The sequence below is a fragment of the Afifella aestuarii genome, from assembly GCF_004023665.1.
Classification (GTDB): domain Bacteria; phylum Pseudomonadota; class Alphaproteobacteria; order Rhizobiales; family Afifellaceae; genus Afifella; species Afifella aestuarii.
The window spans coordinates 1,579,835-1,635,086 of sequence record NZ_SAUF01000001.1; the positions used below are offsets into that span (position 1 = coordinate 1,579,835).

61 protein-coding genes and 1 tRNA gene (2 of these 62 cut by a window edge) are annotated in these 55,252 nt (G+C 62.7%); 46 read left to right on the top strand and 16 right to left on the bottom strand.

What is annotated here, in order from left to right; translation table 11 throughout:
* From ilvN to EO094_RS07390, 4 genes are all read left to right on the top strand, one after another.
* Positions 1-470: the 3' portion of an acetolactate synthase small subunit gene (ilvN, locus tag EO094_RS07375; protein WP_092811391.1), read on the top strand. 91 nt of this gene lie to the left of the window's left edge; the window shows 470 of its 561 coding nt (coding positions 92-561); its start codon lies beyond the left edge, outside the window; its stop codon occupies positions 468-470.
* 58 nt (positions 471-528) lie between these two features.
* Positions 529-1,122, top strand: coding sequence for a LysE family translocator (locus tag EO094_RS07380; protein ID WP_128291575.1), 594 nt, complete (start codon positions 529-531; stop codon positions 1,120-1,122).
* 129 nt (positions 1,123-1,251) lie between these two features.
* Positions 1,252-1,701, top strand: a complete 450-nt coding sequence (locus EO094_RS07385) for a hypothetical protein (protein ID WP_128291576.1) — start codon at positions 1,252-1,254, stop codon at positions 1,699-1,701.
* 93 nt (positions 1,702-1,794) lie between these two features.
* Entirely contained in the window at positions 1,795-2,982 is a 1,188-nt protein-coding gene (locus EO094_RS07390) for an ATP-dependent DNA helicase (protein ID WP_425455849.1), read from the top strand.
* A gap of 63 nt (positions 2,983-3,045) precedes the next feature.
* Here the strand turns inward: EO094_RS07390 and EO094_RS07395 are convergent, their stop codons facing one another.
* Both EO094_RS07395 and EO094_RS07400 read right to left on the bottom strand, forming a co-directional pair.
* Entirely contained in the window at positions 3,046-3,288 is a 243-nt protein-coding gene (locus EO094_RS07395; protein ID WP_128291578.1) for a hypothetical protein, read from the bottom strand.
* A gap of 70 nt (positions 3,289-3,358) precedes the next feature.
* Positions 3,359-4,600 carry a S8 family serine peptidase gene (locus tag EO094_RS07400; RefSeq protein ID WP_128291579.1) on the bottom strand — a complete coding sequence of 414 codons (1,242 nt, stop codon included), beginning with the start codon at positions 4,598-4,600 and terminating at the stop codon, positions 3,359-3,361.
* Positions 4,601-5,078: 478 nt separating this feature from the next.
* Between EO094_RS07400 and crcB the strand changes: the two genes are divergently transcribed.
* The 4 genes from crcB (at position 5,079) to ilvC (ending at position 7,483) form a co-directional block, all read left to right on the top strand.
* Complete coding sequence (crcB, locus tag EO094_RS07405) at positions 5,079-5,483, top strand: fluoride efflux transporter CrcB (protein ID WP_246008383.1); 405 nt, start codon at positions 5,079-5,081, stop codon at positions 5,481-5,483.
* The gene (locus tag EO094_RS07410; RefSeq protein WP_246008384.1) at positions 5,464-5,898 is read left to right on the top strand and encodes a fluoride efflux transporter FluC; all 435 of its coding nucleotides are present in this window, start codon (positions 5,464-5,466) and stop codon (positions 5,896-5,898) included. Before crcB ends, EO094_RS07410 begins: the two co-directional genes overlap by 20 nt.
* Positions 5,899-5,901: 3 nt before the next feature.
* Positions 5,902-6,246, top strand: a complete 345-nt coding sequence (locus EO094_RS07415; RefSeq protein ID WP_128291581.1) for a DUF190 domain-containing protein — start codon at positions 5,902-5,904, stop codon at positions 6,244-6,246.
* 217 nt (positions 6,247-6,463) lie between these two features.
* Entirely contained in the window at positions 6,464-7,483 is a 1,020-nt protein-coding gene (gene ilvC, locus EO094_RS07420) for a ketol-acid reductoisomerase (RefSeq protein ID WP_092811117.1), read from the top strand.
* Between the two features lie 89 nt (positions 7,484-7,572).
* Here the strand turns inward: ilvC and EO094_RS07425 are convergent, their stop codons facing one another.
* The gene (locus EO094_RS07425) at positions 7,573-7,839 is read right to left on the bottom strand and encodes a PilZ domain-containing protein (protein WP_128291865.1); all 267 of its coding nucleotides are present in this window, start codon (positions 7,837-7,839) and stop codon (positions 7,573-7,575) included.
* A 134-nt stretch (positions 7,840-7,973) separates the two neighbouring features.
* On the opposite strand from EO094_RS07425, the gene EO094_RS07430 reads away from it, so the two are divergent.
* The 4 genes from EO094_RS07430 (at position 7,974) to EO094_RS07445 (ending at position 12,932) form a co-directional block, all read left to right on the top strand.
* Positions 7,974-9,218: a cation:proton antiporter gene (locus EO094_RS07430; RefSeq protein ID WP_128291582.1), complete on the top strand. Its 1,245-nt coding sequence runs from the start codon at positions 7,974-7,976 to the stop codon at positions 9,216-9,218.
* A gap of 8 nt (positions 9,219-9,226) precedes the next feature.
* A complete protein-coding gene (locus EO094_RS07435; RefSeq protein ID WP_128291583.1) occupies positions 9,227-10,126 on the top strand; it encodes a PhzF family phenazine biosynthesis protein in 900 nt (299 codons plus the stop codon).
* Positions 10,127-10,503: 377 nt separating this feature from the next.
* A complete protein-coding gene (locus tag EO094_RS07440) occupies positions 10,504-12,066 on the top strand; it encodes a 2-isopropylmalate synthase (protein ID WP_128291584.1) in 1,563 nt (520 codons plus the stop codon).
* An 11-nt stretch (positions 12,067-12,077) separates the two neighbouring features.
* Entirely contained in the window at positions 12,078-12,932 is an 855-nt protein-coding gene (locus EO094_RS07445; protein ID WP_128291585.1) for an acetyltransferase domain-containing protein, read from the top strand.
* Positions 12,933-13,056: 124 nt separating this feature from the next.
* Here the strand turns inward: EO094_RS07445 and recQ are convergent, their stop codons facing one another.
* Positions 13,057-14,868, bottom strand: coding sequence for a DNA helicase RecQ (gene recQ / locus EO094_RS07450; RefSeq protein WP_128291586.1), 1,812 nt, complete (start codon positions 14,866-14,868; stop codon positions 13,057-13,059).
* An 89-nt stretch (positions 14,869-14,957) separates the two neighbouring features.
* Complete coding sequence (gene betB / locus EO094_RS07455) at positions 14,958-16,412, bottom strand: betaine-aldehyde dehydrogenase (RefSeq protein WP_205649872.1); 1,455 nt, start codon at positions 16,410-16,412, stop codon at positions 14,958-14,960.
* A gap of 198 nt (positions 16,413-16,610) precedes the next feature.
* Between betB and EO094_RS07460 the strand changes: the two genes are divergently transcribed.
* A tRNA-Lys gene (locus EO094_RS07460) sits at positions 16,611-16,686 on the top strand.
* 116 nt (positions 16,687-16,802) lie between these two features.
* Here EO094_RS07460 and EO094_RS07465 read toward each other — a convergent pair.
* Positions 16,803-17,771, bottom strand: coding sequence for a bile acid:sodium symporter family protein (locus EO094_RS07465; RefSeq protein ID WP_128291588.1), 969 nt, complete (start codon positions 17,769-17,771; stop codon positions 16,803-16,805).
* A 557-nt stretch (positions 17,772-18,328) separates the two neighbouring features.
* Here EO094_RS07465 and nifA point away from each other — a divergent pair.
* The 25 genes from nifA (at position 18,329) to EO094_RS07590 (ending at position 41,014) form a co-directional block, all read left to right on the top strand.
* Positions 18,329-20,047, top strand: coding sequence for a nif-specific transcriptional activator NifA (nifA, locus tag EO094_RS07470; protein ID WP_128291589.1), 1,719 nt, complete (start codon positions 18,329-18,331; stop codon positions 20,045-20,047).
* 229 nt (positions 20,048-20,276) lie between these two features.
* Positions 20,277-21,701, top strand: a complete 1,425-nt coding sequence (gene nifB / locus EO094_RS07475) for a nitrogenase cofactor biosynthesis protein NifB (protein ID WP_128291866.1) — start codon at positions 20,277-20,279, stop codon at positions 21,699-21,701.
* A 17-nt stretch (positions 21,702-21,718) separates the two neighbouring features.
* Positions 21,719-21,913, top strand: coding sequence for a 4Fe-4S dicluster domain-containing protein (locus tag EO094_RS07480; protein ID WP_092811139.1), 195 nt, complete (start codon positions 21,719-21,721; stop codon positions 21,911-21,913).
* 107 nt (positions 21,914-22,020) lie between these two features.
* Positions 22,021-22,338 (top strand): nitrogen fixation protein NifZ, encoded by a 318-nt coding sequence (locus tag EO094_RS07485; protein WP_128291590.1) that lies wholly within the window; start codon positions 22,021-22,023, stop codon positions 22,336-22,338.
* Positions 22,335-22,550, top strand: a complete 216-nt coding sequence (gene nifT, locus EO094_RS07490) for a putative nitrogen fixation protein NifT (RefSeq protein ID WP_128291591.1) — start codon at positions 22,335-22,337, stop codon at positions 22,548-22,550. Before EO094_RS07485 ends, nifT begins: the two co-directional genes overlap by 4 nt.
* Positions 22,547-23,422: an SIR2 family NAD-dependent protein deacylase gene (locus tag EO094_RS07495; protein WP_128291592.1), complete on the top strand. Its 876-nt coding sequence runs from the start codon at positions 22,547-22,549 to the stop codon at positions 23,420-23,422. The genes nifT and EO094_RS07495 overlap by 4 nt, the downstream gene beginning before the upstream one ends.
* Before the next feature lie 340 nt (positions 23,423-23,762).
* The gene (gene nifH, locus EO094_RS07500) at positions 23,763-24,662 is read left to right on the top strand and encodes a nitrogenase iron protein (protein ID WP_092811147.1); all 900 of its coding nucleotides are present in this window, start codon (positions 23,763-23,765) and stop codon (positions 24,660-24,662) included.
* Positions 24,663-24,731: 69 nt separating this feature from the next.
* Positions 24,732-26,231, top strand: a complete 1,500-nt coding sequence (gene nifD, locus EO094_RS07505) for a nitrogenase molybdenum-iron protein alpha chain (protein WP_128291593.1) — start codon at positions 24,732-24,734, stop codon at positions 26,229-26,231.
* A gap of 31 nt (positions 26,232-26,262) precedes the next feature.
* Positions 26,263-27,798 carry a nitrogenase molybdenum-iron protein subunit beta gene (nifK, locus tag EO094_RS07510; RefSeq protein WP_128291594.1) on the top strand — a complete coding sequence of 512 codons (1,536 nt, stop codon included), beginning with the start codon at positions 26,263-26,265 and terminating at the stop codon, positions 27,796-27,798.
* A gap of 26 nt (positions 27,799-27,824) precedes the next feature.
* Positions 27,825-29,270: a nitrogenase iron-molybdenum cofactor biosynthesis protein NifE gene (gene nifE, locus EO094_RS07515; RefSeq protein ID WP_128291595.1), complete on the top strand. Its 1,446-nt coding sequence runs from the start codon at positions 27,825-27,827 to the stop codon at positions 29,268-29,270.
* Positions 29,271-30,668 (top strand): nitrogenase iron-molybdenum cofactor biosynthesis protein NifN, encoded by a 1,398-nt coding sequence (nifN, locus tag EO094_RS07520; RefSeq protein WP_128291596.1) that lies wholly within the window; start codon positions 29,271-29,273, stop codon positions 30,666-30,668. It abuts the gene before it with no gap.
* Positions 30,640-31,134 carry a nitrogen fixation protein NifX gene (gene nifX, locus EO094_RS07525; RefSeq protein WP_128291597.1) on the top strand — a complete coding sequence of 165 codons (495 nt, stop codon included), beginning with the start codon at positions 30,640-30,642 and terminating at the stop codon, positions 31,132-31,134. The genes nifN and nifX overlap by 29 nt, the downstream gene beginning before the upstream one ends.
* Positions 31,135-31,136: 2 nt before the next feature.
* A complete protein-coding gene (locus tag EO094_RS07530) occupies positions 31,137-31,613 on the top strand; it encodes a NifX-associated nitrogen fixation protein (protein WP_128291598.1) in 477 nt (158 codons plus the stop codon).
* A 44-nt stretch (positions 31,614-31,657) separates the two neighbouring features.
* Complete coding sequence (fdxB, locus tag EO094_RS07535) at positions 31,658-31,954, top strand: ferredoxin III, nif-specific (RefSeq protein ID WP_128291599.1); 297 nt, start codon at positions 31,658-31,660, stop codon at positions 31,952-31,954.
* A 4-nt stretch (positions 31,955-31,958) separates the two neighbouring features.
* On the top strand, positions 31,959-32,579 hold the full coding sequence (locus EO094_RS07540; RefSeq protein ID WP_205649838.1) for a nitrogen fixation protein NifQ: 621 nt from the start codon (positions 31,959-31,961) through the stop codon (positions 32,577-32,579).
* A gap of 158 nt (positions 32,580-32,737) precedes the next feature.
* Positions 32,738-33,058 carry a HesB/IscA family protein gene (locus tag EO094_RS07545; RefSeq protein WP_128291600.1) on the top strand — a complete coding sequence of 107 codons (321 nt, stop codon included), beginning with the start codon at positions 32,738-32,740 and terminating at the stop codon, positions 33,056-33,058.
* An 11-nt stretch (positions 33,059-33,069) separates the two neighbouring features.
* Positions 33,070-33,540, top strand: coding sequence for a NifU family protein (locus EO094_RS07550; protein ID WP_205649839.1), 471 nt, complete (start codon positions 33,070-33,072; stop codon positions 33,538-33,540).
* Between the two features lie 10 nt (positions 33,541-33,550).
* Positions 33,551-34,753, top strand: coding sequence for a cysteine desulfurase NifS (gene nifS, locus EO094_RS07555; protein ID WP_128291602.1), 1,203 nt, complete (start codon positions 33,551-33,553; stop codon positions 34,751-34,753).
* The gene (nifV, locus tag EO094_RS07560; RefSeq protein ID WP_128291603.1) at positions 34,746-35,900 is read left to right on the top strand and encodes a homocitrate synthase; all 1,155 of its coding nucleotides are present in this window, start codon (positions 34,746-34,748) and stop codon (positions 35,898-35,900) included. The genes nifS and nifV overlap by 8 nt, the downstream gene beginning before the upstream one ends.
* Before the next feature lie 48 nt (positions 35,901-35,948).
* Complete coding sequence (gene nifW / locus EO094_RS07565) at positions 35,949-36,290, top strand: nitrogenase stabilizing/protective protein NifW (protein WP_281275243.1); 342 nt, start codon at positions 35,949-35,951, stop codon at positions 36,288-36,290.
* A gap of 204 nt (positions 36,291-36,494) precedes the next feature.
* Positions 36,495-37,349 (top strand): electron transfer flavoprotein subunit beta/FixA family protein, encoded by an 855-nt coding sequence (locus EO094_RS07570; RefSeq protein WP_128291605.1) that lies wholly within the window; start codon positions 36,495-36,497, stop codon positions 37,347-37,349.
* A gap of 12 nt (positions 37,350-37,361) precedes the next feature.
* A complete protein-coding gene (locus EO094_RS07575; RefSeq protein WP_128291606.1) occupies positions 37,362-38,462 on the top strand; it encodes an electron transfer flavoprotein subunit alpha/FixB family protein in 1,101 nt (366 codons plus the stop codon).
* A gap of 10 nt (positions 38,463-38,472) precedes the next feature.
* Positions 38,473-39,780: an FAD-dependent monooxygenase gene (locus EO094_RS07580; protein ID WP_128291607.1), complete on the top strand. Its 1,308-nt coding sequence runs from the start codon at positions 38,473-38,475 to the stop codon at positions 39,778-39,780.
* Entirely contained in the window at positions 39,777-40,076 is a 300-nt protein-coding gene (locus tag EO094_RS07585; protein ID WP_128291608.1) for a ferredoxin family protein, read from the top strand. The genes EO094_RS07580 and EO094_RS07585 overlap by 4 nt, the downstream gene beginning before the upstream one ends.
* A 155-nt stretch (positions 40,077-40,231) precedes the next feature.
* Positions 40,232-41,014, top strand: a complete 783-nt coding sequence (locus EO094_RS07590; RefSeq protein ID WP_128291609.1) for a metallophosphoesterase family protein — start codon at positions 40,232-40,234, stop codon at positions 41,012-41,014.
* Here EO094_RS07590 and menA read toward each other — a convergent pair.
* From menA to EO094_RS07620, 6 genes are all read right to left on the bottom strand, one after another.
* Positions 41,001-41,927, bottom strand: coding sequence for a 1,4-dihydroxy-2-naphthoate octaprenyltransferase (menA, locus tag EO094_RS07595; RefSeq protein ID WP_128291610.1), 927 nt, complete (start codon positions 41,925-41,927; stop codon positions 41,001-41,003). The two genes, EO094_RS07590 and menA, sit on opposite strands and share 14 nt — an antisense overlap.
* A gap of 139 nt (positions 41,928-42,066) precedes the next feature.
* Positions 42,067-43,935, bottom strand: a complete 1,869-nt coding sequence (gene cysC / locus EO094_RS07600) for an adenylyl-sulfate kinase (RefSeq protein ID WP_246008437.1) — start codon at positions 43,933-43,935, stop codon at positions 42,067-42,069.
* 29 nt (positions 43,936-43,964) lie between these two features.
* Positions 43,965-44,867, bottom strand: a complete 903-nt coding sequence (gene cysD, locus EO094_RS07605) for a sulfate adenylyltransferase subunit CysD (RefSeq protein WP_128291612.1) — start codon at positions 44,865-44,867, stop codon at positions 43,965-43,967.
* Positions 44,868-44,889: 22 nt separating this feature from the next.
* The gene (locus EO094_RS07610) at positions 44,890-46,239 is read right to left on the bottom strand and encodes a UDP-glucose dehydrogenase family protein (RefSeq protein WP_128291613.1); all 1,350 of its coding nucleotides are present in this window, start codon (positions 46,237-46,239) and stop codon (positions 44,890-44,892) included.
* 125 nt (positions 46,240-46,364) lie between these two features.
* On the bottom strand, positions 46,365-46,562 hold the full coding sequence (locus EO094_RS07615; protein WP_128291614.1) for a CsbD family protein: 198 nt from the start codon (positions 46,560-46,562) through the stop codon (positions 46,365-46,367).
* A gap of 110 nt (positions 46,563-46,672) precedes the next feature.
* Positions 46,673-47,566 (bottom strand): formate/nitrite transporter family protein, encoded by an 894-nt coding sequence (locus EO094_RS07620; RefSeq protein WP_128291615.1) that lies wholly within the window; start codon positions 47,564-47,566, stop codon positions 46,673-46,675.
* Positions 47,567-47,733: 167 nt separating this feature from the next.
* Here EO094_RS07620 and EO094_RS07625 point away from each other — a divergent pair, with 167 nt between their 5' ends.
* The 3 genes from EO094_RS07625 (at position 47,734) to EO094_RS07635 (ending at position 49,439) form a co-directional block, all read left to right on the top strand.
* Entirely contained in the window at positions 47,734-48,138 is a 405-nt protein-coding gene (locus EO094_RS07625) for a hypothetical protein (RefSeq protein WP_128291616.1), read from the top strand.
* Between the two features lie 11 nt (positions 48,139-48,149).
* Complete coding sequence (locus EO094_RS07630) at positions 48,150-48,407, top strand: hypervirulence associated TUDOR domain-containing protein (protein ID WP_246008385.1); 258 nt, start codon at positions 48,150-48,152, stop codon at positions 48,405-48,407.
* A gap of 114 nt (positions 48,408-48,521) precedes the next feature.
* Entirely contained in the window at positions 48,522-49,439 is a 918-nt protein-coding gene (locus EO094_RS07635) for a diacylglycerol/lipid kinase family protein (protein ID WP_164879581.1), read from the top strand.
* Here the strand turns inward: EO094_RS07635 and EO094_RS07640 are convergent.
* Positions 49,433-50,593 (bottom strand): baeRF3 domain-containing protein, encoded by a 1,161-nt coding sequence (locus EO094_RS07640; protein ID WP_128291618.1) that lies wholly within the window; start codon positions 50,591-50,593, stop codon positions 49,433-49,435. The genes EO094_RS07635 and EO094_RS07640 overlap by 7 nt on opposite strands.
* Positions 50,594-50,741: 148 nt before the next feature.
* Here EO094_RS07640 and EO094_RS07645 point away from each other — a divergent pair, with 148 nt between their 5' ends.
* The 4 genes from EO094_RS07645 (at position 50,742) to EO094_RS07655 (ending at position 52,319) form a co-directional block, all read left to right on the top strand.
* Complete coding sequence (locus EO094_RS07645) at positions 50,742-51,005, top strand: DUF7218 family protein (protein ID WP_128291619.1); 264 nt, start codon at positions 50,742-50,744, stop codon at positions 51,003-51,005.
* A gap of 75 nt (positions 51,006-51,080) precedes the next feature.
* Complete coding sequence (locus EO094_RS18855) at positions 51,081-51,215, top strand: hypothetical protein (protein WP_281275237.1); 135 nt, start codon at positions 51,081-51,083, stop codon at positions 51,213-51,215.
* A 322-nt stretch (positions 51,216-51,537) separates the two neighbouring features.
* On the top strand, positions 51,538-51,759 hold the full coding sequence (locus EO094_RS07650; RefSeq protein ID WP_128291620.1) for a NepR family anti-sigma factor: 222 nt from the start codon (positions 51,538-51,540) through the stop codon (positions 51,757-51,759).
* 11 nt (positions 51,760-51,770) lie between these two features.
* The gene (locus EO094_RS07655) at positions 51,771-52,319 is read left to right on the top strand and encodes a sigma-70 family RNA polymerase sigma factor (RefSeq protein ID WP_128291621.1); all 549 of its coding nucleotides are present in this window, start codon (positions 51,771-51,773) and stop codon (positions 52,317-52,319) included.
* A gap of 86 nt (positions 52,320-52,405) precedes the next feature.
* Here EO094_RS07655 and EO094_RS07660 read toward each other — a convergent pair whose 3' ends face one another.
* The 3 genes from EO094_RS07660 to EO094_RS07670 all read right to left on the bottom strand — a co-directional run bounded on the left by EO094_RS07660 (position 52,406) and on the right by EO094_RS07670 (position 55,060).
* Positions 52,406-52,885: a pyridoxamine 5'-phosphate oxidase family protein gene (locus EO094_RS07660; RefSeq protein WP_164879582.1), complete on the bottom strand. Its 480-nt coding sequence runs from the start codon at positions 52,883-52,885 to the stop codon at positions 52,406-52,408.
* A 28-nt stretch (positions 52,886-52,913) separates the two neighbouring features.
* Complete coding sequence (locus tag EO094_RS07665; RefSeq protein ID WP_128291623.1) at positions 52,914-53,978, bottom strand: DNA topoisomerase IB; 1,065 nt, start codon at positions 53,976-53,978, stop codon at positions 52,914-52,916.
* Between the two features lie 128 nt (positions 53,979-54,106).
* Positions 54,107-55,060: a DMT family transporter gene (locus EO094_RS07670; RefSeq protein ID WP_128291624.1), complete on the bottom strand. Its 954-nt coding sequence runs from the start codon at positions 55,058-55,060 to the stop codon at positions 54,107-54,109.
* A gap of 118 nt (positions 55,061-55,178) precedes the next feature.
* Here EO094_RS07670 and EO094_RS07675 point away from each other — a divergent pair, with 118 nt between their 5' ends.
* Positions 55,179-55,252: the start of a xanthine dehydrogenase family protein molybdopterin-binding subunit gene (locus EO094_RS07675; protein WP_128291625.1), read on the top strand. It continues 2,248 nt past the right edge of the window; the window shows 74 of its 2,322 coding nt (coding positions 1-74); it begins with the start codon at positions 55,179-55,181; the stop codon falls past the right edge of the window.

Consider the following 55,252-nt stretch of genomic DNA (forward strand, 5'->3'; position numbering starts at 1 on the left):
GCGTTCTGGCGCGTGTCATCGGGCTCTTCTCCGGGCGTGGCTACAATATCGAAAGTCTCACCGTCTCGGAGACGGAGCATGAGAAGCACCTGTCGCGCATTACCATCGTGACGCGCGGCAGCGTCACCGTTCTGGAGCAGATCAAGAACCAGCTTGGCCGGCTCGTGCCGGTCCATCGGGTGACGGATCTCACCGACGTGGCGGTGGCGCGCAATCAGGAAAAGCCGCTGGAGCGCGAGCTGGCGCTGGTGAAGGTTGCCGGTCACGGCGAGATGCGGGTGGAGGCTTTGCGCCTCGCCGACGCCTTCAAGGCCGAGGTGATCGATGCGACCCGCGAGCATTTCGTCTTCCAGATGACGGGACGGTCCGCCAAAGTGGAGCAATTCATCTCCATCATGCAGCCGATGGGCCTCATCGAAGTCTGCCGCACGGGGCTTGCCGCGCTGTCGCGCGGACCTGAATCCTCTTAATATTGCCCGCGGGCGTAAGGCCCCGGGCACCTTTTGAAATCTGCTCGGGATCTGCGCCATGTCGACGGAAGTCGTCTCCGCCCTCATCGTCTTCGCCGTCGTTGCCTCGGTGACGCCGGGGCCGAACAACCTGATGCTTCTGGCCTCGGGCGTGAATTTCGGCTTCCGCCGGACGCTCCCGCATCTTCTCGGCGTTCTCGTCGGCTTTGCCATTCTTCTGACGGCCGTCGGGCTCGGTGTCGGCGCACTGGTGGAGCGCTTTCCCGCGCTCCACACGCTGCTCAAGGTCGTGGGCGGTGCCTACCTCCTCTATCTCGCCTGGAAGATCGCGATGTCGCGTGCGCTGCACGAGGAGAGCGCCGGGCAGGGGCCTCTCACCTTTCTCGAAGCGGCGCTCTTCCAATGGGTCAATCCGAAGGCCTGGATGATGGGGCTCGCGGCCATGGCCGCGTACACAGACCCTGACCATTATGCGCTGACGCTCGCCATCGTCGTTTCCGTCTTCTGCCTCGTGGGCATTCCTTCGGCGTCGATCTGGGCAGGTTTCGGGTCAGCCTTGAAAGATTGGCTCAACCATCCCGTCCGCATCAAATGGTTCAACATCGCCATGGGGCTCGCGCTCGTCGCCTCGCTCTGGCCGATGCTGAAGTGAGTGCGGTCATATCACTCTGCAATTAAGTGTCATCCTGCACGCACGTGTCATCTTGAAAGCGGATTTCTTCGGCATCACCCTTGCCGCGATCGGCGCGCCCGACAGGGGCGGTGGCTGTGGGGGAATGAGATGCGCAGTTCTTTCGGCAAGATCCTTTCGTCGGTCATGATCACAGGCGCGGTTGCGGCTGGCAGCATCGTTGCTGCCGCTCCCGCGCTCGCGGGCGATCCCTGCCTCGACATCGCTTTCACCTGCCGCGGCGCGGAGCCTTTCTGGAGTTTTACGACGGGTATCGACGCCGGGGGGCGCGAAGTGGTGCGCTTCTCCGATCCGGAGAATCCGGACCACCAGGAGAGCCCGCTGGTGATCGACGGCTGCGTGGAGCAAGGCGCGCCGAACGATTTCGAGCTGACGACGGAGGCGCCTCTCGACCTCATCGCCAGCATCGTCGGCCAGAGCTGCACCGAACCGAGCGGCGAGAAGACGGACTTTTCCGTGATGGTGTCGTTCAAGCAGGGGGCGCAGACGGCGACGCCGCGAGAGGTGACCGGCAAGGGCTGTTGCGTCCGTGAGAAGTGAGGCGCCGGTCTCTCGTGCCTTGCGTGTTCTTATTGTGTTCTTGTTGATGTCGGGCTAGCGTCTCGCCGTTGGGGTCGTTTTCTGTCCGATGGCATGCGAGTGTCCGCGGCAGAATCCCCCGAGAGCCGCGATACCCGAAGGACGATGCAGTTTTCCCCGCAGCAGGAACAGGCGCTGAAGGCCGTTTCGAAATGGCTGAAGAAGCCCGACCAGCAGATTTACCGGCTGTTCGGCTATGCCGGCACCGGCAAGACGACGCTCGCCCAGCATCTCGCCGAAGGCGTCGATGGTGAGGTGCTGTTCGGCGCCTTCACCGGCAAGGCGGCGCAGGTTCTGCGCGCCAAGGGCGCGGAGAATGCGCGCACCATCCATTCGCTGATCTATCGGCCGCGCGGCGAAGAGACGGTCGAGGACGAGGAGAGCGGCAAGACGAAGATCTCGCCGACCTTTTCGTTGAACCGCGGCAGTCCGGTGGCGCAGGCGGCGCTCGTCGTCATCGATGAATGTTCCATGGTCGACGAGGCGCTCGGCCGCGATCTTCTCTCCTTCGGCACGCCGATTCTGGTGCTCGGCGATCCGGGGCAGTTGCCGCCGGTCAAGGCGGGCGAGGGAGGCGGCGGCTTCTTCACCGAGGCGGAGCCGGACATGCTCCTCACCGAGGTGCATCGCCAGGCGCGTGACAATCCGATCATCGATCTCGCGATGCGGGTGCGCGAGGGCGAGCGCATCGATTACGGCTCCTATGGCGAAAGCCGCGTCATCTCCAAAAACGATGTCGATCAGGACATCGTCATGTCGGCCGATCAGGTGCTCGTCGGGCGCAACCGCACGCGCCGCCTCTACAATCATCGCCTGCGGACGCTGAAAGGCTTTGACGGCGCGTTGCCGGAGGCGGGGGACCGGCTCGTCTGTCTCAGGAACGATCCGAAGAAGGGTCTGTTGAATGGCTCGCTGTGGGACGTCGCCTCCGTCGGCACGCCGCGCGGCCCCGGCCTGCAATTGATGGTGAAGGCAGTCGATGAAGTGCCGCGCTCGCCGACGGCGAAGATCAAGGTCTTGAAATCGGCTTTCGAAGATCCCGATTCCGATCCCGGCTGGGCTGTGAAGCGGCGTTTCGACGATTTCGATTACGGCTATGTCCTGACCGTGCACAAGGCGCAGGGCTCGCAATGGGACGAGCTCGTGCTCTTCGACGAGAGTTTTGCCTTTCCCGATACGCGCGAGCGCTGGCTCTACACCGCGATCACCCGCGCGGCGGAGAAAATCACCATCGTGAAGTGACGGTGGCGGAAAGGGGACGGTGCCCGCCGGTGTGAGAGCTGTCGGCGGGGCGAGGGGTCGCTGCTATTGCGGCACTTTCTCCGAGCATGGCGGCAGACAGAAGCTCGTTTCCTTGTCCACCTTCTGGACGCCTTCGACCTTGGCAAGGCTCGCCAGCAGCGTCTCGTCGCCCGAGCCGTAGATGACGCCGATCTCAGGGACGATCGATTCCACGCGCATGCCCGCCTTGACGGCCGACCGGCTCACCACATCGGTCTTGCCGATATGCGCCTCGTCGACAACGACTTTCAAGGCAATGTCCGCCATGGCGACCTCGCATCAGATGGCCGTCTCGCCACTTGTCTTTCGCTACGCGCTAACATAGGGCGGCGGCAGCTCAAACGCCAGCTTGGCCCTGCGGCGCCTGAACGAGGCCCGCACCGACGTCGCGCGCCGGAGCGTCGAGCCCGCGGGCTGTCCCCGTCAGCTTGTCCCACAAGGCTCTGCCGCGCAGTTCCGGGGCTGTCTCAGCCCATAGGGCCGCAACGCCTGCCACATGCGGGCAAGCCATGCTGGTTCCCTGCATCTTCCTGTAGAGCTCGGGCTGCGGAGCCGCGGACAGGATGCCGACGCCAGGGGCAGCGATGTCGACCTCGCCGCCACCCGGGTTGATGGCGCCGCTGGAGAATTCCGCCACGTCCAACGACTGGTCGACGGCTCCCACGGCCATGATCGATGGCGCGTTCGCCGGGGCGCCGACAGGTGCGATGAAGCCATAGCGGCGCGAACTTTCATTGCCCGCCGCGGCGATGAGGAGCGAGCCCTGCTGAAGCGCCAGCCGGCCGATGCGCTCGTATTCGGGGGCCGGTTCTTCTCCGGGCTGGACGGGACGGCCGAGCGACATGGAAACGACGGCGCAGCGCTGCTGAATGGCCCAGATCATGCCGGCGATGATGTCGCGCTCGCGTCCCGAACCGGCATTGCTGAGCACCTTGCCGACATAGAGTTCGGCATCGGAGGCAAGGCCATAGCGAAACTGGCTCTGTGCGGCCCGACCACCCGCAGCCGTGCCGGCGCAATGCGTGCCGTGGCCATGGCCGTCCTGCACGTCCTGTCCCGGGACGAAACTCCGCTGGACGATGTTGCGGCCGGCAAAGTCCGGATGCGTCAGATCAAGGCCGGTGTCGAGGACCGCGAGGCGGATACCTTCGCCTCTCTCTTCGATCCTCTGCGGGCTGTCGAGGGCACCGACCGCGCGAACACCCCAGGTCGCTTCGGCCGTGTCCCCAAAGCTCTCGATTGCGAACATATAGAATTCCGGTCGCACGCTCTGCACGCATTCGGTGTCCATCAGCTTGGCCCGGATCGAGCTCGTCGCCTCCAGTCCGAAGCGCTCGGAGACGAAGGCGACACCGAGCTCCTCGAAGACAAGGGCAGGCTCGCCGTCGAGTGCTTTGATCTCGGCTGCCTCCGACAGCCCGACGGAACGCACACCGGAGCCGACGGCATTCTCCAGGGCGGTCACCTCCTCGCGGCCGGCGCGCTCGGCAAAGGAGACGACGAGACCGCCCGTCGCCTTCGGTCGCAGAAGTTCGAGGACGGAGTTGCCATCGGTTGCGGGTTCATCCGTAGCTGCCATGTCTGCCCCCCTGCGTCATGGTTCGCGCTTGCTGCGCACAGGTTCACTGAGAGAAGTTTAGGATTATTCAAGCTCCGGTCAAAGGATGAATAAAATAAATCCGACTCCGAGAAGTGTCTTGTTGGGCCGGATATTGTATTTATTGCTATGCTTCGTGCGTGGTTGGTTCGCCTGTTGGGAACGTCGCTGAAGGGAAGATCTTCGGCCTGGGGTAAGGAAAGGCAGTCTCCGATCGGCTCTCCGCGCACCTGGACGTCAAACCCCTTTCACGCCGCCGCAAGGTTGCGATCCGCATGGTCTGAGCCGACCGATGCCGAGAAGGCACGCCGCTTTTTTTTCGGGGCGCTTTGTTCTATCCGGGGAGGGGGCGGTCGTTGGGCCGTCGCCGGTTCCAGACTCCATCACCGGGCCCCGTCTTGCCTTCGTCCTTTCTGCCAATCCCCCGGATGTCTTTGCCTGCCCTGAGAGGGCAGTGGCCGTGACGACTTTTCTCTTGTCCTGCGTTCTCGTCTTTCTGGGGGGCGCTATCGGCGGCATCGGCCGTTTTTTCGTGTCGGGCCTCGTTGCCCGCCGTTTTGGCGAGACCTTTCCGTGGGGCACGCTCACCGTCAACGTGATCGGCTGCGGGGCGATCGGCATCCTCGCCGCGGTCATGTTGGATTCGGCGACACAGGGCCCGTCGAACCTGCCGCTCTGGGCGTTCTTCGTCACCGGCGGGCTAGGCAGCTTTACGACCGTTTCTTCCTTCGCGCTGCAGACCCTGGCGCTGGCGCGGGCGGGCGAGCCGCTCGATGCCGTCCTCAACATCGCGGTATCTCTTGCCGCCTGTCTTCTCGCGGTCGCCTCCGGCTTTGGTGCAGCGCATGCGCTCCTGGGGGCTTGAGACCATGCCGCGGCAGGCGCGTCTCCTCATGGCCGTTGCGCTTGGAGCCGCCAGCGGCTCGCTCCTGCGCTATCTCTCATCCTTGGCCGCGCTCGCGCTTCTCGGCTCCGGCTTTGCCTGGGGCACGCTTTTCGTCAACGTCGCCGGCTCTTTTCTGATCGGGCTTTATTCCACGCTGACGGAGCCTGATGGGCGCATCATGGCGGGGCCGATCCTGCGCCAGGGCGTGCTCACCGGTTTTTGCGGCGGCTTTACCACTTTTTCCGTTTTCAGCCTGGAGACGTTCCTCCTGCTTCAGGCGCATGCTTTCGGAGCTGCCGCGCTCAATGTTGCTGCGTCTGTCCTTCTCTGGCTCGTGGCCGTTTGGGTCGGCTACCGCATCGGCACGCGCCTCAACCGTCTGAAAGGAAGCTGAGCCATGCCTGACACGAAGGATGCGCGCCTCCTGCGCCTTTTCATCGGCGAAAGCGACGAGCATGAAGGCCGCCCGCTCTATGAGGCGATCGTTCTGAAGGCTCGCGAGATGGGGCTCGCCGGCGCGACGGTTCTGCGTGGGCCGATGGGGTTCGGCCGGTCGAGCCGTCTGCACACCTCGAAGATCCTCCGTCTCTCGGAAGATCTTCCGCTCATCATCGAAATCGTCGACACGGCTGAGAAGATCGAAAGCTTCGTTCGGGCTGCGGAGCCGATGCTGGGCAGCGGTCTCGTCACGCTGGAGAAGGTCGAGGTCGTGCGCTACGGCCACGACGCAGGGCTCGAATAAGCCTCTTCTTTCCGTCATTTTCGGTTTGGCTCGAGCGCCCTTGCGACGTAAGGGAATGCTGGTTCCGCGGGGCTCTTCGCCGGTTTATTCGGCGCAGACCCGGCATCGGGCGCGCGCGTGGTTGCCCGCCGCCCTTCTGCCCGCTAGAACGCCGCGATTATCTTTTTGAGGCTCGCCGCGACGCGAGCCCCTCTCATCTTCAGGAAGGGTGCCGGAAATGCGCGTTTACTACGACCGCGATGCGGACGTGAATCTCATCAAAGACAAGAAGGTCGCCGTCGTCGGTTATGGCAGCCAGGGCCATGCCCATGCACTCAACCTGCGCGATTCAGGCGTCAAGGACGTGGCGATCGCCCTGCGTGAAGGCTCCTCGTCGGCCAAGAAGGCGGAAGGCGCGGGCCTCAAGGTGATGTCGGTTGCCGATGCCGCCGCCTGGGCCGACCTCATCATGATGTGCACGCCCGATGAGCTGCAGGCCGACATCTACAACGAGCACATCGCCGCCAACATCAAGGACGGTGCTGCGATCGCCTTCGCCCACGGTCTCAACGTGCACTACAATCTGATCGAGCCGAAGGCGAGCCTCGACGTGATCATGATCGCGCCGAAGGGCCCGGGCCACACCGTGCGTTCGGAATATCAGCGCGGCGCTGGCGTTCCGTGCCTCGTCGCCGTTCAGCAGGACGCAACCGGCAATGCGCACGACGTTGCAGTCGCCTATGCGTCGGCGATCGGCGGCGGACGCGCCGGCATCATCGAGACGACCTTCAAGGAAGAGTGCGAGACCGACCTCTTCGGCGAGCAGGCCGTTCTGTGCGGTGGCGTCGTGGAGCTGATGCGTGCCGGTTTCGAGACGCTGGTGGAAGCCGGCTACGCGCCGGAGATGGCGTATTTCGAATGCGTCCACGAGATGAAGCTCATCGTCGACCTCATCTATGAGGGCGGCATCGCCAACATGAACTACTCGATCTCCAACACCGCCGAATACGGCGAGTACATGTCCGGTCCTCGGGTGATCACCGATGAAGCCCGGCAGGCGATGCGCGCGGTCCTGAAGGACATTCAGACCGGCAAGTTCACCTCCGATTGGATGACGGAGTGCCGCGCCGGACAGCCCCGCTTCAAGGGCACGCGCCGCATGAACGACGCGCATCAGCTCGAGGCGACCGGCGCCAAGCTGCGTGAGATGATGCCCTGGATCAAAGAGAACCAGCTCGTCGACAAGGCGAAGAACTGAGGCTGCGGCGAGGGGGATACTCCTCGCCTTGCGTCACGGTTTCGAGGGGGTCGGCATGCCGGCCCCCTTTTGCTTTGGTCTCTCGTGCCTCAGTCGGCCTGTTCGCGGATGAACTGCACGCCAACCTGGTCGCCCTTGCGCCAGATCACTTCGGCCTTCAGCATCACATTGTCCGATTCCAGGAGAAGCTCGAAGCTCTCCGGGACGGCGACCGGGTTGGTCACTTTGAGTTTTGCCCCGCCTTTCGACAGGTCCCGCACCACACAATCGATCGTGGAGTGGCGGTCGTTCAGTACGATTTTCGCGGATTTGAGGGCCCGTGCGCGGTGCTCGGACCGCTTTTCCTGATCTTCCATCCTTGTCAACCCAGGGTTTCTCCGGCCAAAAATACCTTTCACCCGTTCATCAGGCGTAACGCAAGCCCTCTCGCATGACGGTCGGAAAGGGATCTGACTGACCGGACCGGGGGGCGCGACTGCCAGGAAAGCCGATGCTCAGCCTTTTTGATATTTCTGCCCTTCTGCTCGTTCTGTCGGCCCTCTTCGGGTGGGTCAATGTGCGCTTCATTCGCTTGCCGCATACGATCGGAATGCTGCTGATGGCGTTGTTCGCCTCGCTCGCCATCGTCGCCTTCGACATCGTGATGCCCGGCTCGCATGTGCGCGAAGCCTTTACGGAGACGATCCGGCAGATCGATTTCTTCGACACGCTGATGCACGGCATGCTGGCGTTCCTGCTTTTCGCTGGTGCCCTGCATGTCGATTTCGGGCTTTTGAAGTCGGAACGCTGGGCCGTCGGCCTGATGGCGAGCCTCGGCGTCCTCATCTCAACTGCCATCATCGGCTTCGGCTTCTATTTCGGGGCGAATTTCCTGGGGGTGGACCTTTCGCTTTCCTGGGCGTTGGTCTTCGGCGCGCTCATTAGTCCGACCGATCCGGTCGCGGTTCTCTCGTTGTTGAAATCCGTGCGCGTGCCTGAATCTCTCGAAGTCAAAATCGCCGGCGAGAGCCTCTTCAACGACGGCGTCGGCATCGTCGTCTTTACCGTGCTTCTCGCGATCGCGGCGGGGGGAGGCGAGATCGAGCCGCTCCATATCGGCGAAATCTTCCTTCTGGAGGCGGGCGGGGGCGCGCTTCTCGGCTTCGTCGGCGGATGGATCGCCGTCCGGCTGATGCAGTCGATCGACCATTATCCGGTCGAGATCCTCTTAAGTCTCGCTCTCGTAACCGGTCTTTATGCCGTCGCGCTCGCGCTTCACATGTCGGGACCGATCGCCGTCGTCGTGGCCGGTCTTCTCGTCGGCAATCGCGGTCAGCGCACGGCGATGAGCGAGGAGACGAAGACCTATCTGTTTCATTTTTGGGAGGTGATCGACGAGCTCTTGAACTCGGTCCTGTTCCTCCTCATCGGGCTCGAGGTTCTCATCGTCGCGATCGATCCGGGGCTTGCGCTTTTCGCCGTGGCCACGATCCCGCTCGTGCTTGTGGCGCGCTTCGTCGCCGTGTTTCTGCCGATCACGCTCCTTGCCCTGAAACGGACTTTCACCTCCGGGTCGATTGCGGTGCTCACCTGGGGCGGTGTGCGCGGCGGCATTTCCGTCGCGCTTGCGCTGTCATTGCCGGACGTGCCCGCCAAACAGCCGATTCTCCTGACCACTTATGCGGTGGTGATTTTCTCCATCGTGGTGCAGGGTCTGACGATCAGAAGCCTCATACGTCGTGTCGTGTTCACTTAGGAGGGGATGTGGAACGCCGTTATCAGATCTACGACGTCTTTACCGACAAGGCCTTGGCCGGAAATCCGCTGGCGATCGTTATGGATGCAGACGGGCTGGAGACCAGCCAGATGCAGGCGATCGCGCGCGAATTCAATTTGTCGGAGACGGTCTTCATTCTCTCCGCGGACAATCCGGCGCATTCGGCGCGGGCTCGCATTTTTACGCCTTTCAGCGAATTGCCCTTCGCAGGCCATCCGACCGTCGGCGCGGCCGTCTGCCTCGCCTCGGCGCGTTTCGGGGAACAGCCTGCCGGCCAGGATGCCGTCGTGGTTCTGGAAGAGGGGATCGGGCCGGTGCGGTGCGGCGTGAAGCTTTCCGAGCAGGCAGGCTTCGCCGAGTTCGATTGTCCGAAGCTTCCCGTGGAAATGGGGCCTGCCCGTGAGATCGACGAAATCGCTGCGGCCTGCGGGCTGACGACCGCTGAATTGCTGTTCGAAAACCACAAGCCGATGGTGTGGTCGGCGGGACTGCCGTTTCATTTCGTGCCGGTGCAGGACCGCGCTGCGCTCGCTGCCATCGATCCGGCGCATCCTGCCTGGGCCGAAACCTTCAGCCAGGACGGCGTCTATCTCTATTGCCGCGATCCGGAGGGGCGGGACAACCAATTTCGGGCCCGCATGCTCGCGCCCTCGCTCGGGATTGCGGAAGATCCGGCGACTGGCTCGGCCGCAGCGGCCTTTGCCGGCCAGCTTCTGAAGTTCGACCAACTGCCGGATGGCGATCATGCCGTGCGCATCGAGCAGGGTTTCGAGATGAGCCGGCCTTCGATCATTCGCCTCGAAGTCAGCGTCACGCGTTCCACCATCACGGCGGTGCGAATCGGCGGGGCGGCCGTGCAGGTAATGGAAGGCGTGCTCCAGGTTTGAGAGGCCTCGCTTGTCTTACCGAATGCGTGGCCGCATGTCCGGCTTTGATGTGGGTGGCGCCCGGCGGCGTCACCGGCATTTGCTTTTGCGGCGCGCCGAGGTTAAAAGGCGTGACGTGTTGACGTTGTGGAACGCCGCTCGAATGCGCTCGCCGACGAAGCATTGCGACATTTCTTTCTCCCGTGCCCCTTTGGGCGCGGCGCTGTCGCTTACCCTTCTTCCCCTCGATCTTCTTCTCCTTAGGCGCCCCTGAGCGTCGACAGCCCGGGCCGGTTTCGACCGAGCCGCACAGGGCGGGCACTCAGGGGAGACGCGAACAAGCCGAAACGTTCAGCGCCTCGATGAGGCCAGCCGGGAGACCGGCAAGGAGAATTCAAATGACCATTACCGACGAAGTCCGATCCGAAGGCGACCGCGTCGTCATTTTCGACACCACTTTGCGCGACGGCGAGCAATGTCCCGGCGCGACCATGACGTTTGAGGAAAAGCTCGAAGTCGCTGCCTTCCTCGACCAGATGGGTGTCGACATCATCGAAGCGGGCTTTCCGATCGCCTCGCCCGGTGATTTCGAGGCGGTCTCGGAAATCGCCCGCCGCTCGAAGAATTCCGTCATTGCTGGTCTCGCAAGGGCCAATCCGGGCGACATCGACCGGGCGGGCGAGGCCGTGCGGCACGCGAAGCGCGGGCGGATCCACACCTTCATCTCCACCTCGCCGGTGCATATGAAATTCAAGCTGCAGAAGGAGCCGGAGCAGGTTCTGCAGCTCGTCACCGATTCCGTCGCCCGTGCGCGCAACCTGGTCGACGATGTGGAATGGTCGGCCGAGGACGGCACGCGCACGGAGTTCGATTTCCTGTGCCGCTGCGTCGAAGCGGCGATCCGCTCTGGCGCCGGGACGATCAACATTCCCGATACCGTCGGTTACACCACGCCTGACGAATATCGCGATCTCTTCATGCGCCTGCGTGAGGCGGTGCCCAATTCCGATCAGGCGGTCTTCTCCGTCCATTGCCACAACGACCTCGGCATGGCGGTGGCGAATTCTCTCGCCGGCGTCACCGGCGGCTGCCGCCAGATCGAATGCACCGTCAACGGCATCGGCGAACGGGCCGGCAATGCGGCGCTGGAAGAAATCGTCATGGCGATCGAAACGCGCCGGGACGTTCTGCCCTATCACACCGGCATCGATACGAAGATGCTGACGCGCGCCTCGAAGATGGTGTCTTCGGCGACCTCCTTCCCGGTGCAGTTCAACAAGGCGATCGTCGGTCGCAATGCCTTCGCGCATGAAAGCGGCATCCACCAGGACGGCATGCTGAAGCATACCCAGACGTATGAGATCATGACGCCGGAATCCGTCGGCGTTCAGAAGACCTCCCTCGTCATGGGCAAGCATTCCGGCCGCAATGCCTTCCGCTCCAAGCTGAAGGAGCTCGGCTACGATCTGGGCGACAATGCGTTCGAGGATGCCTTCAACCGCTTCAAGGCGCTGGCCGATCGCAAGAAGCATGTCTTTGACGAGGACATCGAGGCGCTGGTCGACGAGAAGCTGGCGAATGCGGCCGATCGTATCCGGCTGGAAGCGCTGACGATCATTGCCGGCACGATGGGCCCGCAGGCCGCGACCCTGACTGTCAGTCAGGACGGCCAGCATCGCACCTTCCAGGCGACGGGCAACGGCCCGGTCGATGCCGCCTTCAATGCGATCAAATCGCTCGTTCCGCATGAGGCGACCCTGGCGCTCTATCAGGTGCATGCGGTGACCGGCGGCACGGACGCGCAGGCGGAGGTTTCTGTGCGCGTCGAAGATCGCGAGGGCCGGGCGGTGACCGGCCGTGCCTCCGATCCCGACACGCTCGTGGCCTCCGCAAAAGCCTATCTCGCCGCGGTCAACAAGCTGATCGCGCGCGGCGAACGGCTGCACGCGCAGGCCGGCTGACGCGGCTGCCCTTGGCACACGAACAAACGCACGACAGCATCACCGGTCCGGCGGAAACGCCAGGCCGGAATGTTTTGGACGGGACGGGCGCCTCGTTCGGCGAAAAGGCCGGGCGTCTCGATCCGCCGGCCGCCGGCGCGCGGCTGCCGCGGCTCATCTGGATCGATGTCTTTCGCGGCATCGCGCTCGTGGCGATGGCCGTCTACCACTGCTCCTGGGATCTCGCCTTCTTCGGGTTTTCCGATGCGGGCGTGGCGAGTGCACCGGGCTGGATTCTGTTCGCGCGCATGATCGCCGGATCGTTTCTGTTCCTCGTCGGCGTCAGTCTCGCGCTCGCCCATCATTCCGGGCTTCGCTTGCGGCCCTTCCTCAAACGTCTTGCGATGGTCGCGGGCGGCGCGGCGGCGATTACCGTCGTCACCTATCTGGTCTTCCCGGAGGCCTATATCTTCTTCGGCATTCTGCACGAGATCGCACTGGCGAGCGTGCTCGGCCTCCTCTTCCTGCGGGCGCCGTTATGGCTCGTCGCAGCTGCGGCAGCGTTCTTCCTGTTCGGGGCGGGTTTCCTCGCAGGCCCTGCTTTCAACGGCCGCTATCTGCAGTTTCTCGGGCTGATGACCTACCGCCCGTTCACCAACGATTATGTGCCGCTCTTTCCGTGGTTCGGCGTCGTCCTGTCAGGCCTCGTCGGTGGGCGTCTGCTTCTGAAAAATCAGCAAGTTTTGAGACTGCTGGCAAAGCCCGTGCGCGATCCGATCTCGCAGGCGCTCGCCTTCGGCGGACGCCATTCGCTGGCCTTCTACCTCATCCATCAGCCGGTGCTGTTCGGCCTCGTCTATGCGGCGGCATGGCTGATGATGCGCTGAGCTCTTGGCCCTGCGCCCTAAGACCTGCGCGCGAAGGGGAGCCGAGGCTCGCTTCGGTTTCGCCATCGGTAGCGGCATGAAGGGAGTCGGACGAAGAGCATTCGTCTGCGCTCGCGTCCGAGGCTTAAGAAGAACGCCCTGAAAAATCGGCGATCACCGCCACGAAGGCGCTGCCGTAGCGATCGAGCTTGGCCTCGCCGACCCCGGGAACATGGGCCATCTCGGCGCGCGAGCGGGGGCGCGCCGCCGCGAGCTCGATCAGCGTCTTGTCGTGAAAGATCACATAGGGTGGCACGTTCTGTTGCCGTGCGATCTCGAGACGTTTTTCTCTGAGCGCCTGAAAGAGATCCCGATCGGCTTCCGGCACGACGGACTGGGTGGTGCTTTGCCCGCCCTTGCCGCGCCGGCTTCGGCGAGGGGGCGGCACGCGCAACTTGAGCGTCGGCTTGTCGCGAAGGAAGTCGCGACCGGCGGGCGAGATCGACAGGCCCCCGTGGCCCGCAAGGTCGACGTCGACGAGGCGCAGCGCGATCAGCTGGCGCAGGATCGCACGCCACAGGCGGCTGTCGTGCTCCTTGCCGATGCCGAAGGTGGAGATGCGGTCATGGCCGAACTGCGCGATGCGCTCGCTCTCCACGCCGAGAAGAACATCGACGATATAGGCCTGCCCGAAGCGCTCGCCGGTGCGGTAGATGCAGGAGAGCGCCTTCTGCGCCGCGATCGTCCCGTCGAAGAGCTGTGGTGGCGCGGTGCAGGTGTCGCAATTGCCGCAAGGCTCGCAATGATCGCCGAAATAGGCGAGCAGCACCTGGCGGCGGCAACCCGCCGTCTCGGCGAGACCCAGGAGCGCGTCGAGCTTCTGCCGCTCCGTCCGCTTGCGCTCGTCCGGGGCATCCGATTCCTCGATGAAGCGGTTGCGCAGCGCGACGTCTTCAGGACCGTAGAGCATCAGCGTCTCGGCGGGCAGGCCGTCCCGCCCGGCGCGGCCGGTCTCCTGATAATAGGCCTCCAGACTGCCCGGCAGATCGATATGGGCGACGAAGCGCACGTCCGGTTTGTCGATGCCCATGCCGAAAGCGATCGTGGCGACCATGACGACCGCCTCGCCATGCTGGAAACGCTGCTGGTTCGCCTCGCGATCGGCCTTATCCATGCCCGCGTGATAGGCGAGGGCGTCGTAACCCTCGCCCCGCAGCCAGGCGGCCGTCTCCTCGCATTTGCGCTTGGAGAGGCAGTAGACGATGCCGCTCTCGCCTCGATGGCGCTTGAGAAAATCCTTCAACTGAGCGCGGGGATTATCTTTTTCGGCTATGGCGTAGCGGATGTTGGGTCGGTCGAAACCGGCGATGAAGGCGTCGGCTTCGGCGATCTCCAGATGCGACAGGATCTCGGCGCGCGTCGGCGCATCGGCCGTTGCCGTCAGGGCCATGCGCGGCGTCTTCGGGAACTGGCGCACGAGCACGTCGAGCTGGCGGTAGGAGGGGCGGAAGTCGTGACCCCATTGCGACAGGCAGTGGGCTTCATCGATCGCGATCAGCGACAATCTTGTCCGACCCAGGCGCTCCAGAACCCCACCGCGCAAGAGCGTTTCGGGCGCGACATAGAGGAGATCGAGTGCGCCGGCCTCGATATCGCTCCACAAGGCGCGCCGCTCTTCCGGCGGAAGATCGGAGTTTAGCGCGGCGGCTTTCACCCCTGCCTGGCGCAAGGCCGCGACCTGATCGGCCATCAGCGCCAGAAGCGGGGAGACGATCAACGCCATGCCGGGTCGGGCGATCGCCGGGATCTGGTAGCAGAGCGATTTTCCGCCGCCGGTCGGCATCAGCACGAAGGCGTTATGGCCGGCGATCACATGCTCGATGATGCGCGCCTGCGGGCCACGGAACGCATCATAGCCATAGACGGCCTTGAGGATTTCGACGGCTTTCGTGGGCATGTGAGGTCGCGTGGAGAATCGTGGGAGCGCTCTCCATAGCAGTTTCGCCCGGGTCACGATCAATGGGCCGTGTCGACGGCGGAGGATTCCTAGTAGGGCGCCTCGACCTTTCCGAGATTCACGTAGACGCTTTTCCGCTCGGTGTAGAAATCGAGCGCGGCGAGGCCGTTCTCGCGGCCAATGCCGGACTGCTTGGTGCCGCCGAAGGGCATGGCGATCGGCGTCAGATTGTAAGAATTGACCCAGATCGTGCCCGCCTGCAGCGCGGCCGCGACGCGGTGGGCGCGCGCAAGGTTCTGCGTCATCAGTCCTGCCGCGAGGCCGAAGGGCGTCGCATTGGCGCGGGCGACGACGTCTGCCTCCTCGGAGAACGAGAGGACGCTCATGACGGGGCCGAAAATCTCTTCGCAGACGATCGTCATGTCGTCGCGTGTCTCGGCGAAGATCGCCGGGCTCATGAAGAAGCCGTCCTTGAAGGCGTCCGTCGTCAGCCGCTCGCCGCCGGTGACGAGCTTTGCACCTTCCGCGACGCCCTTTTCGACATAGGCGAGGACTTTTTGAAGATGCGCTTCGGAGATGAGCGGGCCCATCTGTGTGTCCGGATCGAGCGGATCGCCGAGACGGATTTTTTCCGTGCGCTCCGTGAGCCTTGCGAGGAATTCCTCGCGAACTGATTCATGTACGAAGACGCGCGTGCCATTGGAGCAGATTTCGCCCTGCGTGTAGAAGTTTGCAAGCAGCGCCGCAGAAACCGAATCATCGATGTCGGCGTCCTCGAAGACGATGAGTGCCGACTTGCCGCCGAGCTCCATCGTGACGTGTTTGAGCGTCTCGGCCGCGGCCGCCATGATGCGCTTTCCCGTAGGTACGGAGCCGGTCAGCGACACTTTTGCGATGCCGGGATGGGCCGTCATGGCGGCGCCTGTTTCGCCGGCGCCGAGGACGACATTGAAGAGACCTTTCGGGGCGCCGGCCTCTTCGACGATCTCGGCCAGTTTGAGCGCGGTGATCGGCGTCAGCTCGCTCGGTTTGAAGATCATGGCATTGCCGGCGGCAAGCGCCGGCGCCGTCTTCCAGGAGGCGATCTGGATCGGATAGTTCCAGGCGCCGATGCCGGCGCAGACGCCGAGCGGCTCGCGGCGCGTATAGGCGAAGGCATCCTCGCCAAGCGGCATATGCTCGCCATGGACGATCTGGGTGAGGCCTGCGAAGAACTCGAAACAATCGGCGGCTGAGCCGATATCGGCCTCCGGGGCCTCCTGGATGGGCTTGCCGGTGTCGAGGACTTCGAGACGCGCGAGTTCGTCCGTACGGGCGCGCAGGAGATGGGCGACGCGGTTGAGGACGCGGCCGCGTTCGGCCGGCGCCATTGCCTGCCATTCGCGCTGTGCGGTCTGGGCTGCGGCGACGGCGCGGTCGATTGTCGCGCTGTCGGCGGCCGCGAAGCGGGCGAGGATCGTGCCGTTCGCGGGATTGATCGTGGCGATCTTCTCGCCACCGCCGGCCACCTTTTCTCCGGCGATATGGGAGGCGAGGTCGGGCATAAGCGTATCGGGCGCGGTCATCGGCATCACATGGTCTTGGGGGTGGAAGGGCGCGAGCCGGCGCCGTCATCGTTCGGGCGGGTACCGGCAGGGGACGAATATCCTGACGAAAATCGATGCGTTGTGCAATTCTGCACCGATGCCGCGTCTGATGGCTTGCACAGCGCGTCTGGCGCCACTATACAGCGCCCACGCTTCGGGTGTGTAGCTCAGTTGGTAGAGCAGCTGACTCTTAATCAGCGGGTCCAGGGTTCGAGTCCCTGCTCACCCACCAATCTTTCAAAAACGACAGAGCGCGCTGTGGAGAGCCTTCTCCGGCTGGCGCGCCTCGGCACAAAAAACCCGGCCTTGCGGCCGGGTTTTCGCTTTTTGGGGTGTGAGCGACGCCGATCAGCTTGAGCGGACAGGCGCCATCTCGCTGCGCAGCGCGCGTCCGTCGTCGAGCTTTTTGTAGATATTTGCCACGATCGCGCCGGCGATGTTGTGCCAGACGCTGAAGATCGCGCTCGGCACGGCGGCGAGGGGCGAGAAATGGGCGCTGGCGAGCGCCGCCCCCAGGCCGGAATTCTGCATGCCGACCTCGATTGAGATCGCCTTGCGCTTGGCCACCGGCATGCCGCTCATGCGCGCGAGCCAATAGCCGAGCGCCAGTCCGATGCCGTTGTGGAGGGCGACGACGGCGAAGATGAGAAGACCGGTCGTGGCGATTTTCTCCTGATTGACCGCAACCACGGCCGCGATGATGAGAACGATGCCGGTGACGCTGACGAGCGGCAGCGCGGGAATCGCGGCGCGCACCAGCGAGGGCGCCAGCTTCTGCATGACGAAGCCGAGGCCGAGCGGCAGAAGAATCATCTTCACGATCGAGATGAACATGCTCACGGCATCGACCGGCAGATACTGGCTGGCGAAAAGCCAGACGAGGAAGGGCGTGACGATCGGTGCTGCCAAGGTCGTGACGCTGGTGCAGGCGACGCTCAACGCCACGTCGCCGCGGCACAGATACGTCATCACGTTGCTGGCCGTGCCGCCCGGGCAGCAGCCGACCAGGATGACGCCGGCCGCCACTTCCGGCGACATCGGAATGATCGATGTGAGGGCGACCGCAACGAGCGGCATGATGAGGAATTGCGCGCCGACCCCGATCGCCACGTCCTTCGGCCGGCGGACGACCTCGCGGAAATCCTTCAGCGAGATCGTCAGCCCCATGCCGAACATGATCATGCCGAGGAGCGGGACGATATAGGGGACAAGGGTTCGGAATACGTCGGGAAGGACGAATCCGAGGACCGCGAAGGCAATGACCCACAAGGCAAAGGTGCGCCCAAAGAACGCGGACACAAGCGCAATAGCTCTCACTTTTTCCTCCTGATGGCAGCGAATGCTGCGGGAGCTGCCAATGGCTTGCTTCTAAAAGCAAAATCCGGTGAGGAGCGGTCATGCACCCGCGCATGTGGTGCTGTCTACCGACGGGGCGAATTAGGCCGGATTCTGCCTGATCTCCGAAAAATCTGTTCTCCTGATGCCTGCAATTCCGCTCGCGACGGTGAAAATTTTTACAGATTGATGTCCTTCAGAAAAAGAATTGTCTTCGCCTTCGTCTCAGTGCGTGCGTTTCGGCCTCTCTGCAGAAAAACGCCTCTCTACAGGGGCTTCTGAAGTCTTCCTGCGTCTGGCACGGAATATGCAAAGAAGATCTGTAGAATGGCTCTATGGAAGACGCATGGCTCTTATGCAAAGCCTGTTTTCGCGGTTTTCTTTAGGGTCCGACAAAAGTCGAACCTGTGCGAGCCTTCGCATTGGTCTAACTATTTAGCAGATGCAACATAGGTAGGCTGAATCTTGGAAGGTTTGGGGGCCTTTCAGCCTGCGTATTCGATGCATGCGCATCGAGATCGTCATGGAGGGCGGAGACCGTGACAGTGCACAGCCCCGGCAACGGTACACATGGGCGGACAAGCCGCGCCGATATCGAGCTTATTGGGATCTATGAGATCTCAAAGCTCCTCAGCGCGCCGAACCGGCTGGAGACGACGCTCGCTGGCGTGCTCACGCTGCTCTCCAGCTTTCTCGATATGCGCCATGGTTTGATTGCGCTTCTGGACGGCGATGGGGAGCCGGAGATCGTCGTCGGTTCGGGATGGAGCGAGGAAAACGCCAAGCGCTATTTCAAGCGCCTGCCTGAGCAGGCGATCGGTCAGATCGTGGCCACCTGCATGCCCCTCGTGGTGCCGGATGTGCGCAGCGACCAGCTATTCGCCGGGACGGATCTCGACGGCTGGGGGTCGGAGGATGGAAAGCCGTTTTCGCTGATCGGTGTGCCGATCAAAAACGGCGAGGCGGTCGTCGGCACGCTGACGATCGACCGCAGCTACGAATTCGCCGATCAGACACCGTTCGATCAGGATGTCCGTTTTCTGACACTTGTCGCCAATCTCCTCGGCCAGACGTTGCGGTTGCACAAGGCGGTGGCGCGCGACCGCGAGCGACTGATGGCCGAACAACGGCGGCTCGAAAAGCAATTGTCGGCGGGGCGAGACGACGGCGTGGCCTCCGGCAAGATCGAAGGCATCGTCGGCGAGAGCCCGGCCTTGCGTGCGGCCCTCGACAAGGTGCGGATCGTGGCGCGCAGTCGTTCGACCGTGCTGCTGCGTGGGGAATCGGGCACCGGCAAAGAGCTCTTCGCCTCGGCGATCCACGATCTGTCGCCGCGCAGTTCCGGCCCTTTCGTCAAACTCAATTGTGCGGCACTGCCGGAAAGCGTGCTCGAATCGGAGCTCTTCGGCCATGAGAAGGGGGCCTTCACCGGGGCCATCCAGCAGCGCAAGGGGCGCTTCGAACTCGCCCATGGCGGCACGCTCTTTCTCGACGAAATCGGCGAGATTTCCGCCGCCTTTCAAGCGAAGCTCTTGCGGGTGCTGCAGGAGGGCGAGTTTGAACGTGTCGGTGGCACGCGCTCGCTCAAGGTCGATGTGCGGCTCGTATGTGCTACCAACCGGGATCTGGAGGCCGCCGTCAGCAAGGGCGAATTTCGTGCGGATCTCTACTACCGGATCAGCGTGGTACCGATTTTCCTGCCGCCATTGCGCGAGCGGACCGGCGATATCCCGCTTCTCGCGCAGGAGATCCTGCAGCGCTTCAACAAGGAGCACAGCACCGATCTCACCCTGACGAGCGAAGCGCTTCGCGCGCTCTCCGGCTGCTTCTTCCCCGGCAATGTGCGGGAATTGGAAAACTGCATCCGGCGCACGGCGACGCTGGCGCGCGACCAGCAGATCGTGGCGCATGATCTTGCCTGTCAGAATGACGGATGCCTTTCCTCCGTTCTCTGGCAGGGAAGCCAGAGGGCTGCCCCTTCGCCCGGATTCCAGCCGCTGCCGGTCATCCAACCGCAGCCGCAGATGGGCGGGACGGTTTTTGCCGAGGGGGAAAGCCCTGCTTCGCCGCAAGCCTGCCCGTCGCCCGGCGCCTGCCCGGTGCCCGGAGGAGATACGCGCTCGGAGCGTGACCGGCTGGTCGAGGCGATGGAGACGGCGGGCTGGGTGCAGGCGAAGGCGGCGCGCATTCTCGGCATGACGCCGCGCCAGATCGGCTACGCCCTTCGCAAGCATTCGATTCCGATCAAGCGCTTCTGAGTAGGACGGCAGGCCCGCCAATGTCGGAGACCCGACACGATGTCGGAGCCGCGACAGGGTTTTGTCTCTGGCTGGGTGATGCCAACCCCTTGTAAATACGCCATTTTCGTTTTGGCATGGGGCTTGCTGCACGGTTCCTGAAAGACGCTTTGGATGTGTGTCGCGGAGGGATCGATTGGCTCAGCTCATCTCGCTTGGCAGCCTGAAGGCGCCGACATCTGCCGCCAAAATGCGGGCCTCGCTGGCCAAGTCCGGCTGCGCCTCATCGAGCTGCGGCTCTTCTGACGGACCCGCCGATATGTCTCCGGAATTGTGGGAGCGGGTGAAGGATCACCCCTGCTATTCGGAAGAGGCGCATCATTATTTCGCGCGCATGCATGTCGCCGTCGCGCCCGCCTGCAACATCCAGTGCAATTACTGCAATCGGAAGTACGATTGCGCCAATGAAAGCCGGCCGGGCGTCGTCTCCGAGCGGCTCGACCCCGATCAGGCGGTCAAGAAAGTCATCGCGGTCGCCAACGAGGTGCCGCAGCTTTCCGTCCTCGGCATCGCCGGCCCCGGCGACGCCTGCTACGATTGGCGCAAGACGAAAGAGACGTTTGAGCGGGTTTCCAAGGAAATCCCGGACCTCAAGCTCTGTCTGTCGACCAACGGTCTGGCGCTGCCGGATTACGTCGACGAGATCGCCGAGATGGCGATCGACCATGTGACGATCACCATCAATGCGATCGATCCGGAGATCGGCGCGAAGATCTATCCCTGGGTCTTCTACGATCACCGGCGCTGGACGGGCGTGGAGGCCTCTCGGATCCTGCTGGAGCGGCAGATGCTCGGCCTGGAGATGCTCGTGGCCCGCGACATCCTGGTGAAGGTCAATTCCGTCATGATCCCCGGGATCAACGACGAGCATTTGATCGAGGTGAATAAGGCGGTGAAGGCGAAGGGCGCCTTCCTCCACAACATCATGCCGCTCATTTCCGACCCCGCCCACGGCACGCATTTCGGGCTGACGGGGCAGCGCGGGCCCACGCCGATGGAGGTGAAGGCGCTGCAGGACAAGGTGGAGGGCGGAACCAAGCTGATGCGACATTGCCGCCAGTGCCGCGCCGATGCGGTCGGTATCCTCGGCGAAGATCGCGGCCAGGAATTCACCATGGATCAGCTGCCCGAGACGGTGTCCTACGATCCGGCGCGACGCGAGGAATATCGCTCGGTGGTCGCGACGGTGCGCGGCGAGCACGCGGCGACCAAAGAGGCGGCCAAAGCAGATCTTGCCGAAGTTCGGGATGCGCCGGCGCTTCTTGTCGCGGTGGCAACAAGAGGTGGCGGGCGTATCAATCTACACTTCGGTCATGCACAGGAATTCCAGGTCTTCGAAGTTTCACCTGGTGGCGTGACCTTCGTGGGGCATCGCAAAGTCGAGCAATATTGCCATGGTGGACACGGCGAGGAGAGGGCCTTCGACGGCATTGTCGAAACGCTGCAAGGCGTCTCCACGGTTTTGTGCGCGAAGATTGGCGAAGCCCCAAAAGATCGACTGGAGAAGGTCGGCATCAAGGCGAGCGACGCCCATGCTTTTGACTGGATCGAGGCAGGGATTGCTGCCTGGTACGCCGCCGAATACGGCACCCAGCCTGCAATGCTGACAGCCTAACCGAGAGGAGAAATCAAATGGCTTACAAGATCATCAAGTCCCAGTGCACCGTTTGCGGCGCCTGTGAATTCGAGTGCCCGAACGCGGCGATCAAGTTCAAAGGCGACACCTACATCATCGATCAGGACAAGTGCACGGAATGCGAGGGACATTTCGATGCCCCGCAATGCGTCGCCGTCTGCCCGGTCCCGGACACCTGCGTCCCGGCCTGAGTTGAATTGGCCGCCGGCGGGTCGGGTTCGGCCCGCCGGCGCTGTCTTTTGCGCCCCGGACGGATCACCCCCGACCTGACATTCGCCATGTCGTGAAGGAGACTGCGATGGGACTTGCCCGCGAAGAAGAGGTGGAGATCTACGATCAGCCTCTCTTCATGCCCGGCGCCAAGGTGCGTGCCCGCAAGGCCGTCAAGAACGACGGGACGATGCCTGGCTGCGAGATCGGCGAGATCGTCGTGCGCAAAGGTGACGAAGGATATGTGCGCGACGTCGGCACCTATCTGCAGCGGTTTTACATCTACGCGGTCGAGTTTCTCGACTGCGGCAGGATCGTCGGCATGCGCGGGCGCGAGCTGATCGCCGTCGATGCGGGCGACGGAGCGGCGAGCGACATTTCGGACGAGCAGGAGACAGCAGCATGAAAGTGATGATCCGCAGCACGCCCAAGGGGCTTTCCGCCTATGTCGCGAAGAAGGATCTCGAAGAGCCGATCGTCGAATGCGAGCACGAGGCGCTGTGGGGCGGCTGGGTGAAGCTGAAGAACGGCTGGATTCTCGAGCTGCCGGAGATGGACGTCGACACCAAGCTCCCGATCACGGTCGAAGCGCGGCGCCGCCCGGAAAGCGTTTCATGAGTGCTGCTGCGGCTTTGGACGAGGTGGTTGTCCGCAACGCCGAGCCGATTCTTGACGATATCGTCCGTCGCCTGAAGGGCGGCGGCATCATTCCTTATCTCGGTCCCGGTGTGTTGCCCGCCGATGCGGGCGTCCCGACAAGCTATGCGGCATTGGCCGAATTCTTCTCCGCAAAAGTCGCCCTGCCGAGACGGGCCCGGGGCAATCCCTGGGCCTCCGCGCAGTTCATCGAGGGGCGCAAGCATCGCAAGACGCTCGACGCCCTGATGGCAGCGGCGTTTGCCGAACCGGTGGCACCGACGCCGCTTCACGAGGCGCTCGCCTCATGTTCGGAAATCCCGATGATCGTCGACAGCTGGTACGATGGGGCGATGCGGTCCGCGCTCGCTCAATGCACCAGCCGGGGCGCCGATTGGGGCGAAGTGCAGGGGATCACCCGCGCCGGCATCGGCGAATTTCTCTGGTTCCGCTTTTACGATGCCGAAGGCGGGGAGGTGAGCGCGCCGCAAGATGAATGGCGGACGCTCCTCTATAAGCCGCATGGCGGCGTGGCGCCGGCCCACAATTATCTCATCGCCGATTCCGACTATGTTGAAGTGCTGACGGAAATCGACATCCAGACGCCGATCCCTGAGATCGTGCGCGCGCGACGGACGAGTTGCGGGTTTCTCTTCATCGGCTGTCGCTTCGACGATCAGATGCTCCGGCTCTATGCCCGGCAGATCATGAAGCGTTCCAAGGGGCCTTATTTCGCGCTGGTGGAGCCCGAAGGGCTCACGCGCAACGAGCTGCGCTTCTTCGAGACGGAAACGATCACGCCGCTTGCCGTTTCCCCGGCAAGACTGGCCGAACGCCTCGCAGAGCTCGCCTGAGCCTCTTCTTTTCCTCACATGACTTTTATGCGGCCGACAGCTTTTGCGGCCGATCGCTCGCGGCGCTTTGGCCTGTCGCTGCGCCAGGTCACGACGAAACGCGACATCCGCGATGTCGTGTCGGTTTTGTCGGTTGTTCGGCTCGCGTCCCACTGTCGTCTTTTGTCGGAGATCGGACAGCGACTGTCGGACGCTCGGCTCTCTCAAAAATCTCACCACCACTTAATAAATAAGGAAAATTTCGTTTTCTCCAAGTTGGCACGCCCTTTGCGTATCTAAGGGCACGCGGCCGAGAGCGCCCGCTGGAACAGTTTTGAACCGGACAACCTGGAGAGACACTATGAGTTCACTTCGCCAGATTGCGTTCTACGGGAAGGGCGGCATCGGCAAGTCGACCACTTCTCAGAACACCCTCGCGGCACTTGTCGAAATGGGGCAGAAGATTCTGATTGTGGGTTGCGATCCGAAAGCGGATTCCACCCGCCTCATCCTCAACACCAAGATGCAGGACACGGTTTTGAGCCTCGCGGCCGAGGCGGGCTCTGTGGAGGATCTCGAGCTCGAGGATGTTCTCAAGCTTGGCTACAAGGGCATCAAGTGCACGGAATCCGGTGGTCCTGAGCCCGGCGTCGGCTGTGCCGGCCGCGGCGTCATCACCGCCATCAACTTCCTCGAAGAAAACGGTGCCTATGACGATGTCGATTACGTCTCCTACGACGTGCTCGGCGACGTGGTCTGCGGCGGCTTCGCGATGCCGATCCGCGAAAACAAGGCGCAGGAAATCTACATCGTCATGTCCGGCGAGATGATGGCGCTTTACGCCGCCAACAATATCGCCAAGGGCATCTTGAAGTACGCCCATTCGGGCGGCGTGCGTCTCGGCGGCCTCATCTGCAACGAGCGCCAGACCGACCAGGAGCTGGAGCTGTCGGAAGCGCTGGCAGAGAAGCTCAATACCAAGCTCATTCACTTCGTGCCGCGCGACAACATCGTCCAGCACGCCGAGCTGCGTCGTCAGACGGTCATCCAGTACGCCCCGGATTCCAACCAGGCGAAGGAATACCGGACGCTGGCGGAGAAGATCCACGCGAATTCCGGCCAGGGCACGATCCCGACGCCGGTTTCCATGGACGAGCTTGAGCAGATGCTGCTCGATTTCGGCATCATGAAGACCGAGGAGCAGGCGCTCGCCGAACTCCAGGCCAAGGAAGCCGCAAAGGCCGCCGAAGCCGCGGCCTAATTGTCCCGCCCGGCCGCCGCGGGGCGGTGGCCGGGCTCATCTTCAACATTGTTCGATGAGGAGAGCGCTATGAGCCTCGACCACAAGAACGACGCCGAGTTCCACGCCAGCCTCATTGAGGAGGTGTTGAAGGCCTATCCGGACAAGGCCCAAAAGAAGCGGAGCCGGCATCTGAGTGTCGCCAAGCCTGCGGAGGCCCCTGAAGAGGGTGGCGAACAGAATCTGTCGGAATGTGCCGTCAAATCCAACATCAAGTCGATCCCGGGCGTCATGACGATCCGCGGCTGCGCCTACGCCGGATCCAAGGGCGTGGTGTGGGGCCCGGTGAAGGACATGGTCCATATCAGCCATGGCCCTGTCGGCTGCGGCCAGTATTCCTGGGCCCAGCGCCGCAACTATTACACCGGCACGACCGGCGTCGACACCTTCGTGACGATGCAGTTCACCACCGACTTCCAAGAGCGCGACATCGTCTTCGGCGGTGACAAGAAGCTCGAAAAGGTGATCGACGAGATCAACGAGCTGTTCCCGCTCGCCAACGGCATCTCCGTGCAGTCGGAATGCCCGATCGGTCTGATCGGTGACGATATCGAGGCCGTGGCGCGCAAGAAGAAGAGCGAAACCGGCAAGACTGTCGTGCCGGTGCGCTGCGAGGGCTTCCGTGGCGTGTCGCAGTCGCTCGGCCACCACATCGCCAACGACACGATCCGCGACTGGGTGCTCGACAAGAGCGAACGCGAGTTCGAGGCGACGGATTACGACGTCACCATCATCGGCGACTACAATATCGGCGGCGATGCCTGGGCCTCGCGCCGGCTCCTGGAAGAGATGGGCCTCCGCGTCATCGGCAGCTGGTCCGGTGACGGCACGCTTGCCGAACTCGAGCAGGCGCCGAAGGCGAAGCTCAACCTCATCCATTGCTACCGGTCGATGAACTACATCTGCCGCCACATGGAAGAGAAGCACGGCGTGCCGTGGACGGAGTACAATCTCTTCGGCCCGACGCAGATCGCCCAATCGCTGCGCCATATCGCCAGCTACTTTGATGACACCATCAAGGAAGGTGCCGAGCGCGTCATCGCCAAGTACCAGCCGCTCGTCGATGCCGTCATCTCAAAGTACAAGCCGCGCCTCGAAGGCAAGACGGTGATGCTCTATGTCGGCGGCCTGCGTCCGCGCCACATCGTCAATGCTTATGACGATCTCGGCATGGAAATCGTCGGAACGGGTTATGAATTCGCCCATAACGACGATTATCAGCGTACCGGCCATTACGTGAAAGAAGGCACGCTCATCTACGATGACGTGACCGGCTACGAGCTGGAGAAGTTCATCGAGCAGATCCGGCCCAATCTCGTCGGCTCGGGCATCAAGGAAAAGTACCCGGTGCAGAAGATGGGCATCCCGTTCCGTCAGATGCATTCCTGGGACTATTCCGGCCCCTATCACGGCTACGACGGTTTCGCGGTTTTCGCCCGCGACATGGACCTCGCCATCAACAACCCCGTCTGGGATCTGTTCGACGCTCCCTGGACCAAGACCGAGCCGCTGGCGGTCGCCGCCGAATAGCGCGCGCCGAGCCTCAAGAAGGAATGGACCCATGCCACAATCTGCAGAGAAAGTCCTCGACCACAGCCTTCTGTTCCGGGAGCCGGAATACAAGGAGATGTTCGCCAAGAAGCGCGCGGACATGGAAAACATGCCTGCCGCCGAAAAGGTACAGGAAACCGCCGACTGGACGAAGAGCTGGGAATATCGCGAGAAGAATTTTGCCCGCGAATCTCTCTCCATCAACCCGGCAAAGGCCTGCCAGCCGCTCGGCGCCGTCTTCGCGGCGGCGGGCTTTGAGAAGACGCTGAGCTTCGTGCACGGCAGCCAGGGTTGCGTCGCCTATTACCGCTCGCATCTCTCCCGCCACTTCAAGGAGCCGTGCTCGGCGGTCTCCTCGTCGATGACGGAAGATGCGGCCGTGTTCGGCGGCCTCAACAACATGGTCGAAGGCCTGAAGAACGCCTATGCGCTCTACTCGCCGAAGATGATCGCGGTGTCGACGACCTGCATGGCCGAGGTGATCGGTGACGATCTGCAGTCGTTCATCATCGGCGCCAAAGAAAAGGAATCGGTGCCGCAGGATTTCCCGGTGCCTTTTGCCCACACTCCGGCATTTGTCGGCAGCCACACGACCGGCTACGACAACATGCTGCGCGGCATTCTCGAGGGCTTCTGGGCCAATGCGGAGGTCACGAAGAACGAGACGATCAACATCGTGCCGGGCTTCGATGGGTTCGCGGTCGGCAACAACCGCGAGCTGAAGCGCATCCTCGACCTGATGGGCGTGGAGTATACGATCCTCTCCGACGTCTCCGATCAGTTCGACACGCCTTCAGATGGCGAGTTCCGCATGTATGACGGCGGTACAACGCTGGAAGCTGCGAAGAACGCGGTCAATGCCAAGGCGACGATCAGCCTGCAGCAATACTGCTCCACGAAGACGCTGCAATACGCGAAGTCCTTCGATCAGGAGACGGCGAGCTTCCACTACCCGATGGGTGTGGCGGCGACCGACGAGTTCCTGATGAAGGTGTCGGATATCACCGGCAAGGAGATCCCGGAAGAGCTCAGGATGGAGCGGGGCCGTCTCGTCGATGCGATGGCCGACAGCCAGGCCACCCTGCACGGCAAGACCTACGCCATCTACGGCGATCCGGACTTCGTCTATGCGATGGCCCGCTTCGTGCTGGAATTCGGCGGCGAGCCGCGCCACTGCCTGGCGACCAACGGCACCAAGCCGTGGGCGAAAAAGATGCAGGCGCTCTTCGATTCCTCGCCCTTCGGTGCGGAATGCAAGGCCTATCCGGGCAACGATCTGTGGCATATGCGGTCGCTTCTCGCCACCGAGCCGACGGATTTCCTGATCGGCAATTCGCATGGCAAGTTCCTGGAGCGCGACACGGGCGTGCCGCTCATCCGGCTGACCTTCCCGATCTTCGACAGGCACCACCACCACCGCTTCCCCGTCTGGGGCTATCAGGGCGGATTGCGGGTTCTGGTGACGTTGCTCGACAAGGCGTTCGACACGCTCGACGCGGCCGGTCTCGAGCCGGGCGGTGACATTTCCTTCGATTTGACCCGCTAAAAGGCGGGCGGCGCCGGGAGGCGATCATGGGCGAAGTCTTGAGGTCGAAAACAGCCGAACTCTTCAACGAGCCGGGCTGTGCGAAAAACCAGGCCAAGAGCGAAAAGGAGCGCAAAAAGGGTTGCTCCAAGCCTTTGGTGCCGGGCGCCGCCGCAGGCGGTTGCGCCTTCGACGGTGCCAAGATCGCGCTGGAGCCGATCGTCGACGTCGTGCATCTGACGCACGGGCCGTCGGCGTGCGAGGGCAACAGCTGGGACAACCGCCACGCCGCCACCTCGGGGCCGAGCACTTACCGGCTCGGTCTCACCACCGATCTCTCCGAGCTCGACATCGTCATGGGCAACGGAGAAAAGCGACTGTATCGGGCGATCAAGGACGCGATCGCCCGATACGACCCGCCGGCCGTCTTCGTCTATCAGACCTGCGTGCCGGCGATGATCGGCGACGATATCGAGGCCGTCTGCCGCCACGCGGCCGAGAAGACCGGCACGCCCTGCATTCCGGTCCTGTCGGCCGGCTTTTCAGGCAAGAAGAATTTCGGCAACAAGCTCGCCGGTGAGGCGCTCTTCAAGCACGTCATCGGCACCATCGAGCCTGAATATACGACGCCGACGGACGTCAATATTCTCGGCGAATACAACATCGTCGGCGAGATCTGGCAGATCAAACCGCTTCTGGAAAAACTCGGTATCCGGCTTCTCGCCAACATCACCGGCGATGCGCGCTACCGCGATCTCGCCGGGGCGCACCGCGCCCGCGTCAACATGATGATGTGCTCGGCGGCCCTCATCAATCTGGCGCGTCAGATGGAAGAGCGCTGGGGCATCCCGTACTTCGAAGGGTCTTTCTATGGCATCGCCGATACGTCGGCGGCGCTGCGCACGCTTGCCCGGATGCTGGTCGAGCGCGGAGCTCCCGAAGATCTTTTGCAGCGTACGGAAGTGCTCATCGCGGCGGAGGAGGCGCGGGCCTGGGCGCGCATCGAACCTTACCGCGAGATCCTCAAGGGCAAGCGCGTCATCCTCTATACGGGCGGGGTCAAATCCTGGTCGATCGTCTCCGCGCTTCAGGAAATCGGCATGAAGATCGTCGCAACGTCGGTGCGCAAGTCGACGGAAGGCGACAAGGAGCGGATCAAGGAGATCATGGACGATCCGCATATGGTCGGCTCCGTGCCGGCCCGCGAGATGTATGCGAGGCTCGCCAATGACGAGGCGGACATTCTCCTGTCGGGCGGCAAGACGCAGTATGTCGGCCTGAAGGCGCGCAGGCCGTGGCTCGATATCAACCAGGAGCGCAATTACGCCTATGCCGGCTATGACGGCACCGTGGCGCTCGTCGCCGAGCTCGCGAAATCCTTGTCCAATCCTGTTTGGGAAGAAATCCGCCGGCCTGCACCCTGGGAAATCTCCGCTGATATCGTGCCGCTCGATTGCGGACCGCAATCGCGTTCCGGCCTTGGGGAGGCTTGAATGGCCACGCTTCTGCAGCCGAAAAAAAGCGGCTCGATCAATCCTTTGAAATCCTCCGCGCCGCTCGGGGCGGCGCTTGCCTATCTCGGCGTCGATGGCGCCGTCCCGCTCTTTCATGGTGCGCAAGGGTGCACCTCCTTCGCTCTGACGCTCGCCGTCCGTCATTTCCGCGAAGACATGCCGATGCAGACGACGGCGATCGCTGAGGTCGAGACGATTTTGGGTGGGGCCGACAATCTGGAGGAGGCACTCGTCAATCTGCAGTCGCGGATGAACCCGAAGTTCATCGGCATCGCATCGACGGCACTCATCGAGACGCGCGGCGAGGATATCACCGGCGATCTCCTGTCCATCATGCAGCGCCGCCACGAACTGGCACGTACGGCCATCGTCTACGCCTCGACGCCGGATTATGTCGGGGCGCTCGAAGACGGCTGGGCGAAGGCGGTGACGGCGATCATCGAAGGACTCGTCGTTCCGGGGGAACGCCGGCAGAAAAGCCTACGGCAGATCAACATCCTGCCTGGCGTGCATCAGACGGCGGCCGATATCGACCAGTTGCGTGATATGGCGGCGGCCTTCGGTCTCGATGCTGTCGTCCTGCCGGACCTTTCCGGTTCTCTCGATGGGCATGTGAACGCCGAGTTCACGCCGATCACATCAGGCGGCACGAAACTCGAAGATATCGCCGACATGGGCGAGGGGCTCGCCACCATTGCGATCGGCCAGCATATGACCCCGGCGGCAGAGGCCCTCGAAGGGCTGACTGGCGTGCCGAGCACGGTTCTTTCGAGCCTGACGGGCCTTGCGGCGAGCGATGAACTCGTGGCGCTGTTGTCGCGCATCTCGGGCGTTGCGGTCCCCGAAAACCTCAAGAGGCGCCGCAGCCAACTCGTCGACGCGATGCTCGACTGCCACTTCTATCTAGGCGGCAAGCGGATCGCGATCGCGGACGATCCGGACCTCCTTTATCAGCTCGCCGTCTTCTTCAAGAGCCTTGGCGCGGAGATCGTCACGGCGGTGACGACCACCAATCATTCGCCGCTTCTCGAAAAGGTGCCGGCGAAAGAGGTCGTCGTTGGCGATCTCATGGATTTCGAAGAACGGGCGGCCGCGGCAAAGGCCGATCTCCTCGTCACGCACAGCCACGGACGACAGGCTGCGGAACGGCTCGGCCTGCCGCATCTGCGCGTCGGGTTCCCGATCTTCGACCGGCTCGGCGTCCAGCACCGCGCGATGGTCGGCTATGCGGGAAGCCGTGACTTTCTCTACGAGGTCGGAAACATCTTCCTCAGCCTCATCAAAGAGAAAACGCCCGAGGATTTCGCCTCGGCCGAAGTGCCTCCCTTCAAGGTTCAGGAGAAGCGCGATGTCGGTCAGACACTTGCAATTGGTTGAACGGGAGGAAGTCATGTCGGTGACCGCTGAGAGCGACGAGCCGAAGCTGCGCGTGGCGATCGCAACGCAGGATATGAAGGGGCTCAACGCGCATTTCGGCTCGGCCCGCAAATTCGCGATCTACGATGTGACGCCGACGGCCTCGCGCTTCGTCTCTGCTGCCGCCTTCGACGATGTGTCCGATGAAAGCGGCAAACATCGCCAGGAGGGCGACGACCGCATCGGACCGAAGATCGAGGCCTTGAATGGCTGCCATCTTCTCTTCTGCCTGGCGATCGGCGGGCCTTCGGCTGCGAAAGTCATCAATGCGCGCATCCATCCCGTCAAATTGCCGGCGCCGGAGCCGATCGACGGCCTCATCGGGCGCGTGCAGACGATGATGTCGACCAATCCGCCGCCCTGGCTGCGAAAGGTCATGGGGACCGCGCAGCCGCGGTCGATGGATTTTCTCGACGAGGAGGATTGAGCATGGCGGAAGCGTTGATGTCTGCGGGCGACGCGAACGATAAGGCCATGGGCTCGCCCTTCCTCAAATCGCTCGTCGCGCTCTACCGGGCGGAGGATTCCTACGGCGCCTGGGAAAGCAAGAGCGATGCCGAGCTTCTCGAGGAGTTCATCGTCACCGCCGAAGAGCGGCGGGCAAAGCCGATCATCGACGATCCCGACCCCGACCTTCTCGACCGGGTGGACAAATTCTATCGCGCCGTCGGTCTGACGGTGGAGCGCGAGACGGGGCTCATGGCCTCGCCGATGATGAGCATGCATTGGGAAGGGTTCGGGCGCGTCATCCTGACGGCCGGCAAGCTCGTGATCTTCGCGAAGTCGCTGCGCGACGTGCACCGCTTTGGTTTCGAAAGCCTCAGTGACCTCGCCGAGGCCGGCATGAAGGTGGTGCGCCAGGCGCGCGAGACGATCGATACCTATCCAGACGTGGCCCGCGCCTGAGGCGTGGCCGATGAGAGGGGCTTGGGCGAGCCCAGGGGGACAAGATGAGCTTCGTGACACGTGACGGCCGGGACTGGACGCCGGAATATCTTCTTTCGATCGATCCGAAGAAATGCATCGGTTGCGGTCGCTGCTACAAAGTCTGTGCGCGCAACGTGATGACGCTTCGCGGCGTCACCGAGGACGGTGAGTTCGTCGATCTCGAGGACGAGGATGACGACGAGCTGGAGCGCAAGGTCATGGTGCTCGGCGACGCCGGAAATTGCATCGGCTGCGGCGCCTGCGCCAGGGTCTGCCCGACGGGCAGCCAGACGCACGGGGCTGAGGCACTTGCGGCCTGAGACGATGGACGCGGCGGAGGTCTACGATTTTCTGATGGAGGGCGGCGAGCGGCCGCTCTGCAATGCGTTCGACGCGCATGTCATTGCCTCCGTGCTGGCGCTCGCCATTTCGGAAAGCCGCAAGGAGGAGGTGTCTGTCGTCGAGACACTGGGCCTCGACAGCGACAATCTCAAAGACCTCGTCGACGCGCTCTTTCCGCACGCGGCGGCGGTTTTCGAGGGTCTGCCGGCCAACGTCGCGCCGGCGAGAAGCGAAGACGAGGCCTGCCTTCTCGACCTCTTGATGAGCGGCACGACCGAGGACAGCTCTCTCGAAATGCGGTTTGCGGAGATCATCGCCCGGCGCTGTCAGCGGCCGAACCATCTCTGGCAGGATCTCGGTCTCCGCAACCGACGCGAACTCGGCTGGCTGATGGAGCGGCACTTCGAGATGCTGTCGGAGGCCAACAGCCAGGACATGAAGTGGAAGAAGTTCTTCTACCGCATGATCTGCCGCGATACGGGCTATCAGATCTGCACGGTGCCGACCTGTAACGAATGCGACGACTTCGAGACTTGCTTCGGCGATGAGAGCGGCGAAAGCCTGCTTGCCCGCGTCAAGCGCGATGCCGAGAAGGCGTCCTGAGGGCGCATCGTTCCTTCCCGCTGTTGCGAAGACACCTGTCGGTTTTGTGACATTGGTGCGGAATGCGACATTCCGTCAAGTTCTGAATATCCTTTAAAAACAATACTTTATGGTTTGGCATGCGGCTTGCTGCGCTCCTTGCAACGAAGGAGCAAGGCATGATCCAGCTGACCGAGGCCGCCGTGGATGCGCTGCGCACAGCGATCGCCGGGTCTGAAGAACCGGTCGAGGGCCTGCGCCTGATGGTCGAGAGCGGCGGCTGTGCCGGCCTCAAATACATGATGGGCCTCGTCGGGGAGGCCGAGCCGAGCGATGTGCTGGTGGAGCAGGCGGGCATCAAGGTCTTCGTCGACCCGATGAGCATCGCCTATCTCGAAGGCACCACCGTCGATTTCGTCACAAGCCTGGAGGGCGCCGGGTTCACCTTCGACAATCCGAAGGCGACTTGGAGCTGCTCCTGCGGCAAGTCCTTCGGATGATGGAGAGCCCCATGACTGATTTTACCCCCCTTTATCAGGATGAGCTTCTGGAGACGGCTGCCGAAGAGCGAGAGGAGCGCTGCGAAGGTGCTGCCGGTCCGGGCGAGAAGCCGATGGTGCGGCTGACGCTTCTCAACCGCACGCAGATGCCGAAGAGGCCTGCGTCGTCGCCCGAGGCGCGCGTTGGGAGCGCCGAGGGCGAGACCGGCTCGCGCAAGGCGGCGACTTTCGGGCTCGGTCTCAGCCGCGAGGAGAAATTCGCTCTCGTCGAGGACGCGCTGGAGGATATCCGCCGCTACATTGCGGGCGATGGCGGCGACTGCCAGCTCGTCGATATCGAAGACAACAAGATCATGGTGCGGCTGACCGGTGCCTGCGTCGGCTGCCAGCTTGCCGGCGTGACCATCGGCGGCATCCAGATGCGGCTGATGGCGAAGCTTGGCGCGCCCGTCCGCGTCATCCCGGTTCACCCGAGACATTGAGGAGGCGGTGATGCGGCCCGTCTATCTCGATGCCAACGCAACCACACCCGTCGATCCCGACGTGCTGGCGGCGATGCTGCCGTTCTTCACGGAGCATTTCGGCAATCCCTCTTCACCGCACGGCTTCGGCTCGGTGGTTGCCGCGGCCGTGAAGCGGGCGCGCGGGCAGCTTCAGTCGCTGCTGGGCGCCGAATCGGACCAGGAAATCACGTTCACCTCCGGCGGAACGGAATCCGATACGACCGCCATCCTGTCGGCACTCGCCACGCAGGAGGCCCGCAATGAGCTGATCGTCTCGGCGGTGGAACACCCGGCGGTCCTCGCGCTCGCTCAGGATCTGGCGAAACGGGCCGGTGTGGTCGTCCATGTCATACCGGTCGACGGGCGGGGCCGGCTCGACATCGATGCCTATGAGAAGGTGCTCGGCCGTCAGACGGCTCTCGTCTCCATCATGTGGGCGAACAACGAGACCGGCACGATCTTTCCAGTCGAACGGTTGGCTGCGATGGCGCACGAGGCCGGCGCGCTCTTCCATACCGATGCGGTGCAGGCGGTCGGCAAGATCGCGATGGATCTCCAATCCGGCGCGATCGATATGCTGTCGCTTTCGGGGCACAAGCTGCACGGACCGAAGGGGATCGGTGCGCTCTATGTCCGTCAGGGCGTGCCGTTTAAGCCGCTCATCCGCGGCGGGCGGCAGGAGCGGGCACGCCGCGCCGGCACGGAAAACGTGCCGGCCATCGTCGGGCTCGGCAAGGCCGCGGAGCTTGCCGCCTTCCATCTCTATGACGAACAGACGCGCGTGCGGGAGCTGCGCGACCATCTGGAAGCCGGCGTGCTGGCTGTGATCGACAAATGCATCGTGACCGGTGACGTGGACAATCGCCTGCCGAATACGAGCAATATCGCTTTCGATGGCGTCGAAGGTGAGGCGATCGTGCATCTTCTGTCGCGCGATGGCGTCGCCGTTTCGTCCGGCTCGGCATGCAGCTCCGGCGGCATGGACGCCTCGCATGTGATCCGCGCGATGCGTCTTCCCTTTACGGCGGCGCATGGTGCCGTGCGTTTCTCCCTGTCGCGCGACAATGAGAAAGCCGATGTCGATCGGCTGATCGAGATCCTTCCCGACATCATCGAAGAGCTGCGCGCCGTGTCGCCGTTCTGGCGAAAGGCACGGGAGCCCGCAAAGCCACAGGAGCGTCTCTATGCTTGAGGAGCGCATCGTCCCCCGTCACATCGCCTTCAACGATTCCACGCTTCGCGATGGTGAACAGGCGCCGGGCGTCGCCTTCTCGATCGACGAGAAGGTGGCAATTGCGCGGGCCCTCGATGCGGCCGGTGTCGACGAGATCGAGGCGGGCACCCCGGCGATGGGGGAGGGCGAGATCGAGAGCCTTGCGGCGATCGGCGAAGCGGTGACGGGTTCGCGCGTCATCGCCTGGTGCCGGATGACCAAGGGCGATGTCGATGCCGCGCTGAAGACCGGTCTCAAAGAGGTCAATCTCTCCGTGCCGATGTCCGATCGGCAGATCAAGGCGAAGTTCGGCACTGATCGTGCGGACGTTCTCGACCGCATTCGCAGAGTCATCCCTTATGCCCGCGCGCATGGGCTCCGGGTCGCGCTCGGCGGCGAGGATTCAAGCCGGGCCGATCTCGATTTCATTCGTCGGGCCATTGCGGTCGCGCAGGAGGCGGGCGCCGTCAAATTCCGCTTCGCCGATACGGTCGGTATCCTCGACCCGTTCACGACCTTTGCCGTCTTTCAGCGGCTGCGGGCGATGAGCGATCTCGATCTGGAATTTCATGGCCACGACGATCTCGGCCTTGCAACGGCCAACACGCTGGCCGCGATCCGCGGGGGAGCCACGCATGCCTCCGTCTGCGTTCTCGGCATCGGCGAGCGTGCCGGCAATGCGGCGCTCGAAGAGGTGGCGACCGCGCTCGATCATATCAGTGCGCATAAGAGCCGGGTCGACCTTACGCATCTGACGGGGCTCGCGGAGCTCGTTGCGGCGGCGGCAGGCCGTCCGATCCCGGAATCGAAGCCGATCGTCGGGGCTGCCGCCTTCATGCACGAATCCGGCATCCACGTTTCCGGCCTTCTGCGCGATCCGGCAACCTATGAGGGTCTCAATCCGGAGCGGCTCGGGCGCGCGCGCACCATCGTTCTCGGCAAGCATTCCGGCATCTCCTCGATGCGCCATGCGCTCGAGACTCTTGGACTTGCCGCCGACGACACGCAGACGCGCACGCTTCTCGACCTGGTCCGCGCAGAGGCCGCCAAGGCCAAGCGCGCGGTCGGCCTTCACGAAGTTGCCGCTCTTCATGCGGCGCTGACGGCACGCGAACTCGCGGCCTGACCGGATCTCAAGGGAAAGCGCGGCCCTGAGGCCGCCGCTGCGGAGGATATCATGGGCGTTCTGGACGAATTGCGGGAGCTGTCGGCCGCGGAAGAGTTTTTCGCGTGTCTCGACGTGCCGTACGATCCGAAGGTGGTGCATGTTGCACGCCTGCACATTCTGCGGCGCATGGGCGAATATCTCGCCGCCGACCATCTCGACGATCTTGATGATGAGGTCGCGCGCGAAGCGTGCCGCACGCATCTGGCGCAGGCCTATGAGGACTTCACACGGTCGTCGCCCCTCGAACAGCGCGTCTTCAAGGTGCTGAAGCAGGCCGCGGGTGGACCGAAGCCGAAATCAAAGCCCTTCGTGGCGCTCAACACCCTGACGGGGCGCGCCAGCCAGTGACACTTCTGTCGGGTTTGCGACAGCTACCGTCCGCTTTTGGCCGTGTCGCGCAAACCCGACAATCCGAAAAAGAACATTAATATCATATAGTTACGAGATTTTCGAGATTGGCACGCTGCTTGCGAAAGAGCTGATGAGGTCTTGAATTCGGCACCGGCCACCAGACGCAAGCTGGCTCCGGTGCGCATGAGGAAGGCAGGAACGATGCAGATCGTCGTGTGTATCAAGCAGGTTCCGGACAGCGCCCAGATCCGCGTTCATCCGGTCACCAACACCATCATGCGCCAGGGTGTGCCGACCATCATCAACCCTTACGATCTTTTCGCGCTCGAAGAGGCTTTGCGGCTGCGCGACAAGTCCGGCGGGGAGGTGACCGTTCTCTCTATGGGTCCGCCGATGGCCGAGGATTCGCTGCGCAAGGCGCTGACTTTCGGGGCCGATCGCGCGGTGCTCCTGACGGATCGCTTCTTTGCGGGCTCCGACACTTTGGCGACGAGTTTTTCCCTGTCGCAGGCGATCAAGAAGATCGGCGAGGTCTGGGGCGCGCCCTCGATCGTGTTCACCGGCAAGCAGACGATCGATGGGGATACGGCTCAGGTGGGGCCGGGAATTGCGACGCGCCTCAACCTCAATCAGCTCACCTATGTCGCGAAGATCGGGCCGATCGACCGCGAGGGCGGCACGATCGAGGTCGAGCGGCGCGCGGAAGGGGGTGTGCAGGTTCTGCAGACCAAGCTCCCCGTTCTCATCACCATGCTCGAAGGCACCAATGAGATGCGGCGCGGCTCGCTTTCGGCCGCGCTCTCGGCGGCCAAAGCCGATGTGACGGTGTGGAACGCCGCGGATATCGGCATCGAGGACGTCACCAAATGCGGCCTGCGCGGATCGCCGACGGTCGTCAAGCGCGTCTTCGCGCCGACGCCGCGCGAAGAGAAAGCCGAGCAGCTTCCCGTCAGCGGCAAGGGCCCTGACGAGATCGCGGACACGCTCATGAACGAGATTTTCAGCCGGCATCAGACGATCGAAGACGATCTGATGAATTTCGCGGCCGGGCAGTAGGAGGCAAAGCCGATGGCAAACGCGCCAAAGCAGCAAGCCCGCCCCGCAGGCGGTCGGGCCGGCATGAAGAAGGAACTGCCGGAGCATTTCAAAGCCTACCGGCATGTCTGGGTCTTCATCGAATACGAGCACGGGCACGTGCATCCCGTGTCGCTGGAGCTTCTGGGAGAGGGCCGAAAGCTCGCCGAGAAGCTCGACGTGGAGGTCGTGGGCGTCCTTTTGGGTGGCGACAAGAGCGAACTCGAGGCGGCCGCGAGGGAAGTCTACGAGCACGGTGCCGACGTCCTCTATCAGGTCGCCGATCCGATGCTCGCGCATTACCGCAACGAGACCTACACGAAGTGCCTCACGGATCTCGTCAACACCTACAAGCCGGAGATCTTGCTGCTCGGTGCGACGACGCTCGGTCGCGACCTCGCGGGCTCTGTGGCGACGACGCTGGCAACGGGGCTGACGGCCGATTGCACGGAGCTCGCGATCGACGACGATCGTTCGCTTGCAGCGACGCGGCCGACCTTCGGCGGGTCGTTGCTGTGCACGATCTACACGCTGAATTTCCGCCCGCAGATGGCGACAGTGCGCCCGCGCGTCATGGCTATGCCGAAACGCGAGCCGGGACGCACGGGACGCCTGATCGAGCATCCGCTCAACATGGCGGAGGAGGATGTCGTCACCAAGGTTCTGCGTTTCGTCGCGGACCGTGATTCCAACAAGGTGCAGCTTGCCTTCGCCGACATCGTCGTGGCCGGCGGGCTCGGGCTTCGCTCGGCTGAGAATTTTCAGCTGGTGAAGGATCTCGCCGAAGTCCTCGGCGCCGAATACGGCTGCTCACGGCCGCTCGTGCAGAAGGGGTGGGTGCCGGCCGAGCGCCAGATCGGCCAGACCGGCAAGACCATCCGGCCGAAGCTTTACATCGCCGCCGGCATTTCGGGCGCGATCCAGCACCGTGTCGGTGTGGAGGGAGCGGATCTCATCGTCGCCATCAACAGCGACCCGAACGCTCCCATTTTCGATTTTGCTCATCTCGGCGTGGTGGCCGATGCCCTGGAAGTGCTTCCGGCGCTGACGCGGGCATTCGCAAAGCACCTCTCCGTCAACCGCCTGGCAGGCTAAGGAGGCAGCCATGGTCGAACAGCGTTTCGATGCGATCGTTGTTGGTGCAGGGCCCTCGGGCAACGCCGCCGCCTACACCCTGGCGAAGGAGGGCTTGAACGTCCTGCAGCTGGAGCGCGGGGAATATGCCGGCTCCAAGAATGTTCAGGGCGCGATCCTCTATTCCGACGCGCTCGAAAAGCTCATCCCGAATTTTCGTGAGGATGCGCCGCTCGAGCGGCATGTCATCGAGCAGCGTCTGTGGATGCTCGATGACGCGTCTTACACCGGCATGCATTACCGCTCGGAAGAGTTCAACGAAGAGAAGCCGAACCGCTACACGATCATCCGCGCGCAGTTCGACAAATGGTTCAGCCAGAAGGTTCGCGATGCCGGCGCGACCGTCCTTTATGAGACGACGGTCAAGGAGCTCATTCGCAACACGTCGGGCAAGGTGATCGGCGTGCAGACCGACCGCGAGGATGGCGCGGTGATGGCCGATGTCGTCATCCTTGCGGAAGGCGTCAACGGCCTCGTTGGCCAGCGTTCGGGGCTGCGCGATGAGCTGAAGCCGGACACCGTGGCGCTTGCGGTCAAAGAAATGCACTTCCTGCCGCGCGACGTCATCGAAAGCCGGTTCAACCTCAAGGGCGACGAAGGCGTCGTCATCGAGGCGATGGGCAGCGTGACGCTCGGCATGACCGGGACCGCCTTTCTCTACACCAACGAGGAATCGATCTCCGTGGGCATCGGCTGCCTCGTCTCCGACTTCACGGAGAAGCGCGAGGCGCCTTACGAACTCCTGGAGAGGTTCAAGTCGCATCCGGCGATCGCGCCGCTTCTGGCGGGCTCGGAGGTGAAGGAATATGCCGCTCATCTCATCCCGGAAGGCGGCTACAACGCCATCCCTTCGCTCTTCGGCGATGGTTGGCTGATGGTGGGCGATGCCGGGCATTTCGTGAATGCCGTCCACCGCGAGGGTTCCAACCTTGCGATGACGACGGGCCGCGTTGCCGCGGAAACCGTCGTGCGGCTGCACCGCATGCGCAAGGAGATGACGAAAACCAATCTCGCCGAATATCAGGAGCGGCTGGAGAAGACCTTCGTCCTCAAGGACATGCGCAAATACCGCAAGATCCCGGCCTTCCTGCACGGCAACAAGGAAACACTCTTCGGCCTCTATCCGCGTCTCTTGAGCAAGGCGGCGCAGACATGGTTCCGCGTCGACGGGCTGGACAAGAAGGCGAAGGAGAAAGCGATCGTCTCCTCGTTCCGCCAGGCGCGGACGTTGAGGGGCATGATTGGTGACGCGTTCAAACTGGCGAGGGCCTGGCGATGAGCACGGAAACAGATGCCGTGAAGGTTGAAGAGAAGCTTTACTACAACCGTTACGTGGTGGATGCGGGCCGTCCGCACGTCAAGATCCGCCCGCATGAGGTGCCGTCTCAGGCGCTTCTGGCGCTGACGAAGATCTGCCCGGCGGGCTGCTATGCCCTCAACGACAAGGGGCAGGTCGAGGTGACGCCCGACGGCTGCATGGAATGCGGCACCTGCCGCATCGTGTGCGCCGATACGCACGACATCGAGTGGAATTATCCGCGCGGCGGTTTCGGCGTCCTGTTCAAGTTCGGCTGAGGCTCGCCTCGGCCGGGCAGGCTGTCATGGACGGTGCCAGGGGGCTTTGGCCGGACATGCAGCCTGCCTATCTTTTCTGCGCGCGGCGCTGACACGAGCGGAGCCCGAGAGGGTGGGGCGGCTGATTTTGCTGACCCTCACCCTATATCGCGGGCATGGCCTTTTTCTCCGCAGCACGCACTGACCCGCAACACGCCGTCCCAGACGGATGCCGCGTCTATGCGATCGGCGACATTCACGGGCGGTTTGATCTGCTTCTCGATCTTCAAGAGCAGATCAAAGCCGATCTCGCGGCGTCCCCACCGGAAGAGAGCGTCGAGATCTTTCTCGGCGATTACATCGATCGCGGACCCAATTCCCGCGCGGTCCTGGAATATCTGTTCGCGAGCGAAAAGCTCTGCGACCGCCGCGTCTGCCTCAAGGGCAACCATGAGGCGGTGCTTCTCGAGGTCCTCTCCGATCCGAGCATGCTTCCTTATTGGTGCGGGCAGGGCGGATCGGCGACGTTGCGCTCGTTCGGCGTTGCGCCTCCTTCGGGCGGAGATCAGCGCTCGCTCGTCACCTGCCATCAGGCTTTGCTGCAGGCGCTGAGCGGTGGCTTCGAGCAGTTCTTGCGTTCGCTCGCTCTCAGCGAGAGCGTCGGCGACTATTTCTTCGTTCACGCCGGGATCGATCCCAGACGCCCCATGCGGGCGCAGCGGGAGGAGGATCTCGTGTGGATCCGCGAGCCGTTTCTCTCAAGCGGACGGGATTTCGGCTTCTGTGTCGTGCACGGGCACACGCCTCTCGACGAGGTCGACATTCGCCCCAACCGCATCGATATCGACACGCGCGCCTTTGCCTCCGGCCGCCTGACCTGCCTCGTTCTGGAACGGGACGAGCGGCGCTTTCTGCAGACGCAGGATGTGGCAGAGCCCGAGGCCGTCAGGCGGCGGTGAAGATCAGACCAAGGCTGACGGTGAGACAGAGCGCGGCCTGAACCGACGCGGTCTGTCCGAGACAGCCGTTGAAATCGGCGGGTGTCGTGGCATTGCGGAAAGCCATGTGAGCCTTCCAGGCAAGCGGAATGCAGATGAGGCCGAGGAGAGCGCCGGTGAGGTGTTCGCCGACGAGGGCGAGCAGGGTGATCATCACAAAGCTCGCGGCGAGCAGACGGCCGTAAAGGCGTCCGGCGCCGAGAGGCCCGACGCGGATCGCGAGCGTCTGGCGGCCGGCGAGCGTATCGCTTTCGCGATCGCGCGTGTTGTTGACGAGGAGAACGGCGGCTGCCGGCAACCCGATCGCCACGCCGAGAAGGATGGCCGGGAAGTCGATGAAACCCGTCTGCAGATAGAACGTCCCGTCGACAGCGACGAGACCGAAAAAGGTGATGACGAAGGCCTCGCCCCAAGTGCTGCGTGAGATCGGCCAGGGCCCCGACGAATAGGCGTAGCCTGCGATCAGCGACAGGATGCCGACGATGAGGATCGGGATACCGCCGGCCTGGATGAGATAAAGGCCGCCGAGGGCTGCGATGAAGAAGGCGAGATGCGTGGCGTGGAAGACCTCGCGCGCCGTCGCCCAGCCCTTTTGCGTGACCCGAGGAGGGCCGATGCGGCCGGAATCGTCTGTCCCGTTCAAAGCGTCGACGGCGTCGTTGTTGAGATTGGTGCCGATCTGGATGGCCACGGCCGAAATCAGGGTCACCAGCGCCAGAAGCAGGTGAAAATCGCCGTTCTCGGCCCATGCCAGCGTCAGGCCAGCGACGACCGGCGAGACGGAGAGCGCCAGCGTGCGCGGACGGATGGCGTACCACCAAATGGCGAAAGGAGACGGTTTTTCCGGGGTCATCGCATCGACCATAACCATCATGCTGTCGCCGAGCTGTGGGCGGCACCGATGGTATTTGTATTGCAAGATTGGCCCGGTGTAACGAGCCGTTGACACTTGGGTCAACGGCTCTTTCTGTCCTTCAGGGTGCGGCCCTTTGGAGCGCCGCGACAGTCTCCGCTCAGCTCAATCGGCCTTTCTGGCGCAGGTAAGCGATGATCTCGTCGGCCAGTTCTTCCGGGGAAGCCGAGGTCGTGTCGACGGTGATTTCGGCGTTTTCCGGCACCTGGTAGGGCGAATCGATGCCCGTGAAATTTTTCAGCTGCCCGGCCCGCGCCTTTGCGTAGAGCCCCTTCGGGTCGCGCTTTTCGGCGATGTCGAGAGGCGTGTCGACGAAGACTTCGACGAATTCCCCCTCCATCATCAGCTGACGCGCCATCTGCCGTTCGGAGCGGAAGGGCGAGATGAAGGAGACGAGGACGATGAGGCCTGCGTCCGTCATCAGTTTCGCCGTCTCGGCGACGCGGCGGATGTTTTCCACCCGGTCGGCGTCGGTGAAACCGAGATCGCGGTTGAGACCATGGCGAACGTTGTCGCCGTCGAGCGTGATCGTGTGCCGGCCGGCCGCATAGAGTTTCTTTTCGACCCAATTGGCGACGGTCGACTTGCCGGCGCCGGAGAGGCCAGTGAACCACAACACCGTGGGCTTCTGGTTCTTCAGACGCGCACGGGCATTGCGGTCGACGTCGAGCGACTGCCAATGAATGTTGGCGGCACGTCTCAGCGAGAAATCGACCATGCCAGCGGCGACAGTCGAATGGGTGAACCGGTCGATCAGGATGAAGCCGCCGGTTTCGCGGTTCTCGCCGTAAGGATCGAATGCAATCGGATGCGCCAGCGACAGGTTGGCAAACCCGATCTCGTTCAATTCCAGGACCTTGCCGGCCGTCTCTTCAAGCGTGTCGACGGAAAGGTGATGCTTCAGTTCGCTTACCTGCGCCGAGACCATGCGGTTGGCGGCTTTCAGCCAATAAGGCCGGCCGGGCAGAAGCGGCTCTTCCGCCATCCAGACGAGATGGGCGGCGATTTGATCCGTCACTTCCGGCCGGTTTTCCGCCGGCACCAGAACGTCGCCGCGGGCGATATCGACCTCGTCGGCAAGCCGCAGCATGATCGACTGGCCGGCGACGGCCTCCTCAAGTGAATTCTCGCCGATGTCGATTGCTGTCACGCGGCTCTTTTTGCCGGAGGCCGCCACCACGACTTCATCGCCAACGGCGATGCGCCCGGATGAGATCGTGCCCGCATAGCCGCGGAAGGTATGATCGGGCCGGCACACCCATTGCACCGGAAAGCGCAACGGCGTTTCGACGAGGCCCGGAGCGGATGGCGCTTCCTCCAGGAACGGCAGGAGGGCCGGACCCTTCCACCAGGAGAGGCGCGGGCTCGGGCCCGTGACGTTGTCGCCTTCGCGCGCCGAGAGCGGGATCGGCGTGACGCTTTCGATGCGCGTGCGCTCGGCAAAAGCTGCGAAATCTGCCGCGATCTTCTCGAAAACGGCCTCATCGTAGCCGACGAGATCCATCTTGTTGACGGCCAGCACGACCTGCTTGATGCCCATCAGCGAGCAGATCAGGGCATGGCGGCGCGTCTGTCGCGACAGGCCTTTTTCGGCGTCGACCAGGAGAATGGCGAGCTCGGCGGTCGACGCTCCGGTCGCCATGTTGCGGGTGTACTGCTCGTGGCCCGGCGTGTCGGCGATGATGAAGCGCCGGCGGGGCGTCGCAAAAAAGCGCCAGGCGACGTCGATCGTGATGCCTTGCTCGCGCTCGGCCTCGAGCCCATCGACGAGGAGCGCAAAGTCGATGTCGCCACCGGTGGTGCCGTGGCGGCGGCTGTCTCGCTCCAGATCGGCGATCTGGTCCTGCAAGAGCAGCTTGGAATCGTAAAGGAGGCGTCCGATCAGGGTCGACTTGCCGTCATCGACGGAGCCGCAGGTCAAAACGCGCAGGGTGTCGGGCGCGGCAAGCGTGCCGGCGAGCGTCTGCATGCTCGCGGGGTTGGTGCTGGCGGTATCCATCAGAAATAGCCTTCCCGCTTCTTGCGCTCCATGGAAGCCGAGGCTTCCCGGTCGATGGCGCGGCCGCCGCGCTCCGACTGGGTCGCACCCATCGTCTCCATGACCACTTCGGCAAGTGTGGTTGCCGACGATTCCACAGCGCCGGTCAGCGGATAGCAGCCGAGCGTGCGGAAACGGATGAGCCGCTGTTGCGGGACTTCGCCCGGCATAAGCCGCATGCGGTCGTCATCGACCATGATCCATTGGTCGTCGCGCTTCACGACCGGCCGTTCGGCCGCGAAGTAAAGCGGCACCAGCGGAATGTTCTCGCGCTCGATATAGGTCCAGATATCGAGCTCGGTCCAATTGGAGAGCGGGAAAACGCGCATCGATTCGCCCTCATGGATGAGGGTGTTGTAGAGGCGCCATATCTCCGGGCGCTGGTTGCGCGGATCCCAGCCATGGCTCTTGGAGCGGAAGGAGAAGATCCGCTCCTTGGCACGTGACTTCTCCTCATCGCGGCGGGCGCCGCCGAAGGCTGCATCGAAATGATGCCTGTCGAGCGCCTGCTTCAGACCCTCCGTCTTCATGACGCGCGTGTAATTGGCGCCGTGGTCGAACGGGTTTAGGCCGGCGGCGACGCCTTCCTGATTGACATGGACGATGAGCTCCATGCCCGCCTCGGCGGCCATCCGGTTGCGGAAGGCGTACATGTCACGAAACTTCCAGGTTGTATCGACATGCAGAAGCGGGAAGGGAGGCGGAGCCGGATGGAAGGCCTTGCGCGCGAGATGCAGCATGACCGACGAATCCTTGCCGATCGAATACAGCATCACCGGGTTGCGGCATTCGGCTGCCACTTCCCTGAAGATGTGCAGGCTTTCTGCTTCCAACCGGTCAAGGTGGGACAGATTTGCGGACATGTGTTTTACGCTTTGAGAGATTTCAGGAGGACACAAGGCGCGGGCGCGCCGGGCTCTGAGGCTCGGCAGGGCGCGGTTTGCGGCCAACGCTGTGATAGTTGAAGGCGTGGGGTGCCACTTCTTCAGGCGGATAGATGTTGCGCAGATCGACTAGGACATTGCCGCGCATCGTCCGCGAAAGCGTGGCGAGATTAAGGGCACGGTACTCGTTCCACTCCGTCATAATGACGAGGCCGTCGGCGCTTTCGGCCGCGGCATAGGGCGACGCGCACCAGGTCACGCCCGGAAGCAGCGGTTTTGCCGCTTCGGCCGCCTGGGGGTCGTGGGCGCGAATGGTGGCTCCCGCGGACTGTAGCGCGGGAATGGCGGTCAGGCTCGGGGCCTCGCGGATGTCATCGGTGTTGGGCTTGAAGGCGATGCCGAGCACGGCGATCGTCTTGCCCTCGACGCTGCCGCCATGTGCGGCGATCACCCGTTCGGGGATCGAGCGCATGCGCTCCTCGTTGACGGCGATCGTGGTTTCGACAAGCCGGATCGGACTGCCAAGACGGCGCGCGGTGGCAGCCAGCGCCCGCGTGTCCTTGGGAAAGCAGGAGCCGCCATAGCCCGGCCCCGGATGCAGGAATTTCGGTCCGATACGATTGTCGAGACCAATGCCTCGGGCGATGTCCTGGACGTTGCCGCCGACGATCTCGCAGAGGTCGGCGATCTCGTTGATGAAGCTGATCTTCATCGCGAGGAAAGCGTTCGCCGCGTATTTCGTGATTTCCGCGTTCTCGAGCGAGGTGAAGACGATCGGCGTCTGACGCAGATTGAGCGGGCGATAAAGCGCCTTCAGGGTCTGTTCGCCGTGCGCATCTTCAACGCCCACGACGACGCGGTCAGGGCGGAGAAAATCTTCGATCGCCGCACCTTCGCGGAGGAATTCCGGATTGGAGGCGACGGAGAATTCTTTGTCCGGGGCCGTCTCCTCGATGATGCGGCGCACTTCGCGGCAGGTGCCGACGACGACCGTCGATTTGATGACCACGACAGAGCCAGAGCGCATGGCTTCGCCGACTTCGCGGGCTGCGGCGTAGACATAGGAAAGGTCCGCTTCGCCGTCGCCGCGTCGCGTTGGTGTGCCAACCGCGATGAAGATGACGTCGGCGTTCTCGACGGCCCCCGCGAGGTCCGTGGTGAAGGTCAGGCGGCCGGCGTTTTTGACCATCAGCTCCGCGAGACCGGGTTCGTAGATCGGCACTTCGCCCCGTTGCAGGGCTTCGATCTTCGCCTGGTCTTTGTCGACGCACGTGACGTCGAAGCCGAACTCGGAAAAGCAGACACCAGAGACCAAGCCTACATAGCCGGTCCCAATCATCGTGATGCGCATGGCGGTCTTCCTCGCGAACGCGGCTCTTAAGCCACGTCGAGGCGGTTATTGCAATTGCGAGAAAGACACAAAAAGGGCCGGCACGAAGCCGGCCCTGAACTTGTTTATCCTACACCTCGACCGTCTTAGTGACGGGCGAGCCAGTCGTCGATTTCACGCTCGGCCTCGTCCTTGGCCACGCCGTAGCGTTCCTGGATCTTGCCGGCGAGTGCCTCGCGGTTGCCCTCGACCTGGTCGAGCTCGTCGTCGGTGAGCTTGCCCCACTGGGCCTGAGCGTTGCCCTTGAACTGTTTCCAGTTGCCTTGAACACGATCCCAATTCATCTCGTTCTCCTGTTAATTACGATGTCAGGAAAACGAGGATCGCCGTCACGCGGTTCCACGCCGAGGTCGCCGGTCAAGGAAAACCTCTTACCCCGGCTAATAGATTTCGGCTATTTGATTTCTTCCTTTACCTGCGCGTAAGCGAGCAGCGCGAAGAGTGCCGTACCGCCCAGGACGTTGCCTATTAATACAGGCACAGTGAAGTGCCATAACATTGTGAAGATGCTGATATCGCCATGCGCAACGAGCAGGAATGCCTCGACGCTGCCGGCAATAATGTGGGTGAATTCGGCGATCGCGATGATGTAGGTGAAAAGCACGATCACGAGGAACTCGCTGCCGGAAGCGCTCGGCAAAATCCACACGATCGCAGCGATGAGAAAGCCGGCACCGACGGCGCGCACGAACATTGTGAACCAACTCTTGTCCATCATCTCCCGGCTGATATCCAGCATCGCCTGGAAGACCTCCGGGTGGGTGCCGGGAAGAGCTGCATTGAAGAGCGCGACACCGAGCGTGCCGACCATATTGGCGACGAAGACCACGCTCCATAAGCGCATGACACAGAGGACATTTTTGCGCGTAAATTCCGCTGCGAGCGGCAGGATCGGGGCGATGGTATTTTCGGTGAAGAGCTGCTGGCGGGCGAGAATGACGAGCAGGAATCCGACGCAATAGCCAAAATTATCGACCAGCGGTCGCCATGGAGCATCGGGCAGGTGTTCGCGCAAGGCTGCTTCGGCCACGAGCGAGAAACCGATCGACAATCCCGCGGCGATGCCCGACCACCACAGGGAGGAGGTGGGGCGCTCCATTTCCTCCTCGCCCTCCTGCCGCACCACTTCGTAAATCGCCGGCACGGACAGGCGCAGTCTTTTCTCGACGGTCTTGGCTTCACGCTGGGTGAGGCCGCGAGAATCCTGGGCGCGCTCGGCCCCTCGGCTCGCGCGCTCCTCGTTTCGCTTTGTCGGCTTTTCGTTTTGTTCGCTCTGAGTGTCGCTCATCTTCGCTCGATTCCGCTTCTCGCCATAATCCCGTCACCGGTGGATCAAGATTGCGCTGCAAGAGCGCGCTTCAAGGTGGCATGGCCAATCCGCCACGAGGGAAGGGCCGCGTTATCCGAGTGGGAACTCACCAGCCTTCGGCACATTCACTGCTCAAGGAGGACGATATGACAAACCGTCTCGATGGGCCCGGAGTGCCTTTCTCGTCGGACTATGCCGTTGGCGGCGATGCGGATGAGCCGGGCCTAGCCCAGCCGATCACCACAGACGATCTCGATGCGCTTGCGCATTCCGCGCGTGGAACGGTCGAGGAGCGTCGCGAAGCGCTTCGCGGGGCGCTCGATGAGCTAGAGGCGCGCCGTTCCATGGATGTTTCCCACGATGTCGACGGCGTCATCGCCTACGGCCGAGATCTGCTTCAGTCTCTTTCGGGAACCTCTCCGGTCTCGTCTGTCGAAACTGGAGATCCTGAGGGTTTCGGTTTTGCTCCGGAAGACCGGCTAGATCAGCCGGATGAAATTTTGGAGCGGGCGCAAGACTCGGTCAAGGAAGAAGACGCAGAACGCGAGTGAAGATGACCGCCATGCCGGCGGAGACGAAAGAGGTTTTGAAGAAGAAAATGGCGCAAACCTATCGCAAGGGTGAGAGCGTTGAGTGGCGGTTCGGTGGCTGGACCAGCCGAGGCCGGATCGTGGAAGTGTTCACGCGTCCTGTCGTGCGCAGCCTGGAAGGCCATGAAATCGTGCGCAATGCGGATGCCGAGAACCCGGCCTACCTGATCGAGCAGGACGACGAGAGCCGGGTGATGAAGTCGCATTGCGAACTGAGCGGCCTTCGCTGAGAGACAATTTGAGCGTCTCAGCAGACGCTGGCGTTGGGGGCGAGCGTCGCAATGACCGGGAATGAAAGAGATTCTGCCGAGGCGTCCGAACAGCCCGGACCCTCACGCGCTGCTATGCGTCTGGCGCTTGTTCTCAACAGCGATTCCGGCACCTTGCGCACGTGCGAGCCGTCTGCAGGCGAAGAGATCGCGGATATTTTCCGGCAGGCCGGGCACGACGTGACCCTTCACTGGAAGGCGGGCAAGGAGGCGATCGCCGCCATCGAGGCGGCCTTCGCGGACGATGCTTATGACGCGGTGATCATCGGCGGTGGGGACGGCAGCGTGTCGTTTGCCGCCTCGCAAGCATACCAGAGCGGCAAAGTGCTTGGCATCCTGCCGCTTGGCACTATGAACCTTTTCGCCCGCGCTTTGGGCGTTCCGCTCGACATGTATGAGGCGGCGAGGGTGCTCGCTGCGGGTGAAGTCTCTCGCGTCGATATCGCGGATGTGAACGGGCGGCTCTTCGTCCACCATGTCACTCTCGGGCTGCATCCGAAGATGATCAGGCTGCGCCAGGAACTCGATTACGGATCGCGTTTCGGCAAGCTCATGGCGAGCGCCAAGGCTCTCCGCCTTGCGTTGCGGCGGCCGCCGATCATTCGCGCACGTCTCGCCCTCGCCGATGAGGAGATCGACGTTGAAACTGCGGCCCTCGTGGTCAGCAACGGGCCTCTTGGGGATGGGCATCTGCCTTATGCCGATGATCCTTGCGCCGAGACGCTCGGCATCTATTTCGCCACGTCGCGCAAATGGACCGACCTTCTGGAACTTGCGGCGGCCTTCGCGCTCGGGCGCATGAGCGACAATCCGATTCTGTCGATGCGACGGTCTCAGGCCGTCACGATTTCCATGCAGCGCTCCGAAGCGCGAGCCTCGGTCGACGGGGAAGTGGTGACGCTCAGACCGCCGCTCAAGATCCAGCAATATCCCCGCGGGCTGACCGTGCTGGCGCCCGCGGGACATATCGCGAAGGACGCCTCAGGTCAGTAGCGGGTCAGCGCTGCGACAGGGCCAAGGTTTTCGGCCGTCTCGCCTTCCATGCTGTAGATCGAGCCGCCTGCCTGGAGCGCTCTCACCGCCACGAAATCAATGAGGTCGAACTGTTCGGGACCCGGTTCATCGACCACATGCACGGCGTGTTCGTCGGAATTGTAGGTTCCCCAAAGATGGGCCGAGCGGGCGATGAAGACGGCTTCCAGCCGCCCCTCGATCGATGCGCGAGCGATCTCGTCGATGTCGCGTAGCGCGCCGTTGGAGCTTTCGTCCTTGAGGCGTGCCTTGAGACGCTCCAGCGCATCACGCCGATCACCCTCGACTTCCGGCTGCATCACCGACCAGGAGGCCTGGTGCAATTCCGCCTCGCTCTTGGAGGCTGGATCGACCTTCAGGTTCTCCTCCGAAACGCCCTTATAGTGCAGCTTGTTCTGCAGGTGGCCTAAGGTGCGCGGCTCGGCTGCGATCACCAGAGGCGCGCCTGCACCTCCCAGCTTGTGATCGACGGCCTTGGCGATCTGCCCCAGATATTCGTCGAGCTCGACCTCGTTGTAATCGTCCGGGCTCGGCCCGAGCGAATGGTATTGCGGTACGCCTGCGGATCCGCCTTGCTGGCCGCCGGACGCGTTCGAATGGAAGCCGACATTGCCGTCAAACTCCGTCATGCCGCGGAATTTCGCGAGGCTTTTTGGCATGTTCGGAACGTCGACAGGGCGAAGGTCGTGCTTGCGCACCTTATAGAGCTGTACGTCGTCACGCGTGACGCACAGAAGGTAGCCGTGGCCCGCGGATGAGAAGATGCGGATCAGCGGGCGTAGATAAAAGCGCTCGCCGACCAGCGAAAGCTCTTCGACTTCGCCCGGCAGCTTGATCCATTGCACGCCGTTTTCGTCGATGAGGACGGCCAGCGATTGGTCCTGGTGCTGCCAGAAGTCGAAATCGTCCAGCCGTTCTTCCGCCGGCTGCAAGAGTGCGTCGACGTCTCGTCCTGCGTCTGCCGCCTGAAGATTGCGCCGTGCCTCTGCGAGAGCGTTTTTGAGGCGCGTCGGATTTTGCAGGGTTTCGGCGCTGCGCATCTCCATCGGCAGGTAGATGCTGATCTTGGGAAAGCCTGTGCGCTCCGCCAGGTCGCGTATCCAGTCGCGTTTCATTGTTATCTCCCTGTGGGTTGCAGCTTTCTGGGGAATGGTCGCCGCCCATCACGAGTTCCTTGGAGGACCGGCCCAGGTTGTCACATTTCTTTCGCAACGCATGGGCGCCTTCGCCGTTGTGTCCTCAAACGGCAACGTGAGCAGAGCGATGGCGAAGAATCACGGAAACCAGGTCAAAGACGACAAGCTTTATGAGGATCTGCGCGAGCGCGGCGAATCCAAGGAGAAAGCCGCAAGGATCGCCAATGCGCGCGCCAATCCGTCCATGCATCCTTCCAAGAAGGGCGGAACGAATCCCGCCTACGAGGAGTGGAGCAAGGACGACCTTTACGATCGGGCGCAAGAGCTCGGCATCGATGGGCGCTCGAAGATGGACAAATCCGATCTCATCGACGCCCTCCGCAATCACTAGTTTCGCACCGTACGAAAGGGCGCAGACGGAGAGAGCTCGACCCTTTGCAACCCACGGCACTTTTCAGGAGCGCGTATGCCCCGGGATGACATGAATGAAGTCGAAGTGACGCAGGCGGAGGAGAGAAACACCAACCGCCATGTCCTTGTCTGGGGGACGGTGTTGGCGATCGTTGCTCTAGGCGCGATTGCGCTGTGGTTCGGGCTTTAGGCCTTCCCTTTTCTCAAAGCTGCGGGTTCCATTCTCTGGCCAGACGCCTTTGCTGCAACGCCAAATTCGGCCGCATTTGTGTTTGACAAGCGGCGTGAAGTCGTGGAAGCCGAGGCGATAAACGGCCTGCTAACCTTGATCATGGTAAATGCCTTACAGGTTCAAGACTGTGGTTGATGTCGCTTTCCGACGGGATGCGACGCGGCCGTCCGGCACCCTTGCATCCGGCCCGAGCGTCGGCTGCGGCGTTTCGCACCAGAAATTGCTTTGCCGGAACAAAACCCGAGCATCCGAATTAACCTCGTGACGGAGTTGAAGTGACATGGATCAATCTGACCGGGAGGGCAGCGGTCGCTCGCAGGAGGATATTATGTTGGCGGACAGCAACGGCCGCGAAAATGGAATGCACCCTCTGGTTCAGTCTCAGATCGGGAAGCATTTGCGCGCCGTTTACGACGATGTGGTGAACGAGCCAGTTCCTCAGCGCTTCCTCGATCTCCTGGAGCAGCTGGAAGAATCCACAACCAAAAACCGTCGCAGTTAGGCCGAGCCCATATGGCCGTATCCGAGGCTCTTCGACAGGAGCTCCTGTCAGCAATTCCCAATCTTCGTGCTTTTGCCGTCTCGCTTTGCGGCAATGGCGAGCGTGCGGACGATCTCGTCCAAGAGACGCTCATGAAGGCATGGGCCAAGTTTCACACCTTCCAGGAAGGCACCAATCTGCGGGCCTGGCTTTTCACCATCTTGCGCAACGAATTCTATTCGCAGGTGCGCAAGAAGGGCCGAGAGGTCGAGGACGCCGAAGGCGCCTATGCCGCCAAGCTCGCATCGCAGCCGGCCCAGAACGGGCATATGGATCTGCGCGACTTCAACGAGGCGCTATCGCAGCTGCCGGACGACCAGCGTGAAGCCCTGGTGCTCGTGGGCGCGTCCGGTTTCTCCTACGAGGAAGCTTCCGAGATCTGCGATTGTGCGGTCGGCACGATCAAAAGCCGGGTCAGTCGTGCACGTACGAGGCTCTCCGAACTCCTCGCTCTGGAGGAGGGGGAGACCTACGGCTCTGATCCGATGGCGACAACGGTGATCACGCGCAGTTTCAGCTGATCTTAAACGAGACATGTAAGAAGGGCCGCTCGGATCGAGCGGCCCTTTTTTGTTTGCGGTCCGGCTGTAGGGCCGTCTGAGGCCGCCTAAAGAGCGACCTTACGGTTTTCGCCGAGATTGGGCTCCTCGCCCGACTGCTTCGCCTTGATCAGGTTCCAGCGCCTCTGCAAGGCGTTGAAGCCCTCCCAGTATTCGCCGCTCGACGGCACCACTCGGATGACGGCGACGTCGGGGTCTTCTTTGCCGCCGGGAAACCAGCTTTCGGCATCGTCGAACCAGACAGCATCAATGAGCCGCTGGTCGGTGGTGAGGTACGCCTGTCCCGAAACCGAGACATATTCTTTCCGTCCAGGCCGCGCGAAAGAGAGATTAACCTCCGGATGCGCGGCAAGCTCATCCGCCTTGTGAGATGATTTCCGCGTCAAGAGATGAAACTCGTGCGTGGATTTGTCGACGTCGAAGCCCATCGGGCGAGAGCGCAGCTCGCCACCGTCCCGGCTTGTCAGCATGCAGACGGTCACGTCTTCGATAAGATCGAAGAACTCCTCGATCGGCGCATCTGTCATCAGCGTATCTCCTTGTTTCTCGGACGATTCAACGCCCGGCGGCCGGCTCATGTTCCGCCTTCATGCTTGCCTCTTCGGCCTCCAAAAATCGCATGAGAGCAGTCTCCGCCGCCGAGAGATGTGTGCGGTGCGGTCCGCGCAGAAGATCGGCGCGCAAGCGTTCCTCCTGGAACGCCTGGACAACCAGCGGATGCACGTAACTGGAACGGCATACGGCCATTGTATTGGCGAGCTTGTCGCTGACCTCGCGCATCACGGATGCGATGGCTCGTTTCCGGGCCACCTCGCTTTCCGGTTTCTCGCTTGTCACGAAGAGTTCAAGGGCTGCCGCGCTCGCGGCAAAGGTGCGGAAATCTTTCGACGTCACCTGCGCTCCGGCCGCGTTCTTCAGATATTGATTCAAGTCCCGGGCGTTCAGGTAAGCCCGGCTTCCATCGCTCTCGCGATAGGCGAACAGGCGGCGTTTGCCGATTGCCTTAAGCTTACGAAGTCGCGACGGGAGGTAGGTGTCTGGGATCACCTTGTGGATTTTCTTCCCCGATTTGCCTGTGAAATCGAGCGTCACGGTGCGGCCGTTCAGCCGCACATCCTTTTTAAGAAGGGTGGTTGCACCGCGGGCGCCTTCTCCGTCACTCGGCTCGCCGCGATGACCCGACCGCAACAAGGCTCGGTCGACGAGGCGCGCCGCGACAGCTGCAGAAAAACGCCGGTCGGTGCGACGGCGGTCGAGATCTCGCGCGATACGCTCGCGGATTTTCGGGAGCGCCCGGCCGAACCGTAAAAGGCGCTCGGCCTTGATGGCGTTGCGGACCTCCGTCCAATCCTCGTGATAGCGGTATTGCAGGCGACCTTCCTGGTCGCGTCCGACGGCCTGCAGATGCGCATGCGGGTCCTCGGCGATGCAGACCGAGGTCCAGGCTGGCGGGATAACGAGGTCTTCCAGGCGCCGGCGCAGGCGGCGATCGCGGATGGTCTTGCCATCACATCTATAGGTGAAGCCACGCCCGCTGCGGCGGCGCTCGATCTTGAGGTTCTCCGCGCAGATGTAGTTGAGCCCGCACAATTCGGCTCGTTCCTGAAGCGTGTCGGCCATCGTGCCTCCAAAGGACGGGCACGAAACGGGCAGGAGAGAGCCCTGGTTCCGCGGCTGAGCGCAGAGCTTCCTAAGCCGGCAACCCTATGTTTCTCAGAGGCTTGCGAAGGTTGGAGCGCTCTTGTCGCTCAGTTCGTATAGCCGCGGCCAGCCGGTGAACGCGCCAGCCTCTGGCCGCGTCTCGCTTCGCGATGGATCGTGTAAAGCGCGGCCGCGATGACGATGCCGGCGCCGATGAAGGTGCGTATGGCGGGAATCTCGCTGAAGATCAGGATGCCGAGGATCGTCGCCCAAAGGAGGCGAGCGTAATCGAGCGCCGCCAGAACGGTCGCTTCGCCGGCGCGAAATGCCTGTATGTTGCAGCTTTGTGCCGTGACCGAGACGAGCCCTATGGCGACGAGCAGGCCGAATTCCGTCCAGGTCGGCCACACCCATTGCCAGATCGCGAGAGGTGTCAGCAAAACACCCACGAAGACCGTCTGATAGGCGAGGATGGTGATCGCGAGGTCTGAGCGCGACAGGAGCCGAATGATCACCATGACGAGGGCCGCCGAGGCGGCGCCCGCTACGGCGAGAAGGCCATAGCCGTCGATGCCTGCGCCGGTCGGGTTGAGCATCACCATGACGCCGATGAAGCCGCAGATGATCGCGCCCCAGCGGCGAGGACCGACCGCCTCTTTGAGGATGACGATGGCAAAGAGCGGGATGAAAAAGCTCTTGGCGAAAGCGATCGCGGTTGCATCAGCGAGCGGCAGATGAACAACCGCTGTGAAGCCGCAGAACATCGCAATGACGGCGAAGAGGATGCGTCCCGCGTGAAGGAGAGGGCGCCGCGTCGTCAGCGAACCCGGAAACCCCCGGATGATCAGCGGCAGAGCGGCGAGAAACATCACCGACTGACGCACGACCAGGATTTCAGCGACCGGCAGCCTCGTGCCGATGAGCTTGATCAGCGTCATCATGATGGTGAAGAGAATAGTGGCGACGATGATCCAGGCGGCACCACGGAGATTGCCGGGCAGAGCCTGAAACCGTTTCGTCAGTCCGGCAGATGTTTCGCCGAACCGGCCCGTTCCATCCATGGCTGTCTATTGACGCTTCGTCGCATTCTCCGTCAAGCTGTGGGCGGTCTTTCGTTCGTCGGTGCAGGCTCCCCGCTTGCGCCTGTCTCTCCTGCTTTCACGACGGATAATTGCGCTGATGACCGATCTGGCACCGCCAAAGTTTGGCATGGGGGCGCGGGTGCGCCGTGTCGAGGATGAGGCTCTCATTCG

Coding starts and splice junctions, on each gene's coding strand:
- EO094_RS07625 (WP_128291616.1), top strand. CDS start 47,734: ATGACAAACCGTCTCGATGGGCCCGGAGTGCCTTTCTCGTCGGACTAT.
- EO094_RS07410 (WP_246008384.1), top strand. CDS start 5,464: ATGCGCTCCTGGGGGCTTGAGACCATGCCGCGGCAGGCGCGTCTCCTC.
- nifN (WP_128291596.1), top strand. CDS start 29,271: ATGGCCACGCTTCTGCAGCCGAAAAAAAGCGGCTCGATCAATCCTTTG.
- nifD (WP_128291593.1), top strand. CDS start 24,732: ATGAGCCTCGACCACAAGAACGACGCCGAGTTCCACGCCAGCCTCATT.
- EO094_RS07665 (WP_128291623.1), bottom strand. CDS start 53,978: ATGGCCGACACGCTTCAGGAACGAGCCGAATTGTGCGGGCTCAACTAC.
- EO094_RS07425 (WP_128291865.1), bottom strand. CDS start 7,839: ATGGAAGATCAGGAAAAGCGGTCCGAGCACCGCGCACGGGCCCTCAAA.
- EO094_RS07415 (WP_128291581.1), top strand. CDS start 5,902: ATGCCTGACACGAAGGATGCGCGCCTCCTGCGCCTTTTCATCGGCGAA.
- nifV (WP_128291603.1), top strand. CDS start 34,746: ATGCTTGAGGAGCGCATCGTCCCCCGTCACATCGCCTTCAACGATTCC.
- menA (WP_128291610.1), bottom strand. CDS start 41,927: ATGATGGTTATGGTCGATGCGATGACCCCGGAAAAACCGTCTCCTTTC.
- EO094_RS07655 (WP_128291621.1), top strand. CDS start 51,771: ATGGCCGTATCCGAGGCTCTTCGACAGGAGCTCCTGTCAGCAATTCCC.
- EO094_RS07545 (WP_128291600.1), top strand. CDS start 32,738: ATGATCCAGCTGACCGAGGCCGCCGTGGATGCGCTGCGCACAGCGATC.
- EO094_RS07430 (WP_128291582.1), top strand. CDS start 7,974: ATGCTCAGCCTTTTTGATATTTCTGCCCTTCTGCTCGTTCTGTCGGCC.
- EO094_RS07380 (WP_128291575.1), top strand. CDS start 529: ATGTCGACGGAAGTCGTCTCCGCCCTCATCGTCTTCGCCGTCGTTGCC.
- EO094_RS07575 (WP_128291606.1), top strand. CDS start 37,362: ATGGCAAACGCGCCAAAGCAGCAAGCCCGCCCCGCAGGCGGTCGGGCC.
- EO094_RS18855 (WP_281275237.1), top strand. CDS start 51,081: ATGCCCCGGGATGACATGAATGAAGTCGAAGTGACGCAGGCGGAGGAG.
- betB (WP_205649872.1), bottom strand. CDS start 16,412: ATGCCCGACCTCGCCTCCCATATCGCCGGAGAAAAGGTGGCCGGCGGT.
- EO094_RS07540 (WP_205649838.1), top strand. CDS start 31,959: ATGGACGCGGCGGAGGTCTACGATTTTCTGATGGAGGGCGGCGAGCGG.
- EO094_RS07440 (WP_128291584.1), top strand. CDS start 10,504: ATGACCATTACCGACGAAGTCCGATCCGAAGGCGACCGCGTCGTCATT.
- EO094_RS07615 (WP_128291614.1), bottom strand. CDS start 46,562: ATGAATTGGGATCGTGTTCAAGGCAACTGGAAACAGTTCAAGGGCAAC.
- EO094_RS07400 (WP_128291579.1), bottom strand. CDS start 4,600: ATGGCAGCTACGGATGAACCCGCAACCGATGGCAACTCCGTCCTCGAA.
- EO094_RS07590 (WP_128291609.1), top strand. CDS start 40,232: ATGGCCTTTTTCTCCGCAGCACGCACTGACCCGCAACACGCCGTCCCA.
- EO094_RS07395 (WP_128291578.1), bottom strand. CDS start 3,288: ATGGCGGACATTGCCTTGAAAGTCGTTGTCGACGAGGCGCATATCGGC.
- recQ (WP_128291586.1), bottom strand. CDS start 14,868: ATGCCCACGAAAGCCGTCGAAATCCTCAAGGCCGTCTATGGCTATGAT.
- EO094_RS07635 (WP_164879581.1), top strand. CDS start 48,522: ATGCGTCTGGCGCTTGTTCTCAACAGCGATTCCGGCACCTTGCGCACG.
- EO094_RS07670 (WP_128291624.1), bottom strand. CDS start 55,060: ATGGATGGAACGGGCCGGTTCGGCGAAACATCTGCCGGACTGACGAAA.
- fdxB (WP_128291599.1), top strand. CDS start 31,658: ATGAGCTTCGTGACACGTGACGGCCGGGACTGGACGCCGGAATATCTT.
- nifT (WP_128291591.1), top strand. CDS start 22,335: ATGAAAGTGATGATCCGCAGCACGCCCAAGGGGCTTTCCGCCTATGTC.
- EO094_RS07640 (WP_128291618.1), bottom strand. CDS start 50,593: ATGAAACGCGACTGGATACGCGACCTGGCGGAGCGCACAGGCTTTCCC.
- EO094_RS07610 (WP_128291613.1), bottom strand. CDS start 46,239: ATGCGCATCACGATGATTGGGACCGGCTATGTAGGCTTGGTCTCTGGT.
- EO094_RS07385 (WP_128291576.1), top strand. CDS start 1,252: ATGCGCAGTTCTTTCGGCAAGATCCTTTCGTCGGTCATGATCACAGGC.
- cysD (WP_128291612.1), bottom strand. CDS start 44,867: ATGTCCGCAAATCTGTCCCACCTTGACCGGTTGGAAGCAGAAAGCCTG.
- EO094_RS07550 (WP_205649839.1), top strand. CDS start 33,070: ATGACTGATTTTACCCCCCTTTATCAGGATGAGCTTCTGGAGACGGCT.
- nifE (WP_128291595.1), top strand. CDS start 27,825: ATGGGCGAAGTCTTGAGGTCGAAAACAGCCGAACTCTTCAACGAGCCG.
- cysC (WP_246008437.1), bottom strand. CDS start 43,935: ATGCAGACGCTCGCCGGCACGCTTGCCGCGCCCGACACCCTGCGCGTT.
- EO094_RS07660 (WP_164879582.1), bottom strand. CDS start 52,885: ATGACAGATGCGCCGATCGAGGAGTTCTTCGATCTTATCGAAGACGTG.
- EO094_RS07495 (WP_128291592.1), top strand. CDS start 22,547: ATGAGTGCTGCTGCGGCTTTGGACGAGGTGGTTGTCCGCAACGCCGAG.
- nifK (WP_128291594.1), top strand. CDS start 26,263: ATGCCACAATCTGCAGAGAAAGTCCTCGACCACAGCCTTCTGTTCCGG.
- EO094_RS07480 (WP_092811139.1), top strand. CDS start 21,719: ATGGCTTACAAGATCATCAAGTCCCAGTGCACCGTTTGCGGCGCCTGT.
- EO094_RS07585 (WP_128291608.1), top strand. CDS start 39,777: ATGAGCACGGAAACAGATGCCGTGAAGGTTGAAGAGAAGCTTTACTAC.
- EO094_RS07650 (WP_128291620.1), top strand. CDS start 51,538: ATGGATCAATCTGACCGGGAGGGCAGCGGTCGCTCGCAGGAGGATATT.
- EO094_RS07570 (WP_128291605.1), top strand. CDS start 36,495: ATGCAGATCGTCGTGTGTATCAAGCAGGTTCCGGACAGCGCCCAGATC.
- EO094_RS07530 (WP_128291598.1), top strand. CDS start 31,137: ATGGCGGAAGCGTTGATGTCTGCGGGCGACGCGAACGATAAGGCCATG.
- EO094_RS07620 (WP_128291615.1), bottom strand. CDS start 47,566: ATGAGCGACACTCAGAGCGAACAAAACGAAAAGCCGACAAAGCGAAAC.
- nifH (WP_092811147.1), top strand. CDS start 23,763: ATGAGTTCACTTCGCCAGATTGCGTTCTACGGGAAGGGCGGCATCGGC.
- nifX (WP_128291597.1), top strand. CDS start 30,640: ATGTCGGTCAGACACTTGCAATTGGTTGAACGGGAGGAAGTCATGTCG.
- EO094_RS07485 (WP_128291590.1), top strand. CDS start 22,021: ATGGGACTTGCCCGCGAAGAAGAGGTGGAGATCTACGATCAGCCTCTC.
- ilvC (WP_092811117.1), top strand. CDS start 6,464: ATGCGCGTTTACTACGACCGCGATGCGGACGTGAATCTCATCAAAGAC.
- EO094_RS07645 (WP_128291619.1), top strand. CDS start 50,742: ATGGCGAAGAATCACGGAAACCAGGTCAAAGACGACAAGCTTTATGAG.
- EO094_RS07390 (WP_425455849.1), top strand. CDS start 1,795: ATGCGAGTGTCCGCGGCAGAATCCCCCGAGAGCCGCGATACCCGAAGG.
- nifB (WP_128291866.1), top strand. CDS start 20,277: ATGCGGGCCTCGCTGGCCAAGTCCGGCTGCGCCTCATCGAGCTGCGGC.
- nifS (WP_128291602.1), top strand. CDS start 33,551: ATGCGGCCCGTCTATCTCGATGCCAACGCAACCACACCCGTCGATCCC.
- EO094_RS07580 (WP_128291607.1), top strand. CDS start 38,473: ATGGTCGAACAGCGTTTCGATGCGATCGTTGTTGGTGCAGGGCCCTCG.
- EO094_RS07630 (WP_246008385.1), top strand. CDS start 48,150: ATGCCGGCGGAGACGAAAGAGGTTTTGAAGAAGAAAATGGCGCAAACC.